This window comes from Psychrobacter sp. UBA6739, assembly GCF_002453835.1.
In the GTDB taxonomy this organism is placed as follows: Bacteria; Pseudomonadota; Gammaproteobacteria; order Pseudomonadales; family Moraxellaceae; genus Psychrobacter; species Psychrobacter immobilis_A.
Genome location: NZ_DKHR01000023.1, coordinates 1 through 53,841, shown reverse-complemented (window position 1 = coordinate 53,841; position 53,841 = coordinate 1). Strand labels below are relative to the sequence as shown.

Annotated in this window: 45 protein-coding genes and 1 pseudogene; 27 read left to right on the top strand and 19 right to left on the bottom strand. The window is 42.3% G+C overall.

Annotated features, from left to right (window positions below; genetic code table 11):
• Window positions 1–102 precede the first annotated feature (102 nt).
• Window positions 103–885, top strand: a complete 783-nt coding sequence (locus B2575_RS05965; RefSeq protein WP_296240553.1) for a sulfite exporter TauE/SafE family protein — start codon at window positions 103–105, stop codon at window positions 883–885.
• A 75-nt stretch (window positions 886–960) separates the two neighbouring features.
• Window positions 961–2,664 (top strand): hypothetical protein, encoded by a 1,704-nt coding sequence (locus B2575_RS05960; RefSeq protein WP_296240551.1) that lies wholly within the window; start codon window positions 961–963, stop codon window positions 2,662–2,664.
• Window positions 2,665–2,678: 14 nt separating this feature from the next.
• Here B2575_RS05960 and B2575_RS05955 read toward each other — a convergent pair whose 3' ends face one another.
• The 4 genes from B2575_RS05955 to B2575_RS05940 form a co-directional block, all read right to left on the bottom strand.
• Window positions 2,679–2,885, bottom strand: coding sequence for a DUF2905 domain-containing protein (locus B2575_RS05955; protein WP_296240550.1), 207 nt, complete (start codon window positions 2,883–2,885; stop codon window positions 2,679–2,681).
• A gap of 67 nt (window positions 2,886–2,952) precedes the next feature.
• Window positions 2,953–3,870: a histone deacetylase family protein gene (locus B2575_RS05950; RefSeq protein WP_296240549.1), complete on the bottom strand. Its 918-nt coding sequence runs from the start codon at window positions 3,868–3,870 to the stop codon at window positions 2,953–2,955.
• A 118-nt stretch (window positions 3,871–3,988) separates the two neighbouring features.
• The gene (locus B2575_RS05945) at window positions 3,989–4,783 is read right to left on the bottom strand and encodes a YbjN domain-containing protein (protein WP_296240548.1); all 795 of its coding nucleotides are present in this window, start codon (window positions 4,781–4,783) and stop codon (window positions 3,989–3,991) included.
• Between the two features lie 65 nt (window positions 4,784–4,848).
• Entirely contained in the window at window positions 4,849–5,886 is a 1,038-nt protein-coding gene (locus tag B2575_RS05940) for a hypothetical protein (protein WP_296240547.1), read from the bottom strand.
• Between the two features lie 133 nt (window positions 5,887–6,019).
• Here B2575_RS05940 and ccmA point away from each other — a divergent pair, with 133 nt between their 5' ends.
• From ccmA to ccmE, 5 genes are all read left to right on the top strand, one after another.
• Window positions 6,020–6,649, top strand: a complete 630-nt coding sequence (ccmA, locus tag B2575_RS05935; protein WP_296240546.1) for a heme ABC exporter ATP-binding protein CcmA — start codon at window positions 6,020–6,022, stop codon at window positions 6,647–6,649.
• A 139-nt stretch (window positions 6,650–6,788) separates the two neighbouring features.
• Complete coding sequence (locus B2575_RS05930) at window positions 6,789–7,445, top strand: heme exporter protein CcmB (protein ID WP_045444605.1); 657 nt, start codon at window positions 6,789–6,791, stop codon at window positions 7,443–7,445.
• Between the two features lie 241 nt (window positions 7,446–7,686).
• Entirely contained in the window at window positions 7,687–8,475 is a 789-nt protein-coding gene (gene ccmC, locus B2575_RS05925) for a heme ABC transporter permease CcmC (RefSeq protein ID WP_201582032.1), read from the top strand.
• A gap of 44 nt (window positions 8,476–8,519) precedes the next feature.
• Window positions 8,520–8,741 (top strand): heme exporter protein CcmD, encoded by a 222-nt coding sequence (gene ccmD, locus B2575_RS05920; RefSeq protein WP_045444018.1) that lies wholly within the window; start codon window positions 8,520–8,522, stop codon window positions 8,739–8,741.
• A 271-nt stretch (window positions 8,742–9,012) separates the two neighbouring features.
• Window positions 9,013–9,513, top strand: coding sequence for a cytochrome c maturation protein CcmE (gene ccmE, locus B2575_RS05915; protein WP_045453493.1), 501 nt, complete (start codon window positions 9,013–9,015; stop codon window positions 9,511–9,513).
• A 105-nt stretch (window positions 9,514–9,618) separates the two neighbouring features.
• Here ccmE and B2575_RS05910 read toward each other — a convergent pair whose 3' ends face one another.
• From B2575_RS05910 to B2575_RS05880, 7 genes are all read right to left on the bottom strand, one after another.
• Complete coding sequence (locus B2575_RS05910; protein WP_296240544.1) at window positions 9,619–10,467, bottom strand: aldo/keto reductase; 849 nt, start codon at window positions 10,465–10,467, stop codon at window positions 9,619–9,621.
• 320 nt (window positions 10,468–10,787) lie between these two features.
• Window positions 10,788–11,747: a MetQ/NlpA family ABC transporter substrate-binding protein gene (locus tag B2575_RS05905; protein WP_296240543.1), complete on the bottom strand. Its 960-nt coding sequence runs from the start codon at window positions 11,745–11,747 to the stop codon at window positions 10,788–10,790.
• Window positions 11,748–11,966: 219 nt separating this feature from the next.
• Window positions 11,967–12,653: a methionine ABC transporter permease gene (locus tag B2575_RS05900; RefSeq protein WP_060491817.1), complete on the bottom strand. Its 687-nt coding sequence runs from the start codon at window positions 12,651–12,653 to the stop codon at window positions 11,967–11,969.
• Between the two features lie 19 nt (window positions 12,654–12,672).
• Complete coding sequence (locus tag B2575_RS05895; RefSeq protein ID WP_055124775.1) at window positions 12,673–13,443, bottom strand: methionine ABC transporter ATP-binding protein; 771 nt, start codon at window positions 13,441–13,443, stop codon at window positions 12,673–12,675.
• A gap of 524 nt (window positions 13,444–13,967) precedes the next feature.
• A complete protein-coding gene (locus B2575_RS05890; RefSeq protein ID WP_296240541.1) occupies window positions 13,968–16,139 on the bottom strand; it encodes a sensor histidine kinase in 2,172 nt (723 codons plus the stop codon).
• Between the two features lie 102 nt (window positions 16,140–16,241).
• Window positions 16,242–16,964, bottom strand: coding sequence for a response regulator transcription factor (locus B2575_RS05885; RefSeq protein WP_055124773.1), 723 nt, complete (start codon window positions 16,962–16,964; stop codon window positions 16,242–16,244).
• A gap of 297 nt (window positions 16,965–17,261) precedes the next feature.
• Window positions 17,262–18,554, bottom strand: a complete 1,293-nt coding sequence (locus B2575_RS05880; protein ID WP_296240540.1) for an efflux RND transporter periplasmic adaptor subunit — start codon at window positions 18,552–18,554, stop codon at window positions 17,262–17,264.
• A gap of 689 nt (window positions 18,555–19,243) precedes the next feature.
• On the opposite strand from B2575_RS05880, the gene pilG reads away from it, so the two are divergent.
• The 9 genes and pseudogenes from pilG to B2575_RS05835 all read left to right on the top strand — a co-directional run bounded on the left by pilG (window position 19,244) and on the right by B2575_RS05835 (window position 32,617).
• Complete coding sequence (gene pilG / locus B2575_RS05875) at window positions 19,244–19,621, top strand: twitching motility response regulator PilG (protein WP_045453505.1); 378 nt, start codon at window positions 19,244–19,246, stop codon at window positions 19,619–19,621.
• Between the two features lie 282 nt (window positions 19,622–19,903).
• Window positions 19,904–20,266 (top strand): response regulator, encoded by a 363-nt coding sequence (locus B2575_RS05870; protein WP_045444033.1) that lies wholly within the window; start codon window positions 19,904–19,906, stop codon window positions 20,264–20,266.
• A gap of 3 nt (window positions 20,267–20,269) precedes the next feature.
• Window positions 20,270–20,800, top strand: a complete 531-nt coding sequence (locus tag B2575_RS05865) for a chemotaxis protein CheW (protein ID WP_055124771.1) — start codon at window positions 20,270–20,272, stop codon at window positions 20,798–20,800.
• Between the two features lie 516 nt (window positions 20,801–21,316).
• Window positions 21,317–22,390, top strand: a pseudogene (locus B2575_RS05860) (methyl-accepting chemotaxis protein); the annotation flags it as partial.
• Between the two features lie 145 nt (window positions 22,391–22,535).
• Window positions 22,536–23,477 carry a CheR family methyltransferase gene (locus B2575_RS05855; RefSeq protein ID WP_414707420.1) on the top strand — a complete coding sequence of 314 codons (942 nt, stop codon included), beginning with the start codon at window positions 22,536–22,538 and terminating at the stop codon, window positions 23,475–23,477.
• 30 nt (window positions 23,478–23,507) lie between these two features.
• Complete coding sequence (locus B2575_RS05850) at window positions 23,508–30,416, top strand: Hpt domain-containing protein (RefSeq protein ID WP_296240537.1); 6,909 nt, start codon at window positions 23,508–23,510, stop codon at window positions 30,414–30,416.
• A complete protein-coding gene (locus B2575_RS05845; protein WP_045444048.1) occupies window positions 30,406–31,410 on the top strand; it encodes a chemotaxis protein CheB in 1,005 nt (334 codons plus the stop codon). The genes B2575_RS05850 and B2575_RS05845 overlap by 11 nt, the downstream gene beginning before the upstream one ends.
• 17 nt (window positions 31,411–31,427) lie before the next feature.
• Window positions 31,428–31,943 carry a hypothetical protein gene (locus tag B2575_RS05840; protein ID WP_296240536.1) on the top strand — a complete coding sequence of 172 codons (516 nt, stop codon included), beginning with the start codon at window positions 31,428–31,430 and terminating at the stop codon, window positions 31,941–31,943.
• Window positions 31,944–32,089: 146 nt separating this feature from the next.
• Window positions 32,090–32,617, top strand: coding sequence for a cytochrome b (locus tag B2575_RS05835; protein ID WP_055124766.1), 528 nt, complete (start codon window positions 32,090–32,092; stop codon window positions 32,615–32,617).
• 109 nt (window positions 32,618–32,726) lie between these two features.
• On the opposite strand, the gene minE is transcribed toward B2575_RS05835, so the two are convergent.
• From minE to B2575_RS05810, 5 genes are all read right to left on the bottom strand, one after another.
• Window positions 32,727–33,017, bottom strand: a complete 291-nt coding sequence (gene minE, locus B2575_RS05830) for a cell division topological specificity factor MinE (RefSeq protein ID WP_055124765.1) — start codon at window positions 33,015–33,017, stop codon at window positions 32,727–32,729.
• Complete coding sequence (gene minD / locus B2575_RS05825) at window positions 33,017–33,832, bottom strand: septum site-determining protein MinD (protein ID WP_045444058.1); 816 nt, start codon at window positions 33,830–33,832, stop codon at window positions 33,017–33,019. The genes minE and minD overlap by 1 nt, the downstream gene beginning before the upstream one ends.
• 450 nt (window positions 33,833–34,282) lie before the next feature.
• Entirely contained in the window at window positions 34,283–35,122 is an 840-nt protein-coding gene (minC, locus tag B2575_RS05820) for a septum site-determining protein MinC (protein WP_296240534.1), read from the bottom strand.
• Between the two features lie 126 nt (window positions 35,123–35,248).
• Window positions 35,249–36,310: a hypothetical protein gene (locus B2575_RS05815; protein ID WP_414707419.1), complete on the bottom strand. Its 1,062-nt coding sequence runs from the start codon at window positions 36,308–36,310 to the stop codon at window positions 35,249–35,251.
• A 299-nt stretch (window positions 36,311–36,609) separates the two neighbouring features.
• Window positions 36,610–37,572 (bottom strand): acyltransferase, encoded by a 963-nt coding sequence (locus tag B2575_RS05810; RefSeq protein ID WP_060491807.1) that lies wholly within the window; start codon window positions 37,570–37,572, stop codon window positions 36,610–36,612.
• A 355-nt stretch (window positions 37,573–37,927) separates the two neighbouring features.
• Here B2575_RS05810 and B2575_RS05805 point away from each other — a divergent pair, with 355 nt between their 5' ends.
• From B2575_RS05805 to B2575_RS05775, 7 genes are all read left to right on the top strand, one after another.
• Window positions 37,928–38,581 (top strand): OmpA family protein, encoded by a 654-nt coding sequence (locus tag B2575_RS05805; RefSeq protein WP_045444070.1) that lies wholly within the window; start codon window positions 37,928–37,930, stop codon window positions 38,579–38,581.
• 472 nt (window positions 38,582–39,053) lie between these two features.
• Window positions 39,054–40,514: an imelysin family protein gene (locus tag B2575_RS05800; protein WP_201582019.1), complete on the top strand. Its 1,461-nt coding sequence runs from the start codon at window positions 39,054–39,056 to the stop codon at window positions 40,512–40,514.
• Between the two features lie 295 nt (window positions 40,515–40,809).
• Window positions 40,810–42,489, top strand: coding sequence for a di-heme oxidoredictase family protein (locus B2575_RS05795; RefSeq protein ID WP_296240531.1), 1,680 nt, complete (start codon window positions 40,810–40,812; stop codon window positions 42,487–42,489).
• Window positions 42,490–42,640: 151 nt separating this feature from the next.
• The gene (locus B2575_RS05790) at window positions 42,641–43,789 is read left to right on the top strand and encodes an imelysin family protein (protein WP_296240530.1); all 1,149 of its coding nucleotides are present in this window, start codon (window positions 42,641–42,643) and stop codon (window positions 43,787–43,789) included.
• The gene (locus B2575_RS05785) at window positions 43,779–45,335 is read left to right on the top strand and encodes a DUF1513 domain-containing protein (RefSeq protein ID WP_296240529.1); all 1,557 of its coding nucleotides are present in this window, start codon (window positions 43,779–43,781) and stop codon (window positions 45,333–45,335) included. The genes B2575_RS05790 and B2575_RS05785 overlap by 11 nt, the downstream gene beginning before the upstream one ends.
• Window positions 45,336–45,337: 2 nt before the next feature.
• On the top strand, window positions 45,338–46,006 hold the full coding sequence (locus tag B2575_RS05780) for a M48 family metallopeptidase (RefSeq protein ID WP_193009014.1): 669 nt from the start codon (window positions 45,338–45,340) through the stop codon (window positions 46,004–46,006).
• A 154-nt stretch (window positions 46,007–46,160) separates the two neighbouring features.
• Entirely contained in the window at window positions 46,161–46,766 is a 606-nt protein-coding gene (locus tag B2575_RS05775) for a methyltransferase domain-containing protein (RefSeq protein WP_296240527.1), read from the top strand.
• Here B2575_RS05775 and B2575_RS05770 read toward each other — a convergent pair.
• Together B2575_RS05770 and B2575_RS05765 are read right to left on the bottom strand one after the other, a co-directional pair.
• Window positions 46,744–47,427, bottom strand: a complete 684-nt coding sequence (locus tag B2575_RS05770) for a hypothetical protein (protein ID WP_296240526.1) — start codon at window positions 47,425–47,427, stop codon at window positions 46,744–46,746. The genes B2575_RS05775 and B2575_RS05770 overlap by 23 nt on opposite strands.
• A gap of 45 nt (window positions 47,428–47,472) precedes the next feature.
• On the bottom strand, window positions 47,473–48,381 hold the full coding sequence (locus B2575_RS05765; protein ID WP_109591797.1) for a hydrogen peroxide-inducible genes activator: 909 nt from the start codon (window positions 48,379–48,381) through the stop codon (window positions 47,473–47,475).
• 348 nt (window positions 48,382–48,729) lie between these two features.
• On the opposite strand from B2575_RS05765, the gene ahpC reads away from it, so the two are divergent.
• Window positions 48,730–49,296 (top strand): alkyl hydroperoxide reductase subunit C, encoded by a 567-nt coding sequence (gene ahpC, locus B2575_RS05760; protein ID WP_045453533.1) that lies wholly within the window; start codon window positions 48,730–48,732, stop codon window positions 49,294–49,296.
• A 173-nt stretch (window positions 49,297–49,469) separates the two neighbouring features.
• Here ahpC and B2575_RS05755 read toward each other — a convergent pair whose 3' ends face one another.
• The gene (locus B2575_RS05755; RefSeq protein WP_045444089.1) at window positions 49,470–49,718 is read right to left on the bottom strand and encodes a YdcH family protein; all 249 of its coding nucleotides are present in this window, start codon (window positions 49,716–49,718) and stop codon (window positions 49,470–49,472) included.
• Window positions 49,719–50,220: 502 nt separating this feature from the next.
• On the opposite strand from B2575_RS05755, the gene ahpF reads away from it, so the two are divergent.
• The 3 genes from ahpF to B2575_RS05740 all read left to right on the top strand — a co-directional run bounded on the left by ahpF (window position 50,221) and on the right by B2575_RS05740 (window position 53,682).
• Entirely contained in the window at window positions 50,221–51,798 is a 1,578-nt protein-coding gene (gene ahpF / locus B2575_RS05750) for an alkyl hydroperoxide reductase subunit F (RefSeq protein ID WP_296240525.1), read from the top strand.
• A 247-nt stretch (window positions 51,799–52,045) separates the two neighbouring features.
• Window positions 52,046–52,783 (top strand): hypothetical protein, encoded by a 738-nt coding sequence (locus B2575_RS05745; RefSeq protein ID WP_296240523.1) that lies wholly within the window; start codon window positions 52,046–52,048, stop codon window positions 52,781–52,783.
• Between the two features lie 77 nt (window positions 52,784–52,860).
• Window positions 52,861–53,682 carry a hypothetical protein gene (locus B2575_RS05740; protein WP_296240522.1) on the top strand — a complete coding sequence of 274 codons (822 nt, stop codon included), beginning with the start codon at window positions 52,861–52,863 and terminating at the stop codon, window positions 53,680–53,682.
• The last annotated feature ends 159 nt before the right edge of the window (window positions 53,683–53,841 follow it).

The following is a 53,841-nucleotide window of genomic DNA, read 5'->3' as shown; positions in this document are numbered from 1 at the left end:
GAGCAGTTGGCTGGCATCATTGGTGAGACAATATGGCAACGCCACAATGGTCACAATGCCTAGTTATGTCACTATTAATCCAGATATTAGGTCTTAATGTTTATGCCTAATATGATGGATAGCGATAGCACCCAGACGTTGTTATTGATGGTAATCTTTGCGCTGGCATCGTTGCTACACGGTATTAGTGGGCTGGGTGTGACGTTGGTGACGACCACTGCGCTTGCTAGTATCTATCCGTTACCACATGCCATTGTGTTGGTCATTTTTCCGTCATTATTGCTTAATGCCATGACTTGGCTCGCGGGTGGCGGGCGCACAATCTGGCAAAATTTCATCTATTACGGCAGGCGCTATTGGTTACTGGCGTTGACCAGCTTACTCGGTAGTATTCTAGGCGCGAAGCTCTTACTATGGGTCGATAGCGCCTATATTTTATTACTATTGGCAGCCGTTATTGGTTTTTACGTCATAAGCAGCTTGCTTGGTAAGCAACTCCGTCTACCTGCTACCAAGCCTGTGTTAATCATCGTTGGTTTTAGTGCAGGGGTGATTGGCGGCTCGACCAATGCTATGTCGACCATATTGATGATGTATCTACTGTCTGCCAGCGATGATAAAAATACCATCGCCAAAGTCGGTAACATGTGCTATTTTTTGGGTAAAATCGCCCAAATTATCGTATTACGTGAGCCTATTATGGCGCTCAGCAGTGGTGAATGGCAGCTGATTACTTTGCTCAGTGTTTTATCTATTGCCGCGCTTTTAGTTGGTATCCGCTTACGTCGTTATTTACCACAAGCACGCTTTCGTCAGCTCATTTTATTGATTCTCACGGTGCTTGGGTTGCGTGTCGGCTGGCAGGGTGTTACGGCGTTATTGTAGTAAAGAGTTCTTTTTATTCCTTATTGAAATAATACTCCCTTTAGATAAACATATATTTATCGGCTAAAATAATTTATGAATCTAGATTCCATTAGAGCCTTAGGTAGTAAACTACGGAGAAGTAATGAAGAAAGCTTAATTCTCGATGAATGGAGCATTTTTCATACTTACACAAGCTTTTTAGATGTGAATGATTTAGACCTTTACGAAGTTGCAGCAGCGCTTGTCGGTAATGACTTTGCTCCATGTATTCTACATAGAGATGGTACAACTTGGTTTAAGTCGAATGGAAGAGTATTGTTTGGCGAAACCATTTACGGAATTGAGTCAGGTAGAACTAAAGTAAACTTGATAGGACAAGATTCTGATAATATTCTTGATCAACTAAATGATTATGCTCAAGAGTCATGGTATCAATCGATTCAATTTAGAATGAATGAATTGATTGTTTTTGAAGATAGTTTTCTAACAGATTATATAAGAATATCGGTAGGACTCATCAAAGCATTTTCAGAAGAAAAACAAGTCAACTACCACCTATACCTAACAATAAAGTTATATATAAACGGCGTGATCATAGTCGAATATAGAGAAATCTCACCTCAAAAAAAGTTGCATTACGCAGATTTTATCAGCTCAGATTTAAATTTAGGCATGGTTAGTTTTGAATCTGTTGAAGTGCCATTAACCATAGTAGATTTAGGTGCTAAAGCTTATCATGAGTCTACTTTTAAATACTCATTTCACCAAAGATTAAAAATAATAGGTATAGGTAAGCGACATAGCAGAGCAGTTCAGGATGTAAAAAAGAGTGTGGAAAGTGGTGATTTTGTTTTCGAGTTAGCTGAACTGATAAATTTAGAAAATAGTCGTGAAAATTTAAGCTCTATCGCTCAAACTATTTTTTCTATAATTGGATATATAGCAAGTAATCCCAGACAAGGTCTAAGCTATATCTTTTTCGGACAAAAGAAATTAATCAAAGCTGGAAATTTTTGGAGTGGTAGGCCTTACACATTTATTACTAATTTTGAAGGGCAAAGGACATCAGCTAAAGAGAATATTGATGTTTTTGGACATAGTTTAGGGTGCATAATGGGAAGGAGCATTATACAAAAGGAGGCTAATCCCAAACAGTATTTATCCAAAGACTATAGATACTTTGATGATTACTCAATATTTCTGTCAGACTCTTTTTCATTATGTGTCTGGTCTAAACAAGGTGTTGATTCGCAGAAAGAATGGAATGATTCTAATAATGGCAGCTTAATTTATGGACAACAAGCTATAAATGAATTTTTAGAATATGGTTATATGATAAACAGAATGTTACTTCAAAAAGTAAATGACTCGAAAGATTTGAAGGCTGTTAATCAGTTAAGGAGCCAAATATTAGATTTCAAAAACTATATTAAAGACGCACCTAGGCATGGCGAGATTAGAGAGCTTATTAATGCGTCGTTAAAGGAGTATGGAGTGCCAGAGTTAGAAGCTAGAATAAATCAAAGGCTTGACTTGAGACTAGATGAGCTCAATCGTCTATATAATGTTAATAATAATTCTACGAATAGATTAATCGCTATAACATTTGGACTAATAGCTTCTTTTTCTCTATCAAATAGACTTATTGAGCCAATATGGCTTTACTTAAATTTTCCAATCAGTGATAACCAAAATGTGCAAAGTTTAGTATATATAATTTTTGCTTTTTCAATATCAGTCTTTCTAATTGCTGTTATATTAATGGTTAACAAGTATGTAGTTACTGAAAAAGGTTAGTACAAACGGTTTATTTAACGATTATATAAATTCAACACGATAGTCACGACGACACTGATCACTATCATGGTTACGATCGGGAAATAAACGCTAGTATTGCCTGATTTGTGTTTAATATCTCCTGGCATATTACCTATCCACGAAAACGCGCTTGGGAATATCAGCCAGATAACGCCTATAAGAATTAGAACAACCCCGATACCAATCAAGATTTTTGCCATATAAAAACTGCCTCGTGACGTTATTTCGCATCGCCTATTAATTCGCTAATTATTAATCCGCTAATAGTTAGTTAGCCCTATCATTAAAAAATATCTGTTGCGCCAAACGAAAGGTATTACAGTGCGCTTCAACCACATCGTCGATATCTTCTGAATAGCCACCACCCATCACGATAGCGATAGGAATTTTAGCGGCTTTTGCTTGGCGTAACACATATTCATCACGCGCTTTACAACCCTCTATCGTCAGCCCTAACTTTCCTAATTTATCAGTTGCCAGCACATCGACAGCGGATTGATAAAATATCATATCTGGTGCAACGTCGCTAATCAAACGTGGTAATGTCGCCTCTAGTGACTGCAAATACTCCGCATCGCCAGTATCATTGTCTAGCTCAATATCCAAATCTGATACTTGCTTTCGAAATGGATAGTTTTTTGCGCCATGCATGCTAAAAACAAAAACGCGCGGCTCACCTGCCATAATACTGGCATTGCCATTGCCTTGATGGACGTCTAAATCAACGACCAAAATCTTTTGCGCTTGTCCACGATTTAATAATAAATTACTCGCGATACAGACATCATTAAACACGCAAAACCCTTCGCCATGATCAGCAAACGCATGATGCGTGCCACCTGCGACATTCATCGCCGCGCCATATTGCTGCGCATATAATGCACACTCATAAGTTGCATGAGCAATATAACGTCCACGTTCTACCAGCTCAGGTGTCATTTCAAAGCCAATGGCTCGCGCTTCCTTTCGTGGTAGCGTTTGGGTTTTCAGCTGATACCAGTAGTCCGCAGTATGCGTGGTCAAAATCTCATCTTCGCTCAAACGTGCAGGGGCAAAAAAGTTGTCGGTACTGATAGTGCCTTCAGCCAATAGCCGCTCGGGAATCATGGTGTATTTTTGCATAGGAAAGCGGTGTTTTTCAGGCACAGAATATCGAAAAATATCAGAGTAAGCAATTTTTAGCATAGTGTTAGAGGATGTCTTTTTTGAAAAGTATTTTAAGGATAAATAGGTTTAAGCGCTTTGAAAGTAAGGTACAGATGAGACATTGTAAAAGCTATGGATAGCTATGGTAGTCAGTTCATTACTGCACAAATTGCGTTGGCAAAAAAAAGGTTCTAGAATCTGATTGGTGACGTAGCTCGGTCAGCAATGTCGGTAAGTCTTCCGCAGGGTTTTGATTATCGATCAAATCACTAAATATCTCATTCGCGACCGTGGTCATCGCGATGACACTTTGTAATAAATGCTCGATAGCATCATTACCGATGCCTACCGCTTCGACATCGATAGCGTGTTTGTAGCGTATCTCGCCATCATTGACATCCATTTCTAGATTGCCGATTAGCAAGTCATAATTTATTTGAGTAATCAGTAGCATCGCCGCGCTTTGATGACTCTCTGGTATTAAAAATGGCAAAATTCCATAGACTGCCAGCAGCTTGTTGTTTTCTTGCACGCGAAACAAATAGCCGCAATCGAGACTTTTATTGCGCATTCTAAGCGATAAGTGATGTGATTGCTGACGGTCATTGTTTTTGTTGCCACTGCTTTTGGGTCGATAGTGAGTATAGTGCCATTGCTTATCATTAAAGTACTGTTTCAGAAAATCGATAATGGGCGTGTCGCTAGTTTCGTGTTGACTGGCACTCGAGTTAAAGGCGTCAGTTTCTGAGTGTTCGCTATTATTTTTGACATCAGATTCAGAATCGATTTCGGTATTATCATGAGCGTCACTAGTATCCTCATCATCTGTATCACTACTATATATGTCATGAGGCTCTGTTTGCGTCATATCAATTTCATCAGCTTGCACTGCTGAACCAGTCAGTAACTGTTTGAGTTTTTGCCACAAGCTGAGTGTATTACGTTGACTCATAAGTATGGTGCTGTCAAATAAATGAATGAGATGGAAAATTGAGACAAATACATCAAGACAGTAAATTATTGAGCATTAAGTGCTAAACCTTCTTTGATATTCGGTTGCTCATAAAACGCTTGTAACATTTCACGAATATGTGCCGTCAACCACTCGCTTTCAATGGCATCGTGCACTATAGGTAATAGCGCTGTACTGAATTGAGTCATGGCCCGCTCATCAATATGAAGACTCGAAACTACTGTCGCAATAGTATCTGACTGATGATTACCATACCAAGTATCGATGCTCGCTGCCACAAGGCTGTGTAAGTAAGGCGACTGGCGCAAGCGGTTATAGCTTTGCTGAATGCTGGCCTCGATATGATCGATACTGCTGTTGTCAGGTTCATCACGCAGATAAGTCTGTAGATGACTGACAGGCTGGTCTTTGATTCGCGCCCAACCAGTGATTAATAATCGTGCGACTTCGTCATTTGATAAATGCTCTTGCGCATTGGCTTCTGCGCGGCGTGCTAAATCTTTAATATTACGATGCAAATACGCCTGCAGTTTTTCATCAAGATTTCTATTGGTCGCCTTTTCAAAAGAGCTGCGCCCAAATTTCATCAGTTTGCCAGCAGCGCCTGCTTTATCCAGCGTGGTTTCCATAAAGTCGTTAATGGCGTGATATAGCGTTTGGGTTAGCAAATCGGCAAAAGTCTCGTTGCCGACCAGGGTATGAATCAAGATATTGCGTTGCTGCTCATGGCTACCCACATAATTGGCAAGGGTTTCAACTTGAGTGTCATCCACCAGCTCAGACAGTGGCACGTTATCATTGACTGGATGATAAATAATCGTATGCAAGATATCGCGAATATCTTTACGTATCACATCAGTCATCGGTTGATTGAGTAGCCAGTCATTAATCAGCTGTTGCAAATCATCGGCACTGACATATTTATTCAATGGCTGTGCAGCAAACCATTGCCATGCCTGCATAGACAGCGGTTCAGCTTGCATGCGTAGCCATTGCTGCATAAACGCAACTTGTGCCTCGATTAAGCCATCTATGGTTAGCGCTGGCATATCTAAATTTTGGTTATCTTTTGAAGTCTGCATAGGTTTTGAGGTCATAATAATCGACAATTTGTTATACTGTGTGGGTGGGGTAAGCATAAAGTATTATGCCATGAACGTCATCTGTGTTTGTGATGAATATTGATTGCCGCTTAATAAATAATGAGAGGTTTTGATGACAGCTCTGAATACCGCCTTACTTGCGCTTGATGAGCTGACCGTTCAGCGCGGCGAAATCCCTCTATGCGAAGGGGTTGTACTCAATCTGGCAGCTGGTAGCATTTGCCATTTAATTGGTGCCAATGGTACTGGTAAGACCACTTTACTGATGCAGCTGGCTGGGTTATTGCCAGTGTTAAGCGGTGAGGTTTATTATCAAGGAGTAGCGAATTTACCTATTCAGCCTTTGTATGTGTCGCACCAGTTGGGTATACATCCAGATCTAACGGTCGCACAAAACCTGACCTTTCTGCTAAATTTATATGGGATTAGCCCAAGCGTTACTGATATTGATGATGCCCTCACTTGGGTAGGATTACAAGGCTTTGAGACGATTAGCTCAAGCCATTTATCTGCTGGGCAAACCCGCCGTATCACCCTTGCAAGGTTATATTTATTGACCCCTGAGGTGACACCATTATGGCTACTCGATGAGCCTTTTACTGCCCTTGATGTCGATATGGTAGCGCGAATGGAAGACAGATTGCGCGATTTTGCCCATGAAGGCGGCGCTATATTAATGACCAGTCATCAGGCCGTTGGTGTTGCCAATCAAGTGCTCGATTTGTCCGATTATATGGTTTGAATACTAGTTTGCATACTCTCAGTATAAGTGTCCCAAGCATCCGTAGAAGAGCAAATAAATGATAGAAATAGACAATCCAGTACAAACAGTGAATAAAAGCTCAAATACTGACTTAGCTGCGGTGCGCGGTATCAGCTTTATGCAATTATGGCGGCGCGAGTGGCAAGTCAAACAGCAGGGTGCCGTGCAGTGGCTTTATCCGCTAGTGCTGTTTTTGGTCATTATCACCTTATTTCCGCTAGCAGTGGGTAGCGAGCCTGCACTATTGCAACGCCTTGGCGTATCGGCGGTGTGGATTGCCGCTTTGTTGTCACTGGTCATGGGTGTCGATGGTTTGTTTAAGCCTGCCCTTGATAATGGCACGCTGGCGCAATTGGTCGTTGCCAAAGCATCATTGCCCTTATGGGTGTTGATTCGTTTGGTTATCCATTGGATTTTTAGTAGTGGTATTGTGGCAGCGCTTAGTTTACTTGCCGTGCCTTTGTTTCAGCTTAGTTGGTTTGAGGCGTGGATATTGATGGCTTCTATTGTGACGGGCAGTCCGATGCTCTTGATGCTGTCAGCGGTCGCGAGTAGTTTGACGCTGTCATTAAAGAATGGTGCGGTGCTGGTGCCTTTGATTGCTTTGCCGATGCAGTTACCAGTGTTGATTTTTGCCACAGGAGCGGTTGATTTATTTGCCACTGGTCTCAATGGTTTACCGATACTGGCTTTATTACTAGCAGGCAGTATTATCTCGGTTTTGGTGATGCCATGGGTGATTGCCATGACGTTAAAAATGGCGTGGCTGAATTAGAAACGACATAAGTTATGTACAACTCTCTGTATTGAGAGTTTGTAATAAAAAACGCTATAAAAAACCTTTGTATTAACAGCATGTTGAAAACTGGCAATTTTGCTATAATAGTCAGTTAACTAAGCAAACAATCACTTGTAGATTTTATCCAGTGTTTAACGCCGGCAGGTTAGCAGGTAGTCGCGCCCATGATGCGCTATATCGGTTACAACCAATACGCTGTGCCAATAGGTTTATTCCCATGCCCAACTTGAATAACGTCTCATCTCCTAGCTTGTGGCAGCGCATCTGGCAAGGCTTTTTGACCACTGTGGGTACCAAGCAGTTTTTTCGCATTTTTTCGCCTTGGGTCAAGTGGTTAGCCATATTAGCCAGTATTTGCCTATTGATCGGTAGTATCTGGGGTCTCGCTTTTGCGCCGCCTGATTATCTGCAGGGTAATAGCTACCGCATTATCTTTATTCACGTACCCGCTGCCAGTATCGCTATTTCCATCTATTTTGCCTTAGCAGTGCTCGGGGTCATTTTTTTAGTTTGGAAAATAAAAACGGCTAGCTTAGTGGCACAGGCGCTTGCTCCGCTAGGATTCTTGCTCTGTGTGATTAGCTTAATCACGGGCTCTATTTGGGCGAAACCCACTTGGGGTACTTACTGGGTTTGGGATGCACGTTTGACCTCTATGCTCATTTTGGCGTTTCTGTATGCGGGCGTGATGGCGTTATTTGCCGCGTTTGAGCATACTGCCAATCGTGGTAAAGCCGCCGCCATTTTGTCTATTGTTGGCGCAGTAAATCTGCCCATTATCAAGTATTCAGTACAGTGGTGGAACACCTTACATCAAGGCTCGACCTTTACTTTGACCGCCGCGCCCAAGATGTCAGCAGATATGTGGATGCCATTATTACTGATGATTATTGGTAGTTATTTATTAGTGGCAACATTAGCGATTTATCGTACCAATACCCTTATCTTGTATCGTGATCAAGGCAAAGCGTGGGTCAAAGAATACATTCGCGGGCAAGCTAAATGATGGTCATGACTGTCGCCAAAAAAAATCACGGCTAGGAAAATATTATGCAGCCTTACTTTTATAGCGTATCTGAGTTTCTTGCCATGGGTAAGCATGGTGTTTTTGTTTGGTCGTGCTGGGCAATTACCGTTGGCATGATGCTGGCGTTTGTTATTTACAGTCGTAGACAACGACAGGCTTTAATCAAGCAGTTGACCATTCAGCAAGCGCGGCAAGCACAGCGTACTGCTAAAACAACCATGCCTGTCACCAAGCAGCCTAATTAACTAGTAGGTTCGTCCTATCTAACGTTAGCCGTTAATTTTTAGCCACTCAATCTGTAACTTAGCACTTGATAAAGAGGTGACTGCCACAGAGGTTATAGGGCTTATTGATTTGTCCGAAAAATGCTACCATATAGCCATTAGAAGAGTACGATTAGAAAGACATTTTTAGAACGTTTTTCTAATGATAGTTTCTTCAAATTTTTCTGTTTTATATATTTGTATGGCATTGACTATAGTTTATAAAACAGTGACTCATCAATGAGGTAGTGGTATGAACGCAGTTCGTCGCAAAAAACTGATGTGGGTTATGTTTACGCTTGCAGGAGCGGCGATAGCCGTGGTATTGGTTCTTTATGCCATTGGGCAACAGACCGATTACTACTTTGATGCTACCGCGATTGCACAAGGTGAAGCACCACAAGATAAGCGTATTCGAGCAGGCGGTATGGTCGTTGCGGGTAGTGTCCAGCGCGCAGAAGACAATCCACTAAACGTTGAGTTTGCTATTACGGACTTCCAATCGACCGTACCTGTGACTTATCAAGGTATTTTGCCAGATTTATTTGCTGAAAACTCAGGCGTCGTCGCGACAGGTAAGATGCAGGGTGATACTTTTGTCGCTGGAGAAGTATTGGCGAAGCATGATGAAAACTACATGCCGCCAGAAGTGGCCAAATCAATGAAAGAAAACAACCGTAGCGGTGTAGTGCCTCCTTCTGAGCAATATAATCCTGCTGAAAAGGTGCATGAGACGGATACTCTACAGCAGTAGTTATATAATCCATACCATAGTAAAAGAGCCGCTAACATATTATTAGCGGCTCTTTTTTTACATGAATTTTGGTACTAATAAGTTTCGATAGTTTTTTACGAGAACTTAGTCGTCCCATTCAGGCGAGTAATCTGGATGCTCGATTTTACGACCATCACTACTGGCAAGTTTGCCAATTTGCTCTAACTCATCGGTACTCAATTGCACTTTCATTGCGGCTAAGTTGCCTTGTAAATGATCAGGGTTAGCAGTCTTTGGGATAGCAATACGATGCTTGTCTGCCAGAATCCAAGCCAATGATATCTGTGCTGGCGTGACATTATGTTTGTCAGCGATTTCTTTAATAATCTCATTATCGAATACATCCCCGCGTGCAAGTGGTGAATAAGCTTCGAGTAGAATGTGGTGATTGTTCAAAAAAGTCTGCAAGGTTTTTTGCTTGATGAACGGATGAAACTCAACCTGATTGACCACAATCGGTACATCAGCATATTTCTCAGCTTCAATGATATTGGCAATATTAAAGTTAGAGACCCCGATATGGCGTGTCAAACCTTGTTTCTGTAGTTCGCACAAGGCAGGAATGGTTTCAGATAAAGGAACACGGTCATCCGGCCAGTGCAATAGTAGCAAATCAACATAATCAGTATCTAAATCTGCTAAAGAGCGTTTGGCGGCGGCAATCAATTCCTCAGGCTCAAACTTCATGTCATCAGGAAAAATCTTTGTGGTCAAAAAGAACTTATCACGAGATACTCCTGATTGTTTGATACCTTGACCCACTTCTTTTTCATTACCATAAGCTTGAGCGGTATCGATGTGCTCGTAACCCATTTTCAACGCTTGGCTGACGACATCAACACAATCTTGACCAGTCGATTGCCATGTGCCAAGCCCTAGTACCGGAATATTTGCTTGTCCAGCAGTACGAATATTATAAGTTTTAGCACGCATCTTATTATCCTTGTTATTTATTTATGTATTTATTGATAGAGCATCAAATCATCAATATTCTGATTACCCTCTCTATTTAACTTACCCACTATAGAAAAAATTGGCAGCAAGTAAAAGGGCACGTGACGCTTTCCTACAAAGGACAAACAGGCTGTAACGTCATTTTTAGTAACTGATAGACAGCAGCGAGCGGTTAAAAAATAAAAATCGTAAAATCGAGTCCATAAAAAACGCCCATCACTATCTAGCAATGGGCGTTTACAATCGGGACGAAGACGATATTTAAGTATTTTGGATTTAAGTGCTTTTGGCTTAAGAGCTTATTGAGCAGCCGCCTCTACAGGTGCAGGTTTTGTTGCGGTATCCGTGTGCGCACTGTGATCAGAGCCCCAGATTTTTGGGTACTTATAACCAGGGAAAGTTTCATGAGCATACTTTTTAAAGGCTTCTGAATTATATGCATTGGTCACATCTTCGACCCATTTTTTGCCAGCATCTGCTGATTTGATGGCTGACCAGTTGACATAAGCAAAGCTAGGCTCTTGAAATAGCGCTTCAGTCAGCTTGATACCAGCATCCGTGGCATAGTTGCCATTGATGACGGCAAAGTCGACTTCATCACGAGCACGTGGCAATTGAGCGGCTTCTAACTCAATGATTTCAATGTCGTATTTGCTGTTATCAGCGATGTCAGTTTTTGATGCCGTTAGTGGGTCAATATTGTCTTTTAGCGTGATCCAGCCAAGATCATCCATCATCACCAGCGCACGAGCAAAGTTACTTGGATCATTTGGTGCAGAGACTCTCATGCCTTTATAGACATCATCAAGCGTGGTCTTTTTACCTGAGTAAATGCCAAGTGGGGCAGTAGGTACTTGGAAAACTTCTACCAGATCAAGATTGTTTTCTTTTTTGAAGGTATCAAGATAAGGCTTATGCTGGAAGATGTTGATGTCCAAATCACCTTCAGCCAAGGCAAGGTTTGGGCGTACATAGTCAGTAAAAGCAATCAGCTCAACTTCGTAACCTTGCGCTTCCAGTGAGCTTTTCACTTGGTTACGCACCATATCGGCGAAGTCACCTTCGGTGGTACCGATGACGATTTTGGTATGCTCAGGATCGATATCGCTAGCGGCAGTCTCTGCTGTTGAGCCTTCAGTAACAGGCTCTTTAGTCGCTTCTGGTGCTGATGAGTTGTTGCAACCAACCAAGATTAGGCTTGATACGCCAACGGCAGCAAATGCAGTCGCTAACTGACGGCTGATATCTGTTAATTTCATGGAACTTCCTTAATAAGAGGGATGGGATGGAGGGCAAACGCTGGCCATTAAAAAAGCAACATTAGGGATAGTAATGCTGCTAAGTTAACGACTGTTAAGTTAGTATCAAAATTAAAGGGTCTCAGTAACAAAGTCAAGCATTTTGCTTAGGATGAATCGGCATTAAACCTTGAGTATTATTCATATTAGCGTTAATTGACTCTGTCTAAGTCTTTTTTTCTATCGTTTATCCAACCGGTTAGCCAACCAATTACCCGATGCTTGAATGGAGACGACCATTATTGATAGGACAATAACGATAAAAATCATCACCTCCGTTTGATAACGATAGTAGCCATAACGAATGGCTAAATCCCCCAGACCACCGCCGCCAATCATACCTGCCGCTGCTGAATAAGAGAGCAGGCTGATACAGAGAATCGTCACGGACAATACCAGTCCTGAGCGTGCTTCATTGAGTAGGACTTTAATAATAGTCAAGGGACGTGCGCCCATAGACTCGGTCGCCTCAATGATACCGCGTGGCACTTCACGTAAGTTTTGCTCGACCAAACGGGCAAAATAAAACGAACCTGCAATGGCGAGTACCAATGAGGCCGCAATCGGTCCAATACCCGTGCCAACGATAGCCTTCGTAAATGGGCTCATGGCAATCATCAAAATGACAAATGGGAAAGCACGCATGAAGTTGGTGATACCACCAAGCAGACCATACAATGTTTTGTTTTGCAAAAACTGTCGATCACTGGATAAAAACAAAAATACGCCAAACAACCCACCGATGACAATGGCCACCGTCGTTGAGATGCCAAGCATAATAAATGTATCAATAAACGCGTTCACAATCTCTTTGCGCAGGGCAAACAGCTTGTCTATCGAGGCGGATAATTCACTACCAGTTAACATGTTTATTTCTCCTGCCTCATTAGTCTTCGTGCACTAAGCCTTTGCCAATCGGGGTGGTCGCCTGAATCAGACCGTCTCTCACATCCGCAACTTCCAAGAGTTGACCTTGATGCAGTAATGCGGCGCGATCACACAGCCTACGGATGACACTCATCTCATGAGTCACAATCACAATGGTGACGCCAAGTTGTTCGTTGATATCGCGTAGACAAGTCAACAAGCTGCGAGTCGTCGCAGGATCAAGCGCACTGGTTGGCTCATCAGCCAATAATACTTTAGGACTGGGGGCAATCGCTCGGGCAATACCGACACGCTGTTTTTGTCCGCCTGACAGCTGCGCAGGGTAGTGACCAGCGCGGTCTGTTAGATCAACAATCTCTAGGCAATCCATGACTCTTTTATGAATGTCGCGGCTCGGATATCCTGAAACGGTTAAATTAAAGGCCACGTTGTCAAAAACAGTACGATTGGACATCAGATTAAATTGCTGAAAAATCATACCAATATTATGCCGAGCGATACGCAATTCACTGGCAGACAATGTGGTCAAGTCGGTGCCATCGACGATGACTTGACCAGCATCTGGACGCTCAAGCATATTGATTAGGCGTAGCAAAGTAGACTTACCGGCACCCGAGTATCCCATTAGGCCAAAGATTTCGCCTTGCTGGACAGATAACGAGGTCGGTTCAACGGCAGTAAACCAATGTGGTTTGCCATCTTTGTCTTTGATTGATCGGTCGCTTAAAAAACTCTTGGTCACATTGTTTAAGACAATCATGTCATTCATGGAGGGCTCAAAATTCAATAATTTTTTTAATAGTCACAAACGCGCTGTCGGGCCTCTTTAACAATGTAAGAAGCCAATTAAGAAACAACCGTTAATAACCCTATAATAAGGGGCGCTAATATAGCATATTATCGAGCACTTTGGATATGAACATCCGTGACAGGCTTATGATTAATAGCTATTAGTAAGAGAGGTTTTGTAGAATATGAGTCACGATGATCGAGTAGAATGAAGTGTCTGTTCATAGCACCTTATATAGTCATTCCACCATAAAAATATTACTGCGTTAACCTCGCTTGAAGTATTAAATATACATCTACACTCGGTTGCCTCGTACTACTTTTAAATTGAATCGACTATAGCATCGCTGACTAGGTCGTGTCCTTATTTTAAAAATGGTGATAAAAATTGCCGTCAAACAACGAAAGTAGAGCAAATAATATCGAGATATTGATACGCTATTTGACGATGTTTGGCAAAATTAAGCCCATTTAAAGAGTAATAGATTGAATTGAAGAAACGCCCTAGTCATGTTGGTGATAATGTGGGTCGTGCTTGACTGGTATAACAACTAAAAACCTGGTATGTCCATTCAACGTATCAGTAATGATGCGCCCTTGATGGGCGGTAACGATTTGTGATACTAGTGATAAGCCTAGTCCAGAGCCTTTATTTTTTTGTTGCAACCGCACAAATGGGCTAAATACTTCTTCACGTTTGTCTTCTGGAATACCCGTGCCTTCATCAATCACTGCCAATACTGCATATTTCGGTAATGGGCGTACAGGATCGGTCTTGGCTTTTTTTAGATGCTTGGCAAACAAGCCTTCTTTGCGCGGTGTACTGAGTACTTCTGTAGGATTTTGAGTGTTATTTTGAGCATCACCCTTGTCGCGTGTAGTGCCACCTTTATTTATTATGGCACCTTTGGATTTAGGAATTGCATCATTCAAGGCAGTACTCTTAGCGTCATTGATAACTGCAGATGGCTCTTCAGTGTCAGGAACTGCTTTCCAAACCACCTTTTTAATTTTGTCAGTCAAATCATTGGTAAAGTTATGATAATTAGCAATCAATGAGGATGCACTGGTGCTTCCAACGGTATCGTTACTGTTGACTGAGTTTGTCGAAGTACTTGAGTCAGTTTGAACACTATTCACATCAGTAGATTCTGTTAAGGTCGCACAGGTTTCAATAGAGTCAATGTCGCTGTTGGTATTAATATCAGCCTTATCTATTTTAGTCTCTATATTCACATCGGTATCGGAATTGAGATCATGCTCAACCGCAATATTTTCTCCGTTTCTATATATCGGTGGTGCTGGCAACAGGATAATAGCATCCGTTGCTTCAGATTTAACTTTACCAGTAATATGAGAAGAATCGTTTAAGTGTGTATGATTATGCGCAATATGATTATGCGTATCGTCTTCATTAACCTCGATTGGTTCGTGATAGGAGTCAAAATCAGAGCTATTATAATCGGCAAAGCTACTGCAGAGTATCGTTTGTAGCAGGTAATCAGGTATGGTATCTGCTTCATCAATAGTTTGCACACCATACAATAGTACTGTCACGGGTGGCTTGCCGTGTAGCATGGCATTAGTTAACAAGTTGCGAATCAAATGGGTCAACATCGATGATTGACCATCGATCACAATATGTTCACCAATGAGCGTCGCTTCAGGATAATGTTGACGTTCTTGATTCACTAAATCATATAAATCTAAACTTTCAACTTGCTGCAAGGCATGACCGGCGTCTAAACGACTCACCAATAAGATACTCTCTACCAAATCATTGAGCCCTGACAAATCGCGGTTAATCGCTTGCGCACGTTTATCAAACTTTGCTTTGGTATCAGATGGTAGCGCCCCTGCGAGCATATCCATCATCTCAATCTGTAAGCGAATACGAGTAATGGGGGTACGTAGCTCATGAGAAGCATGTGCTAAGAGCAGGTTATTGGCATCGATAAGGTGTTCGATTTTTTGTGCTGCTTGATTAAATCCACGCGCTAGTGAGGCGATCTCATCGTTACCACGAGCATTCACCCGTACGGTAAAATCACCATCACCCAGTTGCGCCATCTGCTGGCTCATCTGATTGATGCGCCAAGTGATGGTACGAGCAATCCACCATAGGACACCTGCCATAATAAGTAACAGTAGTAGTGTGCCAGTAAATAAATTCAGCGCAGAAGAGAGTACTGGTTTTTTAGGCGGTAAGCGTGACTCATACAAAAGCGTATAGCCGGTGCTGCTATAAACCTGAGCTTGCTTGGTAGGGGAGGTATCTGCGAGAGAGGGAAAAACGCGTGAAAATAAAGAGGGCGGTGCGGGCAACTCCAACGGCAAATCGCTGTTATCCGTTTGCATTAGCAATCGACCTTCGCTGTCATACAAGCCCATCTTTGCCTGTAATGACTCATCAAAGATATCAAAGCTCTTTTTGACCACTGCTAGCATAAAGCGCGCTTGCAAGCGCTTGTCCTCGCTAACAGAGATATTCAGCTCATGCAAGAAAGGGTCTATTTGTCCTAAAATCTGAGTGGCCAATACTTCTGATCGAATACTTGCATCTTTATCGTGCACAAGTTGCGTCAACAGCACCATCGCCACTGCAAATAAAATAAGTGCCAGCATGACACTGGCAAATAACTTGGCAAATACCGAACGAAATCCCAACTGCTGCATTAAACCATCTCTACTATCAGCCGTTTATATCGACTCATACTTCTAATTTGCATAAAAAAATCAAAAGTATGGTTTTTATCGATTGGTTTGCCGCTTTTGTGATCAAACCTGATCAGTGGCAAATTGATAACCAACACCGCGTACCGTAATAATACGTTTTGGCTGGCGTGGGTTGTCTTCAATTAAAGCACGCAAGCGCGAGATATGAACATCAATCGCGCGATCGATATTATCTGAGCTGTCATCATTGGGCATGGCTTGCCACAGTTGCTCGCGATTCAATACTTTACCAGAATGGGTGGCAAAGTAATGCAATAATTGAAACTGATGCGTCGTTAAACGGACAGGCTCATCGTCGATGGTCACTTCATGGCTATCAGGGAACACGCTCAAACGACCAAAGGTCAAGCTGTCAGACTGGCTATCTGCTTGATTGGGCTGCTCATGACGGCGAATAACAGCACGGATTCGAGCGAGAAGCTCACGTGGCTCAAAAGGCTTAGATATATAATCGTCAGCACCCATCTCAAGACCTAGCACGCGATCGGTGGTATCGCCTTTCGCTGTCAACATGATAATTGGCACTTTATTGGTCATGTTGTTTTTATTGCCGCGAATTTTTTGACACACTTGCATACCATCCATGTCAGGCAGCATTAAGTCAAGCACGACCAAATCAATGTCACGCTCTTTGGCATCCAATAACTCAAGCCCTTCTTGACCAAGTCCTGCATGATGGACGTCATAATAATTCATGGTCAGGTAATCGCTGATTAACTCAGCTAGATCAGGATCATCTTCGATTAATAAAATCTGCTTGCTCATGGGTTATCCTCTAGTTGTTGTTATGGTTGGCCAAACGTTTCATCTGTTTTGATATTTTGTATCACGATAAATACATCGCTGATTTTAGGTTCTTAAACAGTTAAACGATTAAGCCTCTAGGTTCTCGAACTTTCTAAGATTTCTCAAACTTTCAAGATATTGAATCATTTAATACCAATGATTCAGAATACTCGGTTAATGCTATATATTGTACGGTCATATTGCCTAATTACGCAGTTACAAAACAAGAGAGGCTTTGTTAATGTTTCTACACAATGTAACTGTCGGCATGCATAGCTATGAGACATTGACTTTTTTACCTTTAGCATCAGCTGGTAAATCAGCCAAACAAATCAAACTGTCGTTGCTAATACCCGCAATTAAATATTGCTTTGTGATAGGGTCATATTCGACTACTTCAATAGGCTGGCGTGTTAGGCGCTGATCCTGTCCAATAATCCACACGTTAGCAGTTAACGGTGACAGAGGCTTATATGGTGACGTTTGTAATTCTGTCAAGTCAGCATCGTGTAACGCGCGCTCAGGTACGATAGTGCCCACATCTATTTGACCATAATTAACCCGCCCAGTGACTTTCATATCTGGCAATAACTTGTCTCGACTTGCTTCATTGTCAATGACGTTAACATAGACCAACAGCTTTTTCGGCTGGCTGGTCGCGGTCAGTTTACTGACTTGTCCTGTGAACTGTTCCGACATACCTTCAGCTGTAAAATTGACAGTCTGACCAACTGAAAGTTGCGGTTCTGCTTGAATAGGCAGGGTCGCGATAAAGTGTAATTTAGTTTCATCGCTAAGTTGTAATAAAGGCGTGCGCGCCTCTAGTCTTTGACCTGCTTTGGCATATAAGTTTTTTACACGACCAGAAAAACTGGCACGCACAGTGACCAAATTATACTGATTCTGCTGCGGTTTTGAGCTCGCCGTGCTATTAGCGCTGGTTTGGCCATTGTTTTTAAGATTGCCCATTGCGTTTTTAGGAGCGCCCACTGTAGCGTTTACTGCTGCCTCTTCTTTGTTAGCAATTGGGTCGTTTTTAGTGGTCGTTGCGCTATTTTCTGCTGTAGGCTGATTGGGTTTTGAGCTAGCGTCCGTTTTTTGTGAGTGTGTTTGCTTTACATCAACCGCATCGTTCGTCATTTCAGAATTTGGGGCAACGCTGTTCGATGCCGAAGATTGCTCCTTGGCTGGGTTAGATGCATCTGCTGTTTTGCTTTCTGATTGCACGCGTCGAACAATAAGCAGCGGCATATCTTTTTCTACCCATTGACCCTCAGTAACCAGTATTTCTTCGACGTTAATGGGGTATGCAGCGATAAGTTTAGTCTGTTTGATAGGTTCGATCTTACCTTGTAAACCAAGACTGGGCTGATAACGTGAAGGTTTTATGCTCAATATATGATCTGGCGTCATGGTCACACTATCGTCGGTAATGACAATAGGGGTATCTACAGTCTCACTGTTTTCTGCAGTCACAGGCTCATTGGTAGGCGGTGATGGCTGACAGGCAGCAAGAAGAAAAGCACTCAGTAGATAAGTGCTATTTTTTAAAAATTTAGAAGCCGTCATAGCAGTCACCATAGTAGTCATCGTTTTATTATATAGTGAATTGCCACTGGGTGAAATAAGCGCAAAAAACTTAATAAACCGCTGACATTAAGGCTACTAAATCCAGTCATTAGCTAAGGTAGGAGGGACAGCTAGTCTGAACATATTTTTATATTACTGACCAGTTCGAATATTGGCTCACTCATAACTGGAAATTAGTCGATAACTGTGCTAAAACAAACATAACAAAATACAATGATACATTTTTATCACAAAAGAAAATTATTCAGCAATGTGCCAAGCGTTTCTATATAATGCAGAAATATCATAAGGTTGATGGTTCTTCTACTTCGGGCTTACCTCTTTTATCGTCATGGTCATCAGTAATAAAAGGTACTCTACCTTGTTTGAAGCCAAATACGGTTGCAGTGGACGATAATAAAAGCAAAATAAGTCGTCTAAAAAGCCATAGGTTTGGCGCAATTTAGTAAGCTTATTAATTAGAAAGTGCGTATAGTAGCCCATGTTGACGCTCTGTTTGACAGGCGGATACTGGCAGCTGATATGTTGACTGTCATAACATATGGTAATGCAAATTTAGCGTCTCATATCAGTCCAATAATGAATGATATGACAGGTTGAAATAACCGTTAAATTTTTGCATTGATGGATGGTATTAAGAATAAATAGTCGTTTATAGGACACTGATAATGGAAAATAATTTTGATGGTTTAAAAGTAATGGTGATTGATGATTCAAAAACCATTCGCCGTACCGCAGAGACTTTATTACAAAAAGCGGGTTGCGAAGTTGTGACCGCCATTGATGGTTTTGATGCTTTAGCAAAAATTGTCGATAACAATCCAGATATTATTTTTGTCGACATCATGATGCCGCGTTTGGATGGCTATCAGACTTGTGCGCTAATAAAAAACAACCCTGATTATGCCAGCAAACCTGTGATTATGTTGTCGTCTAAAGATGGCTTATTTGACAAAGCGCGTGGTCGTATTGTGGGTTCAGATGAGTATCTGACCAAGCCATTTAGTAAAGATGAGCTGTTCGAGGCAATTAATCAGTACCGCTAATATAAATAAGTCCACTTGTAGATATATCATTAAATATTGTCTTACAAGTTGGTATGATTTATGCATAGCTATGCTTTATATAGAGTCAGATAAATTAGGCTAGGCATTACGGTTAAGAGATTTAGTATTGATAAAATATTACTAATAACGGCTCAATATTTAATCGAAACTGTTAAGAGAGTTGCCCTGCCATTCATGGTTGGCGTGCTACTTTCAGTCGGATTGTCTCAATAATATAACAACATATCCTTATGGATACTTTCGAAAATAAAGGAAATTCCTATGACTACAGTTTTAGTCATTGACGACTCACCATCTGAGATGGCGAAATTTCGCGACATGCTTGCCAGACATAATTTTAAAGTATTAGAGGCTATAAATGGTGAGCAAGGTTGCCAGATGGCCATTGATCACTTACCAGATGTCATTTTAATGGACGTGGTTATGCCTGAGATGAACGGTTTTCAGGCCACTCGCAAAATTACTCGAGGTAAAACCACCGCGCATATTCCAGTGATTATGATCAGTACCAAAAATCAGGAAACCGATCGAGTTTGGGGAAAACGCCAAGGCGCTAAAGAGTATATGGCAAAGCCCGTTGACGAAAATGGATTGGTTAATATCATTCGTAAAGTAATGGAGTAGATTGTGGCTTCCAGAGGGTTTATTGAGCTTCTGCGTTTAGCAGACTTGGCACGCGCGCGCAAAAGTGGTCGCCGCGGTGGACAAGAGTATGACTGGCAAGGTGTGGTATTCGAGATTGGCGGACAGCGGTTAGTTGCACCGATGGGTCAAGTATCAGAAGTATTGGCCATGCCAGAGTATACCAGCTTGCCTCTAGTGAAGCCTTGGATGCTAGGCATCGCCAATATTCGCGGACGCCTATTGCCAATCACCGATTTGTCTCAGTTTCTACAGGTTCCTAGTCGTTTAACGCAAATGAGCCAACGCAAAGTCATTGTCATTGAACATGACAATCTCTTTTCAGGACTGTTAGTGGATCAAGTTATTGGGATTGAACAATTTACGCATGATCAATACCGTGCCGAAGCTATAGAGCCTAATTCGCCCTTTGCTCCTTATAATCACGGTAAGTTCTTTAAAAATGAGCAAGATTGGTATGTTTTTATGCCAAGCCTGCTCGCACAAGACCTGCAGTATACCGATGCTGCAATATAGCAGTCGATAACAGCTATCTGGCTGCTATAACGATGACGAAATAATAGCGAATGACATGATACGGTTGGGTGTCAGTATTCATACAGGCTTTGCTAATCACTGTTGTTTTTATAACAATAAGATTGTCAAAGTCAGTCACGATGAGACTTTGATGATTGTTTGAAAGGAATACGTACGATGAGTGATGTTATAAAGAAACCTGTAGCTGGTACGAACAATACAACAGATGGCAAGGACGCTAATAGCAAGTGGAAGTTATTGTTAGGGTTTTTTGTGCTAATAAGTGTGGCCTGCCTGATTTGGCTGGTCAATTCGTTATCGTCAGTAAGTCAGTACTTGGCTGATTTTAATCAATCCGTTACTTTACCAGCGATTATATTTGTCGTAGGGGTATTAGGCATCCTCTTTGCTCTGTATCAGTTACTGAAGCAGCGTGGGGGATCAGAGCGCCTACTCATTGAAAAAGAAACCTTGCGTCGTCGTCAGGAAGCAGAAGCGGAATCTGAGCGAGCGCGTCAAATTCAAGAAGAAAACGAACGTAACCAGATTGCTATTCTACGTTTACTTGATGAATTGGGTGATTTAGCAGAAGGTGATTTGACGGTTAATGCCACCGTATCAGAAGATTTTACTGGGGCAATTGCTGACTCAGTGAACTTTGCGATTGACCAATTACGTCAATTGGTTTTGGTTATTAACAACACGGCTGACCGCGTTTCGCAGTCTTCAGACCAAACACAGATGAATGCAGTCGAACTTGCTGAAGCATCTGAGCACCAAGCACAAGAAATTGCTGGTGTATCGGCGGCTATTAATGAGATGACAGTATCGATTGACCAAGTTTCGAACAACGCTTCAGAATCAGCGACTGTTGCTCAGCGCTCAGTAGCCATCTCTCATAATGGAGCGGAAGTTGTACAGCGCTCTATTGAAGGTATGAACGTGATTCGTGATCAGATTCAAGAGACCTCAAAACGTATTAAGCGTCTTGGTGAGTCTTCGCAAGAAATTGGTGATATCGTTGGTTTGATTAATGATATTGCTGATCAGACCAACGTTTTGGCATTGAATGCTGCTATTCAGGCATCGATGGCAGGTGAGGCTGGTCGAGGCTTTGCGGTCGTTGCTGATGAAGTCCAACGTCTTGCTGAGCGTTCAGCTAACGCTACCAAACAGATTGAAACCTTGGTAAAAACCATTCAGGCAGATACCAACGAAGCAGTTATGTCAATGGAATCGACGACCTCTGAAGTTGTGCGCGGTGCACGTTTGGCAAAAGATGCTGGTGAAGCCCTAGAAGAAGTGCAGAGCGTTTCTAATACCTTGGCTGACTTGATTCAAAACATCTCAAACGCCGCTTTGCAGCAGGCAGAATCTGCTGGTCACATCTCCCATACGATGAATATTATTCAAGATATTACCTCACAGACCTCTTCTGGCACAATGGCAACCGCGCGCTCTATTGGTGAGCTGAGCGAAATGGCTGCAGCATTGCAAGAGTCAGTCACTGGTTTTAAAGTGTCGAACGATGATGAGCTACTAGAAAACGAGATGTTGGACACCGAAGAAGCGTTATCAGCAAGTGTGTAATGACAAGTGTTAACGTCAAGTAGGTGTTAGACCACTGACCGTTTTTAAATTAATGTGTTAATAATATGCTGTGCAGATACGATGATTTGCAGCAGTGACTATAGCAGGTGACGTGAATAATTTTACTCAACCAGACAGCAATCTAATTAAAGCAGTTAAGCCCTCGTTGATTAAGGGTTTGCTGCAGGCAGACAGTTTTGATGTGCAGCAGTGGCAGCGATATATAGAACAAGAGATTGGTTTCGTTCTACCCAATGTCCAGCTGCAATGGTTGATAAATGCGATTGACCACACGGCATTATCACATGGATTGACAGTTGAAAAGCTGTGGTGTCAACTACCAAAAAACGATGAAATACGCCAGCAGTTATTGGATAAAGTACTGATTCACGAAAGTCGTTTTTTTCGCCATATGCCTTCTATCGATTTTGTCACAAAGTGTGCATTACAGCATCAGCGCCAGCAGCTTACTGCCACTAGTACTGATCGTGGTCACAACAATGATGCTAATGATTTATTTCGCATTTGGAGTGTTGGTTGTGCCAGTGGGCAAGAAACATGGTCATTGGCGATGAGCTTGGCTTCTGAACAATTGATTAATTATACGATATTGGGTACAGATGTTAGCCAACAAGCCATTACAAAAGCACGACTAGGGCAGTATGATAAGCGGCAGCAGACGTTAATTCCAGACCTGTGCCAGCAGTTCGTTCAGTCATTGCGAGCTAAGTGTGATATCAGTCAATCGCATTTTTATAAGGTGTCTACCGCAAAAAAGGCGATGACTGGCACTCAGGCAGACTGGCAGATTGCGTCAACGTTACGACGCTATGTTAGCTTCGCTTTACACAATATTATTGAGCAAAAACCACCCACTTCGCACCTTCAGCATGTCATTATCTGTCAAAATATGCTGCTATATTTTCGCAAGTTTGATCAGCGTGATATTTTGGCAAGGCTATCAGAGCAGTGTGCGTTAGGTGGATATATTATATTGGCTCCAGGTGAGGCGTTGTTTTGGCGTCCTTCAAATATGCGCCGTATTGCGCACCCACAGGTTAATGTGTGGCAAAAAATTAATGTCTAGATTAGTGCCTAGACAAGTTAGGATAACCCTATGAAAAACCAGCCCAATGACATAGTGACGCTTGAGTGGTTATTACCACTGTTTAATCAGCAATTATCACAGATATCTGATGGCTGGCAGTTAGACGCTGATAGCACTGATTACGAGCAGATGGTGCAACATTATCATCAGGTTGGCGGCGCGCTAACGATGATTCGCCTTAATTTATTAGCAGATCTTGCCAATAAACTGAGCTTGCTGGCAGACGTTAGCAGTCGCGATCGTATTTCTGCTAACGACCGCCGCATTGGTCAGTTTTCTCATCGCTTGCTACAGCGTGAATTGAATCAATACGCAGGTATGGGTAATCACAACACCATTTTAATTGATAATGCTGCTGACGAGCTTACTCAAGCGCTAGCGAAACTGGGGGTAGCGCCAGATATCTCGGTCAGCTTGGCGAATACTCAGCATAAGAATCTAAATAATCATGCTATCGATGATCATATTATTGATGGTATCAATAGCATCGAAGTGATGATGCCGGCGAATAGAACGGCGACTCATTTAGCTGATTATCACTATCAACAATTATTACTGGTTTGGCGACAGCAAGTACAAGCGTTATTGAGTGCTAATACCAATCAACCGTCCTTATTGACTACACTAGAAAGAGTCAGCCAATACTTATGGCAGACCACTCAACATGATGACTTACAACGCCTTTGGTACTTAACGGAACTGTGGCTAAATGACCTTGCTCATAATGACACCCCATTACCTGAGCATTATGCGTCATTGCTAAGTCAGCTGGATCAAGTAATAGAGTCTCGCACTCAGCAAGCTGAGTTATCGTCAAGCGTTATTCGAAGCTTAATCATAAGGGTGTATATCGAACTAAATAGCCTTGCTCAAAGTAGCAAGCGCACTCAGTCACTTCTAAATAATTTGTCGCAAACGTCGTCAACGGGATCACGCTTTTTACCACGTATACTCAGTGAGCTTGAGACACTTATCTTTACTTTGGATAAGCCAGACACGCTTCTCATTCCTTTACAGAAAATACAAAGTCAACTCGAAGGTCGAGGTTGGACTTATTACGTGTCGCAAATACATGTAATTGTTACAGACATAGAGCAGGCTCTATCATCAGAGACAGGATTTGCGCAAGAACAATGGCAGATTGAGCGTCAGCTTCAAGAGCTATATAACGCTATCTATCATACCGAACAGACGATATCTCTCAAGATAGGGGATGCCGCTTCTTTTACGACATTGTCTGCAACGTTTGAAGATATTGAGACGCAGTCGGAAGAAAGTCCTGCGACGGCTTCTGTTGGTGGAAGTTTACGTGAGCTGCGCATCGCGGTAGAAGATGTCAAACAAAGCTTCCATGAATATGTACAGCGTCAAGACATTGACTTACTGCCTATTGCTGCTGATTTTACCGATATTGGTGATGCTTTTGCCGACATGGGATTGCCATCAATTCGTCAAACCATGAATGATATGGCAAGCATATTTACACAATTGACCATTCATGAGATTGACGTACTCAGTTGGGATGTGACTCAGGCATTGGCTGAAGGGCTAACGTCTATTGAATTGTTGCTTGACTACCTTGCACAGCAGGTTTTTGACCAGCAGCTATTAATGCGGGCAAATGAGTATACTGCGACGGCCGCCCAACTTCTTACTCACTATATTGCATCGCCAGAGACCATTAAAGACACTTTCCTTACCCAAAAATCCGTAGCGACCAACGTATTGCGTTACGATGATAGTGGCGAGATTGCTCCTGTTAATAGTCAAAATGATGTTGCTAACCAAGCTTTGACTGATGTAGATAATGAGCGTGTGGTAGGGCAAGATGCGGCTGATGATGATAGTACCGAGAGTGAACCATTAACGCGTGCTCGTGAACAAGTTAAGCCTGATAATTTTGAGATGGACGCAGAGATTCGTGACATCTTTATCGAAGAGGTGACGGAAGTCATTGCTGATTTAGAAGACTTTTTACCTATCTGGCAGCAAGACTCAAAGGATTTAACCCCACTCACTGAAGTGCGTAGAGGGTTCCATACCTTAAAAGGCTCAGGACGTATGGTTGGGGCTTTTAGCATCAGCGAGATGGCATGGTCAATCGAAAATCTGCTCAATCGTCTGTTAGATAAAACGCTGCCTGTCACAGATGACGTCGTAAATCTGGTGATGGATACGGCAAAACGGCTACCAGCATTAGTGATAGATTTTGAAGCGCAACAATCTCCAAGCTTTGATCCTGCTTTCACTATTCTACAAAGCCATAATCTCATGACACAGCAACCTATCAATGCTGGGCTGACCATATTAGATGCTGTCACTGCTGATTCAGACTCAGCATTAGAACTATCGCATCCATTTGATGATGATGCTGAATTGCTAAGTGCTCTCGACATGAGCAATGAGTCAAACGAGACAACTGCTGATAGTACAAAGAGCACTGCTGTTGCTTCCTTATCTGCTATTGATATTCCAGCGATACTCAAACCCTTTATGCAAGAAACCGAGCAGCTAGCGGCAGATGCTCATGATGCCGATCCTGATATTAAAGAGATATTTTTAGAAGAAGCTGATGAAGTATTGGCTGAGATTGTACCTTTATATGAAGATTGGCGATTATTGCCAGCTGACTTAAGCGGATTGGTGGATATTCGTCGTGGGTTCCATACCTTAAAAGGTTCCGGTCGTATGGTCGGTGCAAATTATACGGCTGAGCTGGCTTGGGCTATAGAAAATATGCTTAATCGCATTTTGGATCATAGTGTGGCTGTCTCAGCAGATATGCGTCAGCTTATTGCCGATGTGCTAGCTGCCTATCCTACGATGCTAACAGTATTTGAAAATGACAGCCAAAACTATCCAGTGATGGTGCCTTTATGGATCGCATGCGCCAATGCTTATAGCAAACAGCAAGGGGACGAATTTAGCTATTCTGTCTTGTATGAGCAAGCATCAAATAGTTCTGAGGATGAGACCATCCAAGCGTCAGTACTATCGCCTGCTATTGATGAGCATAGCCCTACCCAAGATAATCTTAATACAGCGATAGATACCACGCTGCAGACGATTAATTCTGTCAATGAAATGATAGTAGAAGCGCCTATTTATTTAGCACCGCAAAGCGAAGAAGAAAAAATGTTTTGTGAGATTTTTATCGACGAAGCAGAAGGACTGTTGCAAGATATTGACCAATTCGTTGATGAGCATCAAGATCAGTCTTATATTGAAGTAACGGATGAGATTGTACGCGCATTTCATACCTTGCGAGGGGCTTCAGGTTCTAGCGCTTTAGCAGCGATCAGCGAGGTTAGCGCAACGATAGAGCATAGCTTAGAGCTACTGCAGCAGCAAGATACTGCCATGAATGCTCAACATCTAGAAGCATTGGCGAAGTCTGCTACGCTAATGGACGGTTATTTAAACAACTACAAGCAAAACGTTCAGCCGCAAAATATATCGATCGAAGATGCACAAAGTCAGCAAGACATAGCCTCATTGCAAGCCATGCTTGGTGATCAATACGTCATTAGCGATGATAAGGTCACGGCTGATAACAAACCAACGATAGAGCAGTTGTTAGACAGTAATATTGATGAACTATTGGATGCTGAGTGGGAGTTAGATGACGCACTTAATCATTCTGAGACAGCACATGTTCAGGGCTATATATCGCAGCAAATATCGCAAATAGCTTACTTAGCCAATAAAGCAGAAGCGTTTCCAAAATTCACTTTTATTCTTAATGAGTTGGGTCATGCTTATGCCTATTTGAGTGATAATATTGATACAGCAAGAAAGATCGATACGCAAGCGGTTTTACACGCTGGTCATGCTCAATTGGTTGGTTTGTTCGACGCATTGGCTGGTAGCACGTCATTGAAGATTGACCAACAAGTTATTGAAGATCTACAACGTATTTACCAAGACGATGATAGCAATGGTGATGAGGGTGTCTTTGTCGTGAGAGCCGTTGCAGCACCTGAGCTACAGCTTGAATCTATTGATACTGATGCTGAGCTATTAGAGATATTTTTAGAAGAAGCTCAAGAGCTCGATGCCGCGCTGGATGAGAGTTTTATTAAGTGGCGTACTGATATCAGCAATATTAATGCACTAAAAGTTTTACAGCGCCATCTGCACACTATCAAAGGTGGTGCACGAATGGCAGGTATTCGTAGTATTGGTGATCTGACCCATGAAGCTGAAAGTGTCTATGAAGCATTTGTAGAGAATAGAAGAATACCGACAGCACAATGGCTTGAAATAATGCAAATAGTGCAAGACACAATGTCGTTGCAAGTACTGCATATCGTAAATCATAAAAAATCATTTTTTGCCTCAGCGCTGATTGAGCAACTACAACAGTTTGTAAAAGCCCAAGCCTTGCCAGAAACGGTAGAGCTAATCATACCTATTCCGAAAACTCACTTCGAACCTGAAGCACAAAATAAGGTGGCTAACAACGCTCACCTCAGCGCTGACGTATCGGATACCTTGAGCCTAGACATGATGATTAAACAGTCATGGGCGAATGGTTTGCCAGATCCTGATATATTGTCGGTGTTTTTAGAAGAGGCTGAGGAGCTCACCAATCGCAATAAGTATCTGCAACTGTTCTTAAAAGATACCAATAATACGACAGCATTACAGGCATTGCAGCGTGATTTGCATACCATCAAAGGTGGCGCACGAATGGTCACCGCAGCTGGTATCGCTGATCTGGCTCATGAAATGGAATCGGTTTATACAGATTTTGTAGATAATCGTCGTCCTGCTACCAAAAAAGTATTGGAGTTGTTGGTTGCCAGTCATGACTGGCTTGCTGATGCAATCTCTATCCTTAGACAACATATCAATCCACCGACGCCTGCGCTATTGATTGAGGCATTGCAGCAATTTAGTAAAAATCCTGACAGCTTAAAGCAAATCCCTAAAGAATCCCTACAATCGCAGCATGAAGCGCTCTTTATTGCTAGAGAACAGCAAGACTCACAGTATCTGGCAAAAGATATTAGTGAGATGCCTTCTATGCTCAGCAGTACGGGTGAGGAAGATCAGAGTGCCAATAATAATGAGATGATTCGTATCTCAGGTGGTTTGATCGAGCATATGATTAACCTGTCTGGTGAGTCAGCCATCAACCGTGCTCGTATCGATATGGGCATGAGTAGCTTGACCAATAGTATCGAAGATATGGGTATTACGGTACAGCGCTTGGCTGATCAGTTACGTCGAATGGAAATCGAGCTTGAGGCGCAGATCTTGTCGCAGATAGACGATGAGCTGATTAATCATGAAGGGTTTGACCCTCTAGAGATGGATCAATATTCTTCTTTAAATCAGTTATCCAAATCTTTGACAGAGTCAGCCTCAGATTTGATTGATATTAATCATACTTTATTAGAAAAAACACGAGACAGTGAAAGCCTTTTGTTACAGCTGTCTCGTACACAGACCGAGTTACAAGATGGGCTTATGAATTCGCGTATGGTGCCGTTTACGCGCTTAACGCCACGTCTTGAGCGTATCGTACGACAAACTGCCAATGAGCTGAATAAGTCTGTTGAATTAACGATCATCAATGCCGATGATGAGATGGATAGAACCATTCTAGAGCGCATCACTTCACCGCTTGAACATATGCTCCGTAACGCTGTCGATCATGGTATCGAAAATACCTCAACGCGTTTGAAAGCAGGTAAAGAGCGTAGTGGGCGTATTACTCTTGAGGTAAATCGAGAAGGTAGTGAGATTGTCATTCAGTTAATAGATGACGGTCGCGGCATCGATGTAGAAGCCGTTCGTAACAAAGCCATTTCTCAAGGCTTGATTGATGCAAATGATAACAGCCTAACAGATCTTGATATCATGCAGTATATTTTCCATGCTGGATTGAGTACCAGTAAGCAAGTAACGCAGATTTCTGGACGTGGCGTGGGCATGGACGTGGTCATCAGCGAGATTCGTCAATTAGGTGGTGCTGTATCGGTTGTCTCAGAGCTGGGTAAAGGCTCACGCTTTACGATGCGCTTACCACTGACGGTTGCGGTATCTGATGCATTGGTTGTGCGTGCCGCGGATCGTTATTATGCGATACCTTTGGTACAGATTGAGCGTGTGGTACGGATTAATCCAGAAAAGCTTTATGACTATTACCAGTCAGGTGATGCAACATTAAACTTTGAAGATGTTGATTATCGAGTGCGTTATTTAAATGAGATTTTGTCAGGCAATGAACTGAATGAGCTGGTCGTTAATACCAATACCAGTTTGCCACTTATTATCATTAAGAATCGTAGCGGACAAAATATTGCATTGCAGGTTGATCAGATTGCAGGGTCACGTATTGAAGTCGTGGTCAAACCTCTAGGACAACAGTTATCGAATCTACCAGGTATTTCAGCAGCGACTATCATGGGCGATGGTTCGGTAATGCTTATCTTAGACCTGATTGCTTTGATGCGTAATGCGCAGTTGGTCAAAAATATCTCACAATCTGCTGATTCTAAACGTAGTCGTTTAGAGTTTAAGTCTACTATTTTAGTGGTTGATGACTCTGTTACCGTACGTAAAGTGACGTCACGTTTCTTAGAACGCCAAGGGTTTACAGTGGCCGTGGCAAAAGATGGTATCGATGCGATTGAGATATTACAAGACATGATACCAGACATGATATTGCTCGACATTGAGATGCCACGTATGGATGGTTTCGAGGTGGCTACTCAAGTGAGACACAGCAAGCGCTTACAACATATCCCAATCATCATGATCACATCACGTACAGGTGAAAAGCATCGTGAGCGTGCACTAGAGATTGGCGTGAACGATTACATGGGTAAGCCATTCCAAGAACAAGAGCTACTTAATAAAATCCAGCACATACTGGGTCAAAAGGTCAGCTTAACTTATGAAGGATAATGCACGTGTCTTGGCGCTAAGAGGAAAAAACAAGGATGATATTAAGGTGATGGTAGTGGCAGAAGACCATCATCAGCGTATGGCCTTTTCAGATACTGTACGCAGTTGTGGTTTTAGCCTTGTTGGCTGTATGTCACGGGCGCAACTGCAAGAAAAACAGGGGCGCTCTGATACCTCGATTGACATCTGGCTAATAGATAGTGATTACGACGACAGTGTGGTAGCCGCGACCACGGCATCTAAACCTGCTGCGGTGTTGGTGGGTTTTAGTCAAGCACCTTACCTAAATGAAGCGCCGCAATATGCCAAATGGCAGCGCAAATTAAAGCGTAAGCTGGCACATATGCTGGCGTTACCCGTTTTAATGGATGCACCCGTGCACAAACCTGATAATGCTGATGCAGACTGGCGCTACGTAGTATTTTTGGGTGCTTCTATGGGCGGGCCGAGTGCTATAAAAGAATTTTTGGATAACTTGTCGGCGACGCTACCGGTATGTATTTTACTGGCGCACCATTTTAATAAAACGATGATTGGCACACTGCCACGCATCCTGAATCGCCATAATGACTGGCATTGTCAGGTAATTACTTCTTCGCAGCGTTTAAGAGCAGGCCAGTGTCTTATAGCTCCTATTGATAAACAGATTGTTTGTGACTCTACCGGTCGAGTCATATTGCTAGAGCAAGCTTGGGAGGGTGAGTATAAGCCCGCGATTGGTCAGATTCTCAAAAACACCAGCGACGTTTATGGTAGCGAGCTTATCAATATTATATTTTCCGGCATGGGTAATGATGGTTCGCAGTATCTGGATCTCATTCAAGAAAATAACAGTCAATTGTGGGTGCAGGATCCCAGCTTAAGCGCTTGCCCAAGTCAACCTCAGGCGATTATTGATTCAGGGTATTGTGGTTTTATTGGCAGTCCAGCGGATTTAGCACAAAAACTAACAGATTATATTGATGAAAGATTAGTAGTAGCCTCTTTGCATTAACTGATTGTGAGCGATGTATGAAACAAATTTTGAAACATTCGTTTGAGGCAGTGAGTTTACTGACCACGAATAACGGTATGCTTGATGTCACTATTGTGCCAGCATTTGACCAACCTGATTGGCTTATTCCAAGCAGCCTGATTTTGAGTGTAGATAATTATAATGAGCGCACGGCAACCTATGAATGGCAGCAGCAAAAGATAGCAGTATGTCATCTGCTACCACAGGATCAAATGCCAGATACCATGATTGTATTAGAGGGCAATACTACCGATCATCGTTTAGCTTTACAAACGGCAGGCGAGCTGCACCAGCGACAAGTGCGTATTTCTGAGGTTAAAGATATTGACGTTCCTGAGCAATTTAACAGCCCTAAGCATGCCGATAATATAGACAGCGACAAAACAGCCCTACCTTTTGATGAAAACGTTATGCTATCCTATCTTTTCCAAACGGTTATGATTGATGATAAGGCTTATTTGGTGCCCGACTTAGACAAAATTGCGCATCAATTGGTCGATTTAGACAGTTAGCATCTCGCTTATATCAGGGTTATTTTTCACTATCAGAGAAACAGGGTTATCCAATTACTTTGATGATTGCTAATCGTTGAATGAGTGGTTGTTTTGTCTACAACATTGATGATAGATAATTAGTGATGAGGGTAATAGGACAGCTCATGAATAGTAGCAATTCAAATGTGTCAAAGTGGCCAGTCAGCAGCCGGATATTTCACTGGATCAGTGCAGTTTTACTGTTGGTTACGTGGATAATGATTCTGTTGTACGATAATTTGGATAACAATCTTTATATTGGGTTGCATAAAGCGTTTGGTATTAGTTTGTTATGTTGGATGATAGCACGGGTGCTTAATCGTGTATTTATTAAGGCGCCGCCACCTGTACCGATGCCAAAGTGGCAGTTATTGGCCTCTAAACTGTCGCATTTTGGCTTATATGCCTTATTAATTGCAATGCCAATAGCTGGTTTGCTGATGTCCGTTTATGGTGGACGCCCCGTCGATATTTTTGGCTTGTTTCAAATCCCTGTATTTGTTACACCAGATAGAGGGTTGGCACGCTTTTATAATGACCTGCATACTGATATTATTTGGCCGACCATTATTGCTTTTACACTTATTCATATCGGTGCTGCTCTATATCATCAGTTTGTCAAAAAAGACAATTTAATAGCGCGTATAAAATAATGGTATCAAAATAATCGTAGGCTGCTATAGGTAAACCTACTATTTCATGCAATATAAAAAAGCCCTAAGTTATGATACTTAGGGCTTTTTTGTTTTTCTAAGATAGCGCTTATTTTTTGTGTTCAGGTAGACTGATATTCATCTCTAATACGTCTAGGCTGTCCTCAGAACGATGATTGATATTCACATCATCAATCTGTACGCCATTGACGTATTTGTTGACCACTTCTAAAATCTCACGTTTCATTTTTTCGATACGATCAGCTGTTAAGCGGTTGTTTAAGCGATTTTCGCTCGCAACGATAACCTTAAGACGCTCAGTAGCCATATTAGCGCTACCTGCGCTACCACTGTCGTCAGTACCAAATAGGCTACTCCAAAATCCTTTTTTCTTCGTCATCATTGACCTCCAAACCAGCGCTGTAATAGACTCTTTTTCTTCACGTCAATATGACGTAGTGGGCGTTCTTCACCTAAGAAGCGGGCGACGATGTCATCATAACATTGACCAGCAACTGAATCGGTATAATGAATGACAGGCTCACCATGGTTAGATGCTTCAAGCACTGAGTGACTTTCAGGAACAACCCCAAGTAATGGAACTTTTAGGATATCATTTGAGATGGTATCAATGTCCATCATCTCGTTGGCTGCTGCGCGCTCGGCATTATAACGAGTAATAATCAAATGCTCACGTACAGAGCCTTGGTTTTCTTCAACCTTTTTGGTCTGGCTTTGCAAGATACCGATAATACGGTCTGAGTCACGCACTGAAGAAATCTCAGGGTTAGTGACGATGATCGCTTCATCAGCATGATACATGGCGAGTTGTGCACCGCGCTCAATACCAGCTGGTGAATCACAGATAATATAGTCGAACTGTTTAGACAGCTCAGACATGACCTCTGCCACCCCTTCGTCTGTCAGGGCGTCTTTATCACGCGTTTGACTGGCGGGTAGGATATACAAGTTTTCAAGCTGTTTGTCTTTGACCAGTGCTTGCGACAAGCGTGCGCTACCAGTGATGACATCAACAAAATCATAAACAATTCGGTTTTCACAACCCATGATTAAGTCTAGATTACGTAGACCCACATCAAAATCGATAACGACTGTCTTATAGCCACGCAATGCTAAACCTGCGGCAAAAGAGGCACTTGTCGTGGTTTTGCCCACACCGCCTTTACCTGAAGTGATTACAACTATCTTCGCCACAATGGCACACTCCTATGAATCAATGGGATATCTTTTATATAAAAAAATAGCGCAATTGCACATTATTCACATGCTATATATACACTACCTGCGAAGGTAGCCTAGCATAAATAAACAAAAATTTATAGCACGTCCATAGTAAAGCGGAAAAACAGCTTATATATGGATCACAAAGCGGTGCTACCTAGAATTTTCTGGTCAATATTGCCTATTGTGAATAATAAAATAGACGCTGACGAGTAGTGTAGATAGTGGCAGAGCTAGCGATTCATCATAGAACAGTTTTGTTAAATAAACTTACTATAATATTAAGTGCGCTGTCTAAACGTCTACTATTGAGATTTTCTAATAAACGTTTTTTGATAAGCGTCATGTATGATGAAAATCGGCTTAGCCTGTCTACATTTATAAAAATCACGGACGCATCTATTGCTCTTAACGGTAAAAGATTTAAGCGTCATCCATTACCGTAAATACTAAGCCTTCACCTTCTACAAATCTTACTTGTACAGATTTGTCAATCACGTGCTCAGGTAAGTTGTCTCGTAAGCAATAAGTTCCCGCTACTGACACCAAAGAAGGGTTAAAAACTTGACAAAAAATACGAGCATCTTTGTCACCGGTAGCGCCAGCAACCAAACGCCCTTGGGCACGACCGTAAACGTGCAAGCTGTTATCGGTAATCGCTTCCGCCCCGCTATTGACACTATTGGTCAAAATCAAATCACCGCCCACGTGATTCAGGCTTTGTCCTGAACGTAGCATTTGATCGTAAATTAGGCTGGTAATATGCTCAGCGCTCATCAGTGTCTCTGCTGTGGCGTTTGCTATCGTTGTTTCTGTATTTGACTCGCTGATGGCTGCAGTATCATTGTTACTGTCTGAATTGGTACTGGCTGATTCTGTATGTTTATCATCGGGAGCTTTACTCACTTGAGTTGCAGCTTTCTTGCTAGGTAATATACGCTCAATACGTTTGCCATCAGCAGGGAAGATGGCCAATCGCTGTTCACGGGCTTGCGCATCTAGTGTACCAGTCACGACGCCAATAGGCTGTAAGCCCCACGACCATAAAAGCTCTACCAATGCTGAGAGATCTTGTTCAACCTCGCTATCGATAAGGATCGGGATATTGCTAGATTTATTACTAAGCGTTGCGGCAAGCTGGGCGTCTATCGCACTTAAATCATCTGTGCTAAATTGCAAACGTGAAAAAGTCAGCATCTTGCCATAAAATGCCAATGCTGGTGCGGCGCTCGAGCCTTGGCTGTCGTTGTCTGAAACTGTCATATATAAATCCTCAAGAGATAATTCTGTCACTGTATTCACGGTGTTGTTTTTATTATCGAGTCATACCATTCATTTGCTTGCCAAGCCTAATGTTTTTTAGGTAGGGCGTGCTATTAGCAGTATGGATTATAGATGAAGCATCTCTTGATGCTTCCACTGCTGCACTTTTACCTGCGCTTCAAATTCTGTCAAACTGTCATCAATGATACTCGAAATCAAGGTATCTAACGCAGTATTATCCGTATCGATACTGGCAATACCGTTGGCAATTGCTACCATCAATGAATCGAGGCGTTCGGGGTCTAGAAGGCGTTTATTCAGTGCGTAAACGACGTTTTCACCTATATTGTGACCGACGTGTTGCAGCTGTGATTCAATCAAGCTACCGGCAATCGGTATCATGCGTAGGTAGCGACGCATCTCAGGCGTATTGGCCAAACCCTCTTCAATAGCATTGCCCATCTCGCTGGCTAATATACTGCCGCCACCTGATGCTGCCGTCAACTCCTGTAGTTTTGGTGCTAGCTCTGTGCGCAGTATCGACAGCACTGCTGCCTCAATCTCGTTACGATTACGAGTTATCGTTGATTCAATAAAAGATTTATGCGTTTTAGGATCGGTCAGTTGCTGCCGAAAGTTTTGGATAGTCGTCAATATGACGCGGTCGGACAACTCTTCTAATAATAAGTCGATATAGAACCTAATTCGATTGATCCATGGCTGCGGCAGCACTTGGTAACCAAGTTGGTATAAGCGTCGCCCAATGATGACCGCTCGGAATAAACGTAAGGCACGCAGCTGCGGAAAGCACCCCAATACTTCATACCAATGTACAAAAGGAAAAAAGAACCAGCGATAGTAGACGTTTTGTTTAATCGCAATCGCCCAACGTAGCAGTAGCTCAAAGATCAAAAATAGGGTAAAAAATCCACCAGCGGTACGTAAAGGCTCATGTAAGGTATTTTGATACCAGTTGAGAGCATCGCTAATACTGAGCCATCCTGCGGCATTGCTACTAAAGCTACTCATCAAGATAGCATCAATACTAATCAATAATAGATCGATACTGATGGCAATAATCATCACGATATCGTAAGTGAGTTTTAAGCGATTTGGCGTTGGTCGGTTTGGCGGTGGCAGCGTATTATTAGGCGGCTGATTGGATACAGGCGCTGAGTCTAGAGGCAGGCTAGTAGAAGAGGAAGCGGGCACAGTCAAACCTTATAAATGATAAATAGCACGAAAAATAAGCGGCTCAAATAGTACAGGGCTATCAAGTCACTAACGGTCAAAAAGTCATGGGCTCATGACTATTCACATTATCAATGAATAGAGCCAAAAAACAACCCATCTTTCATTATAATTACGCATTATCATTTATGAGTTGGGGTTTACAGTTAGCATTTTAAACAACAGCGCTCAATCGTAGTTTTAAAACGACTTAAAGTAATTCACTGTTGTATGCCGTTGCTCTGTGAACGATGTCTCTAAGCATTCGGAGCTTTAGGGTTCGTTTCAAACTCAGCCAACATATCGGTAATACGCTGATCTTTTTGCTGCCAAATTTGCTCTACCCAATCAAACATTTGAGATTTTACCGCATCATCATTTTCGTAACCACCATTTTTAATATCGTTAAATAATGCATCAGGCATCTCAATATAACGCACATCGACGCCCAAACGCTTGATGTTACCTTTCCACAAATCACTATAACTTGGCACACCATCAGGATAAACGATGGTCATATCTAGCATGCCATCGATGTCTTCGCCTAGCGCGTTAATGGCTAAAGATAGGCCGCCTGCCCTTGGCTTCAATAAATGCGTATAAGGAGATTGTTGCTTTGCATGTTTGGCTTTGGTGAAACGCGTGCCTTCTAAGTAATTTAATAAAGTAAAAGGTTTGTCTTTTAACAGGGCACAGGCGCGTTTGGCTTCTTCGATGTCTTTGCCTTGTAGAGCAGGATTTTTAGCGACGGCTTCTTTAGAATGCCGACGCATCATTGGGAAGTCTAAAAAGTAAAAGGCTTGACCCACAATCGGAATGTAAATCAGTTCAAATTTGGTGAAAAACCGTGTCAATGGCAAGCGTTTTTCACTAATGTACTGCACGATACTGGTATCGACCCAAGACTGATGGTTGCTGACCAGCAAATATTTGCCATTGATGTGCACGTCATCGGGTAAGCTGATGCGCCAATCTTTACGTGGCAACATGTCATCGATCAAGGCACTGTTGCTACTGATCCAATAAGTCGCGATTTTGATGACCGCTTTGTCTGCGATAGGAGCACCAGTGATAACTTTGCCGACACCCATTAACCATAAGGGAATACTACCACCGAAGCTGTTGGCTGCAATAACCCCAGTCGCTGTCGCAAGTGAAACGGCTTTGCCTAATTTAGGGTTGCGTTCGTGTATTTTTCGAATAGTAGATGTCAATCGCATGCTAAATCCTTTTCGGTCAGTCTTATTAGTATATAAATGATTCATTGCCAGTTTTATTGCACAATTTTAGCAGAAACGGTTCAGAGTGTACGAGTGTAAACGTGACTTGTGATAACACCTTGCGCTAATGGATAGTTAAAAGTGAGAACACAAACGTATCCAATCACTGTGAAAGTCTCATTAAATCATTCTGCACTTCTCATACACAGGTGTGACAAAATATTACACATGATTAGATTGTAATTGCCATAATAATGACGAGTATATATTAAGCATGTAGATGGAATTAACAGAAAATATTTATAAAAAGCACACTTTGTTTGTCTATAATTTTTTAAACTTAAGAGGAAATATTATGCGTAATACATTAATGATTGCAGCAGTAGCGTCAGGTCTAGCTCTTAGCGGTTGTGCTACTGATCCAAACACTGGACAACAACGCTTGAACAAAACTGCCATTGGTACATTGGCAGGTGCTTTAGGTGGCGGTGCAATTTCAAAAGCAACAGGTGGTGATAACACAGGTCGTGATGCCGCGATTGGCGCAGCTTTGGGTGCTGGTGTTGGTTACTATATGGAGCGTCAAGCCAAGCAGCTTGAGCAGCAAATGGCTGGTACGGGTGTAACCGTTACGCCAAATGCGAATGGTAATATTGACCTAGTAATGCCAGGCAACATCACGTTCTCATTTGATGATGCGTCTTTAAACCCATCATTTAGACCAACGCTTGATAAGCTTGCATCAACGCTAAATGAGTATAACCAAAACACGATAACGGTTGCTGGTCATACTGATAGCAAAGGTTCTGATGCTTATAACATGAAACTGTCACGCGATCGTGCTTATGCAGTAGCCAACTATTTAAGCGCACGCGGTGTGGCTTCTAGCCGTATCAATGTCGTCGCTTATGGTGAGTCTCGTCCAGTTGCTGATAACAGCAGCGAGTATGGTCGTCAGCAAAACCGCCGTGTTGAATTAACCATCAATGCGCCAAACAACGTACGTTAATTCATACGATGGTCTAGCTGTCATTATAGTGTTAAACAAGGTCAGTGATAAACTGGCCTTTTTTTTATGCCTGATATTTAGATTTCAAATTCAAAATGATTTTAGGTATCAGGATTCCGTTATCTTTAAATCAATATTAAAATATTTTTGGTGTTTCTATTTATAAAACAATCGTTAGCTAAATGGTTACATTAATATTAATTAAATATTGATAATGATTATCAATAACACTATAATTTACAAAGCTTTGTTATTGTGGCGATACTAGGGTAGGTTGTCAGTTCATTTGAGGCTGTTCTAAATGGACCAAAAATAGCTAAATTTTGTCTAATAGTATCAAATTCTGGTCAATATCTTGATATTATGGGCGCTGTTTTTCTCATTTTTATCAGCATTATTTAAAATGAGGATATGCCCTAATGCTCTTTATTCAAAGCCCATTTTTCTTTTGCGATACTTTTTGAGGATATGTATGACGATTACCACAGTAACGAGCCGTAAGATTTTACCAACTACTTTAGCTGCTGCGCTTGCAGGGTTGTTAATGGTGTCGGGTTGTACCAAGCAAGCCAAGGAAGACACGGACTCTACCGCCGATACGCAAACAGCGGTGCAAGACACAACCGCTGCAGGTACGACGAAACTATCAGCGGTTGATCAAGCTTATACCGATAGACTTATGATCAGCTATGCCAACATGGCGCATGCTGCTTATAAAGATTCGCTAGATACTGCTAAAGCCCTGCAAACAGCAGTAGAGACATATGTGACAACACCAACCCAAGCAAACCTTGATGCGGCAAAAGCGGCGTATAAAGCCGCGCGCCAGCCGTATTCGCAAACTGAGATTTTCCGTTTTGATGAAGGCTTTGTGACAGCCAATGATAAACGAGCACTCGGTAGTATCGATGGTTGGGAAGGGCAGGTAAATGCTTGGCCACTTGATGAGGCGCTGATTGATTACGTTAGTGATGGCTATGAAGGTGAATACAATAGCCAGGACAATATCATCAATAGCGATAGCATTACGGTCGGTAGTATCAAACAAGATACCAGTACTATCACTCCTGAGCTGTTAGCAGAAATGAATGAGATTGGTGGCAGTGAAGCCAATGTGACGACCGGCTATCATGCGATTGAGTTTATGCTGTGGGGACAAGATACCAACGGTGTTGGCGAAGGTGCAGGCAATCGTCCAGTGACTGATTATGTAACTGAAGCGGGTCAATGTACCAGCGGTGAGACGGTCAATGAAGATGCTGGTATATGTGAGCGTCGTGGCGCGTTCTTAAAAGCAGCGACTCAATTATTGGTTGATGATTTGACTGCAATGGAAGCTGAGTGGCAGCCTGAGAGTGAGAATACCTTACGTAGCGACCTGATGGCTCGCAAATACGATAATGGTCTACGCCAAATCATGTATCAGATGGGCAGCTTAGCATTGGGTGAGCTTGCTTCTGAGCGTATACAGGTTGCGTTTGTAACGGGCTCTACCGAAGATGAGCACGAATGCTTCAGTGATTTGACCCATCTAAGCTATGCCAACAATGCCCGTGGTATCCAAAATGTCTTTAACGGCAACTATAAGACAGTCGCTGGTAAGAGCGTTGGTGGTTATGGTGTTAAAAACTACCTCGTCGATACCAACAACAAAGAAGCGGCTGATAAATTGGCGACTGACTTTGCTAAGGTAGAAGCCGCCTTTAATGTGATCGTTGAAAAAGGTGAAAAAGAAGGTATCAAAGTTGATCAAATGATTGCCACCGCTGGTCAAGTAAGTAAACAAGGTATTTCAGCTGAAGAGCAAAATACCCGTCGTAGCTGGATTGAAAATAGTATCACTAGCTTACAAGAGCTGACAGCTGGTATCGAAAATGCGGCAAAAGCGGTCGGTATTGACAATTTAGATGCTGACGCAGGTTCGCAGTTTTAATTGCTCACTAATCTACTGGCTTCACAGCAAGCATAGCAGTGATTGATATAGTATTGACCGACATAGCATTGATCGATAATGCCTGACAAGTCGTTATCAGCTAATGAGAATTATTTTCATGGAAAAATAATTTAGGTATAATACACACGTTGTCGACTACCGTTGGCAGCGTGTTTTTTTTACCATATTAAAATAGCCTGATAGGTCAGTACATCGCTGTACCTCATCGACTAGAAGTGAAACACTTTATAGCATGCGATTTTAATGGTTCTAGATTAGAACTAAGGTACTCTTTATGAACACCACGATGAACACCACAAATATTGTAAAAGCCAAAACCCCTACCTCTTTTTATGCGTCTTTTGTCAGCAAAACCACCCTGTTAAAGCCAACGCTTGGTATTCTATGCGTGCTATCTCTTAGTGCTTGTCAGCCGACGAACAGTGTGTCTGATGATATTTCTGAAAACGAAAAATCTGCCATTAATAATGCTGACAACCCAACGCTAACACCTGAACGCTTCCAAACCATCGAAACGCTCGCTGGCGTACCAATGCAGCAATTAGCAAGCTTTGATCCGCAAGAGGTCAAGCAAGGTGGTGATACAGGAATCAGTATTAGCAGCGCTGAGAGTTACTCTAAACCTTCATCAAACTTGACGGCATCACGAAAAGGGCATTTCTTTATTGGTAATGCGTTCTTTCGGCAGCCGTGGGTGATTGCCCCTGCCAGCACCGACAGCCGCGATGGTCTGGGCGCATTGTTCAATGTTGCTGCCTGTCAGTCGTGCCATGTCAAGGACGGTCGCGGTCATGCACCTATGACTAGTGATGACGATGCTGATAGCTTGCTTATTCGCCTTGCGATGCCAGCGACCACCGATGAGCAGCGTCAGCAACTGCAAAACTCACTTATCGAAAAAGTCGTTCATCCTATGTATGGTGGTCAGCTACAAGATCGAGGTATCCAAGGTGTGCCTGCTGAAGCCAGAATTGCGGTGCAGTGGACAGACAAGCCCATTACTTTTGCAGATGGTCATATCGAAACATTGCGTGCGCCCACCTTTAATTTAACCAAACCGGGTTATGGGGCATTTGATAATGATTTGATGGTGTCGCCGCGAGTGGCTTTACCGATGATTGGGCTTGGATTACTTGAGCAAATACCGGATGAAGCGATTAAAAAACAAGCGGTTGATAATAAAAACAGTACGAATGGTGATATCAGTGGCAAGTTCAATTGGGTAATGGATCCACAGACTGGCAAGCATGCCCTTGGCCGCTTTGGCTGGAAAGCTGGGCAAACCAAGCTGATTACTCAAAACCAAAGTGCTTTTAATGAAGACATGGGTTTGACCTCAAATATACGTCCTCATGAATCCTGTATGCCGACACAGACGGCTTGTATGAATGCGACGACTGGGGCTGATGAGCAAGGCAATGGCAAGCCGCCTGTTGAAGTCAATGATGAAGTGGCTAATTTTGTGGAGTTTTATACGCGCAATTTGGCAGTACCGCATCGGCGTGATGCTGACGATACGCTAGTGCTAGCGGGCAAAAAACGCTTTTATGATATGGGTTGTCAAAGTTGCCATACACCAAGATATCAGTTGCCAAAAACCGACGATGACCATCTTGAGCAGCATGGACAAGTGATTTATCCTTATACGGATTTGCTATTACATGACATGGGTGATGATCTTGCCGATCGCACGATTGCTGGGAAATTACCCGCAAAAAATATCCAAGTTGAGTTTTTAGCTAATTCTTATGAATGGCGTACGCCTGCTTTATGGGGCATTGGTCTGGCGCAAACGGTCGATCCACAAGCGACATTTTTGCATGATGGTCGCGCCCGTACGTTAATGGAAGCGGTGCTATGGCACGGCGGTGAAGCCCAAAAGCAACAGCAAAAAGTACTCAAACTCGACAAACAAGGTCGTTCTGAATTGAATGCGTTCTTACAGTCATTATAGAGATAATGTCATTTATCTATGCTAAATGACTGAGCAATAACTGAGAAAATAAGTAAGTGTTGATAAGGTTATCCGCCCAATCAGAGACTAGAGACTAGAGCTTGTAAAGATTAGAATTTAAACCATTATTGATAATAATATTGAGAAATTTATGAAAATAAACCATGCTTTAGCGATGGCCTTATCGGCCTTAAGCGCAGGCTTGCTGATCAGCTGCGTCAAACCGGCTGATGACAATAAAGCGCCAGAAGTAGATAGCCAAAAAGTTGCGCAAAACAGTGCGGCATCTACAAGCGCAGCAGAAAAAGATAGTAGTGGAGATAAAATTACCGCTGTCGATATTAGTGCCGAGACTGAAAAGACCTATTTGACCCATGTGGCAAATGACATTGTCATTCCAGCCTATGCGGATGCCGCAAAACAAAGTGATTTATTGCATGATTTGGCACAAAAGCATTGTCAGCAAGCACCAGTCAGCGGTGATGAGCTGCAAGCACTGCGCGATCAATGGCTAGTGCTCGCACAAGCATGGGCAGGCGCTGAGATGATTAACTTTGGTCCAGCGACCGCCAGCATGAGTAATTTATATATCAATTACTATCCTGATGAGCGCGGTCTGGTACACAGTGGCGTTGCCGATCTAATCGCTGCCAATCCTAAGCTCACCGCCGAGCAATTGGCTAACGAGAGTGCCATCGTGCAAGGGGTGCCAGGATTAGAAGAAGCGTTATATGCCAATGACAGTCTGGATGCTGCTCAATGTGCTTATGTGATTAGTGCAAGCAGTGCTTTGAGCACGCGCCTAAAAGATATTGAGAAAAACTGGCAGCAAAATGCCACTAATCTATTAGCCATTGATAAAACGGCTGACAGCGATCAAGGATTGAATCAATGGTTTAATTCTTTACTCTCGTTGGTTGAGACCATGAAGTCTAATGCCATCGATCAACCGTTAGGCTTAACAGGAAAGGCAAAAGGTCATTTGCCAGCCGCTACCGCAGAGCAAAGCCGTGCCATTATCAATGCTAAATTGGCGACATTGAATGAAGTAATGACGGATCCCGTTTTGACCGCTATTTTGGGCAGCAATAATGAAAATGAAGTAGCGGATAATTTATCAACCGCACTTGCTGATGCCACCACATTATTAGCGCAAATGCCAGAAGACTTAGGGACCGCCGATAAAGCCACTCAACAAGAGCTGTATGATCACCTCACGACTATTACACGTCTTATTAAGCGCCAATTGATTCCGGCGCTGGGTATCCGTGTGGGCTTTAACAGTACTGATGGCGATTAAAAAAATGCACTCTATCGATACTAAGACAGCAAATAAATCACAGCCGCAGCCAGAAGATAAGCATTCTAATAATGAGCTGCTGGCAACATCAGCATTGACGATGCTTTCTACTATAATGGGTACCGTAGCGTTTGTCGGTATTCATCATCGTTATCGCAAGCAGCGTCAGCCTGATGCCCGCTTGCAAGATTATGTCGTAGGCATACGTTCGCAGTTGCAGTCGTTAACCTCTACACCGATACCCCAGCTAGCACGGTTTAGTTACGCTTGTCAGCAAGCCGCTACTGCATGGCAACACGCTTACCATTTATCGCTAGATGATCGGCAAAATACCAACCATCATAGTGTCGCTGACTTTAGCGCGGCACATACCACCACCGTATTGACGCGACCCATTTGTTGGGTTAGCGGCGTGGCGTCTATGCCAAAAAATAGCGCCTTAGCAAATGATGATCAGCGTGCTGACAATGATTTTGGTGTGGTCGGTATTGATGCTGATCGACAAATCGTTTGGCAAACGACCATGCCTGAACGTGTCCATGATATTGTCGTTCAGCCTGTGCTTAGTGATCAAGATAGTACGATGAAGAATCATAGCAGTCGTGACGTCGTGGTGATGGGGCGCCGTCCGAGCGAAAAATTCTGGGTGCTTGATACTGCGACAGGACAAGTAAAATTCGCTATTAACGCTGCAAACAACCGTCATTTTTATGGACACGCTTGTTATAGCTTAGATGGTAAGTTGCTGTATGTGACCGAGAATGACACCATAAGTTTGCATGGTAAAATCGGTATCTACGATGCTTACGATAATTATAAGAAAATAGCAGAGTATGACTCGCATGGTATCGGACCGCACGAGCTGGTTATGCATCCTGATGGCGAGACGTTAGTGATCGCTAACGGCGGTATCAAAACCGAGCAAGCGTCGCGTGAAGAGCTAAATCTAGACAGCATGTGTCCTTCATTGGTTTACGTTAATCGTCATACTGGTGCTTTACTTGAGCAGATTATGCCTGAGCACAATCAAATGAGCGTGCGTCACCTAGCCATGCATGGCAATGGAACGGTGATGATAGGCATTCAATTTCAAGGCGAAAAGCATATCAATGTGCCGTTAGTATTGACCCATAAGCGCGGTGATACGGATTTTAAACCCCTTATTATGCCCAATGATCAATGGCAGCGCTTTCATCAGTATATCGCCAGTGTAGCGGTCGATAGTGCGCGTAACCTACTATGCGTGACCACACCAATTGGCGGTTGTGCAGCGATTTACGATTTAAATACTCGTACATTGATTGATGATGTTAGCCTGCCAGATTGTGCAGGGGCAGCAGTATTGTCTAATAATAATACTGAAAAAGCAGAAGATAATAATGAGCAATCAGGTTTTATCGTTAGTGATGGTCAAGGTCAATTGACCAGATTAACGGTCAATGATTTATCTATATCAAACTCAGACATCGTCACTACAAATCAAGCTATCGTTAAAGACAGTCAATGCCATATGATGTCCTTTGATAATCATCTGCAAGCGCTCTGAGCATGAATGTACCGCCAGCATATCAGTCTATTTTATTAGACAGCGCTAAACATTGTTTGGCGCAAGCAGGTATTGAGCTACATATCAGCAAAAAGCGGGTCAAAAATATCAATTTCCGCTTAAAGCCACATCAATTACTGGTATCTGTACCACTATTTATTAGCCCAGCCGAAGCTGCGCAGGCTGTGATGAAACGCGTGTCATGGGCGATAGCAAACCATCCGCAAGTATTAGAGCAGTATAAACGGCAACAACTTGCTTTAGCGCAAGCTTTAACTGCTGATAGTACTTTGCTATTGTGGGGTAAAGAGCAACCGTTCACTTTAAACCATGATGAAAAACTTGCCTATTATCGGCAACATCTTTCTGAAGTGATACCTGCATTATTTGCAAAGTGGCAACCGATTGTCGGTGCGACAGCCAATGAGATACGCCTTAAAAAAATGCATACGCGTTGGGGCAGTTGTAATACGCGTGCGCGCCGAATTTGGTTGTCTGTGTATCTGCCTGCTTATCCTATTGCGTGCACCGAATACGTCATCGTCCATGAGCTGTGTCATTTACATCATGCCAATCATAGCCGTGCCTTTTGGCAAACGGTCGCAACCGCAATGCCAGATTATCAGCATTGGCACAATATGCTGGCAGGGAAGACTGGAAAATTAGATTAAACGATTTCTCTAAATAATATCCATAATCGTAAGGCTTGTCCTCATTTTTATCACCATCTTTAAAATGAGACACGCTCTAATAAGCCTGATATGATAAGAAATAACGATACAAATCGTGTCGTTTAAATAATAAGTTTGTCTACAGGGATGTCATATGGAAAACGTCAATCAAGCGGAATTTTGGCAGCAGCGTTATGAGCAAGACAGTATCGGTTGGGATATGGGACAGGTATCGCCACCGCTCAAAGCTTATATTGACCAACTGCCCGAATCTGCCAAAGAGCAAGCGATTCTGGTGCCGGGTGCGGGCAATGCTTACGAAGTAGGTTATTTACATGAGCAAGGATTTACCAATGTCACCTTGGTTGATTTTGCCCCAGCGCCGATTGCAGCGTTTGCTGAGCGTTATCCTAACTTTCCAGTTGAGCATTTAATCTGTGCCGACTTTTTTGAGTTATCGCCTGAGCAGTATCAGTTTGATTGGGTGCTTGAGCAGACGTTTTTTTGTGCGATAAATCCATCACGCCGTGACGAGTATGTGCAGCAGATGGCAGCGTTACTGAAACCGAATGGTAAGCTGATTGGTTTGCTCTTTGATAAAGACTTTGGACGAGAAGAACCACCGTTTGGCGGCACAAAAGCTGAATATCAGCGGCGTTTTGAGCAGCGTTTTGATATTGAAATCATGGAGCCAAGCTATAATTCGCATCCTGCACGGCAGGGCAGTGAGTTGTTTATTAAGATGCGTGTAAAAGCGTAATTTCGTGCTCAATATTTTTTCGCACCTGTTTTTCTAACCGTGCATAGTAATAATCTGTCAGATAAAGCGTTGGATGTGCCAGTAATTCTTTTAATACTGCCATGCGTCCGACGCGATAATCGCCATCTGAGACATGCGTATACTCTTGGCGTACAGCGTGAGCATAGTGTTCATACTCCGACCAAGATGACCCTAAAACACTTAAGTCCATATCTAGGAAATAAGCGGCATCGCTGTATTTTTCTCTCTCTTTAGCCTCGTTTGACCATTTGTCAATTTGATGACTAGCCGTCATCATAATCAGCGCATAGATATGTTGGCATTGCTCCGCACTTAAATAACCAGTTAATGACTCTACTGCATATTCTGCACTTTTAAGCTCATTATCTGAGCGCGTCGGTTCATATATCACATCATGATACGACAGTGCTAACGCAATGATATGCGGCTCATGCAAATTATCCTTAACCTGATCGAACTGCCCAAACAACTGCTGAATATGCTGCAAGCTATGATAAGCACGCTGCGGCTCGTTATAACGCATGGCTATATCCTGCCAAAGTATGCTCACTTGCTCTGGCGTGATATGGCTACTCATAGCGGATAAATGCCACGTGAAAATCGTACCAAGCTCAGTATTTAGTTGCGACAAATCGTCCATCGTTAACCTTCATTTGATAACTGCTGGCAATTTACAACCAACAGATTATTCTTTATTAGCGGTATCTTCAAAGGCTTGCTTAAACACTTTACCCAATAAGTTGACGTCATCGACACGGGCATAGTTCAAACGAGTGACAAAAGCAATATGACGATGCGGTCCTTTCTCAGCGAGTGGTATCGCGACGGCATTTTGGTTCTGCAGATGTAGCTGGTCGAGCGCCATCTCTGGCACCAATGTCGTCCCCATATTGGCAAGTGCCATCTGTATAAGGGTGTTTAGACTGGCGTCTGAAAAGCTTGATTTCATCTGTGCACGGTCAAAATGACAAACAGAAAGGGTTTGATCGGTCAAGCAATGCCCTTCGCCGAGCAGCATAAGATTGGCGGTAGCCAGCTCATCCGCGTTGATGGTTTCAAGCTTGGCATGCACATCATCTTTTGGGAATACGGCAAAGAAATCCTCGCTCCAAAACTCAAAGCTGTGCAAACCATCGACTGCATAAGGCAGCGCAATAATAGCCGTATCAATATGACCGTAACGCACTTGCTCTAGCAAGCGCTCCGTTTGTTGCTCAACGATGGTCATACGAAATTCTGGATAATTTGCTCGCAGGGCAGGCAATACTTTTGGCAGCAGATAAGGCGCAATCGTTGGAATGATACCGACAGTCATCGGATACGCCAGCGGCGATTGATGGCTATGGGCGCGTGTGGTCAAATCATTGACTTCAGAAAAAACTCGTTGCGCCCGTGTTAAAATGTCTTCACCAATAGGGGTAATCAATACTTGCTTATTATTACGCTCAAAAATCTGCGTATCCAGTTGCTTTTCTAACTCGGCAATACCCAAGCTCAGTGCCGATTGTGAGATATTACAGTCTTCAGCTGCACGTTTGAAGTGACGGTGTTTGGCCACTGCTAAAGCAAACTCAAGTTGACGTAAAGTAATCATAAAACCTCTCTATTAATGGGTTTTTAACGTGATATATTATGCTGATTCATTGGGTGTAACAATTCGATATCCAAACTCGATGTCATCTTAACGTAACCTAACGGCTGTATAGTGACTGACGCATGCTCTATAGTGGCTTACGCATAATGCACTGATGATAAAAAGTAGAGAGAATAGTTTAACAAGTTTAATAAAACAAAACATCACATTAAAAACTTTTAACTAGATTAACGATAGAATTCGCGTATAGTTTGTCAGGTAGCCCAAAGCAGTAAAGGCTTAATAGAAACAATCATACCAAGAAATTTTAATCAACTTAACTATCAATCAACTATAAAGGAGCCAATCATGGCGTCTATTATCAATCAAGAAATCCCAGAATTTTCAGCTGATGCGTACGTTAATGGTGAATTCAAAACCATCACTTCAGAAGATGTAAAAGGCAACTGGGCAATCTTTTTATTCTACCCAGCTGACTTTACCTTTGTTTGCCCAACTGAGCTTGAAGACATGGCGGCTCATTATGACGAGCTTAAAGGTTTGGGCGTAGAAGTATACTCAGTGTCTACGGATACTCATTTCACGCATAAAGCATGGCATGATTCTTCAGAAGCGATCGGTAAAGTACAATACCCAATGATCGGTGATCCTACTGGCCGTATCACTCGTGGCTTTAACGTCATGATCGAAGAAGCAGGTTTGGCTGAACGCGGTACATTCCTAGTTGATCCAGACGGCTTGATTCAAGTTGCTGAGATTCATGCTGGTGGTATTGGCCGTAGTGCAAAAGACATGCTACGTAAAGTGAAAGCAGCTCAATATGTTCGTGAAAACGATGGCGAAGTTTGCCCAGCAGCTTGGGAAGCTGGTCAAGAAACATTAAAACCAAGTCTTGATCTTGTTGGTAAAATCTAACTATTGATTTAACGAACTTGCTCAATACTTTAGATATTTGTAGTGCTGTATATCCTACTTTGAGTTAAATCAGCATTATAAATGAAGACCCCATCAGCATAAGTTGATGGGGTCTTTTTATGTCATTTATCAATAAGTGTTTTTATTCATGCATCGTGATAATAAGTGAAGCGCTAAGCATGAGATTGTAGTTTATTTTTATCAATTATCTTATAAATCTCATCTTTTAAATGCAGTTTTCGTCGTTTCATCAGTTCAATTTCTTCATCGCGACTGGTGTGTGTCACCAAGTTTTTATCCAACTGATTAATCTGCTGATCTAGCTGGGTATGCTCATCAAAGATCGTCGCAAAATGACTGTCTTTTAGCTTAAGCTCAGCAATAATGTCTTTGTTATCTTGCCATGTATCAGTCTTTCTCATGTTGTCATCCTTGTTATGAAGCGCAAGTTTGCAGTAAGCATCCGCGCATGGTCGTAAGATTGTTTTGATGAATTGCTATGATTTTGAGACTTGATTTTATTAAGCCAAAACACTATTTAGCTCAATATGGATAAGACCTAATAGTAGCAGAAAGCTTCTTTGATAAACTTGCATAAAAGACAATCTGCAACGAGGGAAATAAGAGTTTTTCCTATTAACCTCATTTGATTGTAGCGAAAAAACAGCCTTGTTACCACGAGAATAATTTAGATGTGTATTGAAATTTAATTTAAAATAATAATTAATGATTGGTTTTATAAAACATAAGGTTTGAGTTTCTCAGCTTGCCGAAACCCTCAGAACCTATGATAATAGAGACATCAAAGGGCATAAATTCATGGCCTATAATATTTTAGATAAAATTATTAATACCAAATAGTCTATATGTGAACGAGCAACATGACAGTTGCCGTTACATATCCAGTAATGATGAGGAACAAACATGATAGATAAAAGTTTATTAGATGCCATCAAAAGTTATAGCGAAAAAATGACTCGTCCAATTACCTTCGTATTGGGTAGTGGCGAACATAGTAAACGTGCTGAGTTGATTGATTTTTTGACTAAAATCGCTGGCACCACAGATAAAATCAATTTTGATGCAACAGCAACTGATGATAGCTTACCAAGTCCAATTAGCTTTAAAGTGGTCAGTCATGTCGATGGTGCATTGACTGATACGGGTATTGTTTTTAGTGGTATCCCCGGTGGTCATGAGTTTACTTCGCTGATTTTGGCTATTTTGCAAGCCGGTGGTCATACACTAAAATTGGATGAAAGTATTCAAAAGCTGATTAAGCGTTTTAATAAGCCACTACAGTTCCAAACTTACGTGTCGCTATCTTGCCACAGTTGCCCAGAAGTGGTACAAGCGCTCAACCAGTTTGCACTATTGAACGATGGCATTAGCAACGAGATGATTGATGGTGCTCTATTCCAAGAGCAGGTTGATGCTAATAACATCCAAGGTGTACCAGCGGTATTCTTAAATGGTAAACCGTTTGCCAATGGTCTCATCGATACGGCCAAATTGATTGGAAAGTTGCAAGAGCAATTTCCTGACTTGTTAGAAGAAGCTGATGACGATGCTGAGCAGTTAGAGCAGCAAGATGTGACGATTATTGGTGCAGGTCCAGCTGGCGTTGCCGCTGCAATTTATACCGCTCGTAAAGGCTTAAAAGTGACGATGGTTGCTGATCGTATCGGCGGACAGGTGAAAGACACGCAGGATATCGAAAACTTGATTTCTGTGCCTTTAACGACTGGTACTGAGCTGTCAGCGAACTTTGAAAAGCATTTGCGCGAATACGATATTACTTTAAAAGAGCACGTCAGCGTCAAAGAAATCAGTGAGACAGAAGATGAAAACTATCGCATTCATCTAAACACGGGTGAGACGTTTGAGACACGCAGTATTATCTTAGCGACGGGTGCTCAGTGGCGTAAGCTTGGTGTCCCGGGTGAAGAAGAAAACATCGGTAAAGGCGTGGCTTTCTGTGCGCACTGTGATGGCCCATTCTTTAAGGGTAAAGACATTGCTGTCGTCGGTGGTGGTAACTCTGGTATCGAAGCGGCATTAGATCTTGCTGGTATCGTGAAGCATGTGACCGTGCTTGAGTTCGCGGATGATTTAAAAGCGGATCAGGTATTGATTAACAAAGCCAAAGAGAAAGCCAATATCGAATTTATCACTGGCGCAGCGACGCAAGAAATTAAAGCGACTGATGGTAAAGTGACTTCGATCGTTTATCAAGATCGCAGCACAGGTGATACTCATGAGCGTGACTTGGCAGGGGTGTTTGTACAGATCGGCTTAGTACCGAACTCTGCGTTTGTCAAAGGCTTTGTCGATTTAAATCGCTTTGGTGAGATTGAGATTGATGAGCGCTGCCGTACGGATCGTAAAGGTATTTTTGCTTGTGGTGACGTCACGACTGTGCCGTTTAAGCAAATCAACATTGCGATGGGCGAAGGTTCAAAAGCCGCATTATCGGCGTTTGAATATTTAGTTATGCAGTAAGTTTGAAATTAGTTTGAATTTGAAAAGCCACCTCTTTTGAGGTGGTTTTTTTTGTGGGTGCTGATATACCGCTTGTTAAATTATATAAGTTGACGTATGTTCGTTAATATTTTTTATGAGAACTTAGTAGTGAAAAATAAATATGTAAGCAACAAAAATGATCATTGGGTTAAATGTCTGGTTTTTATATCGTTTATATTTAGTGTAACCAATGCTTATGCAGGGCAAACCGTCAATGAGATTCTGAATGAATACTATCCCATCTATAATGAGACAAAGCAGTGTCGAGGTATTATGGCTAATGATGGCTAATGATGGCTCATCAGATGGCGAAGGCACACTTTATCAAAACGGTTACTGTATTAAAATTGATAGACAATTGAAGGTAGAAACTAGACAAGGCACAAGATTGTATGTATCGGTAACTGGCGACATAGGTTTTAATGAAGACGGTAGCCAAGCTTATGGGGCACACGTCTTTTCTGGTCTAGTAGGCATGTTTGTTCTAAAGCCACGAGGTTCAGGCTGGGAAGTAGAATCTGCCAATCCAGCGATGAATGCAGGTGCTTCTGGTAAAGGTCTAAAAGACTGGAAGCTGATACAAGTTGCCCCTGATAAGTGGGGATTTATTAATATTCATAGTGACTCGCATTGGGTTCATTCAGGGTCAGCTTTTATTTTACTTACTCCAGACAAGAGTAATATTAGAAGAAGCTGGGTAGAAGCCAAGTATGAACATTCTAATGGAGGATCTGGTTCAGCAGGAGGTTGTAGCAATCCTGATGCCAGTACTTGTACACTTTTAAAGGCTAAGCTAGGCGTTGATAAGAAGACGATAATTAATGGTTTTTATCCATTAGAGATTACGCTAAACGGTTTTGAAGATGATAAGGTATATAAAAATCAAGTCTATCTTATTAAGTATCAGCCCCGATTAGGGTATCAAGTACCTAATGATTATCCAATGAAAGATGTCAGCTTTTGATTCATATTCATAACTATATTCGTGTTTCATAAAAATGAACGATAAAAATTTTGAGAGCTTCAAAGGAAGTATTTAAGATGTTCAAATCTAATTTAGGATTACTCAGCTTAAGAAAAGTAGCGTTCCTTATTACAGTCACATTAATATGCGGTACAGCCTCTGCTGCTGATAGTGTGATGGATATCCTCAAGCCGTACTATCCGCTTTATAATGAAGCATTAGGGTGTCATGGTGCGATTGCCCCTTCTGGTTCCGTCAATGGTTTAACTAGAGAGCCTTATATGACGGGCTATTGCATCGATATTGATAGGCAAAAGGTCATAGAGACGGATAAAGGTAAACGCTTATATATATTAATTACAGGTGATGTTAGCTTTGATGAAGATGGTGAAGAAGTTTTACGTGGTCATGCCGATAGTGGTTTAGTCGGTATGTTTGTTTTAAAGCCTAAGGGTGAAGGCTGGCAAGTTGAGTCGGCCAATCCTACTATGAATGCAGGCAGTAATGGTCTTGGTTTAGGTGGTTGGGATTTAGAACAGTTTGCGACAAATACGTGGGGCTTTATAAATGAGCATGGTGATACGCACCAAGGTTATTACAGTGATAGTCTTGTCATATTGACACCTAGTGGCAGCGGTATTACACAGAGTTGGATAGGTATTAATTTTAATAACGAAAATGCGGGGAAATGCGAAGACGATATGTCAGAGTGTGATGATGTCAAAGCTACTTTTACTGTTGATAGCAGTAGGGTAGTCAATGGGTTTTATCCTTTAGAACTAACCATCAATGGGCGGACAAAAGGTAAGGTATATACTGATTTTGTTTATCGTATTCATTATCAAAAAGACAAAGGTTATATAGAGCCTAATGATTATCCTTTAAAAGATAACTACTAAGCTCGTTTCCAATGATTAACTTTTAATCGAGAACATCCCAGATTCTGTGTAACTGCCATTTAGATTAAATGCTTACTGATACGGTCATCAGACATAATCATAAAACGATTCAAAGCAGACGTCCAGTTACGAATGGGCATCGACCACTTTTTGGATGCC

What these genes read in the sequence shown, in the direction of transcription:
- B2575_RS05965 (WP_296240553.1), top strand. Translation starts at nt 103, where the DNA reads ATGCCTAATATGATGGATAGCGATAGCACCCAGACGTTGTTATTGATG.
- B2575_RS05960 (WP_296240551.1), top strand. Translation starts at nt 961, where the DNA reads ATGAATCTAGATTCCATTAGAGCCTTAGGTAGTAAACTACGGAGAAGT.
- B2575_RS05955 (WP_296240550.1), bottom strand. Translation starts at nt 2,885, where the DNA reads ATGGCAAAAATCTTGATTGGTATCGGGGTTGTTCTAATTCTTATAGGC.
- B2575_RS05950 (WP_296240549.1), bottom strand. Translation starts at nt 3,870, where the DNA reads ATGCTAAAAATTGCTTACTCTGATATTTTTCGATATTCTGTGCCTGAA.
- B2575_RS05945 (WP_296240548.1), bottom strand. Translation starts at nt 4,783, where the DNA reads ATGAGTCAACGTAATACACTCAGCTTGTGGCAAAAACTCAAACAGTTA.
- B2575_RS05940 (WP_296240547.1), bottom strand. Translation starts at nt 5,886, where the DNA reads ATGCAGACTTCAAAAGATAACCAAAATTTAGATATGCCAGCGCTAACC.
- ccmA (WP_296240546.1), top strand. Translation starts at nt 6,020, where the DNA reads ATGACAGCTCTGAATACCGCCTTACTTGCGCTTGATGAGCTGACCGTT.
- B2575_RS05930 (WP_045444605.1), top strand. Translation starts at nt 6,789, where the DNA reads ATGCAATTATGGCGGCGCGAGTGGCAAGTCAAACAGCAGGGTGCCGTG.
- ccmC (WP_201582032.1), top strand. Translation starts at nt 7,687, where the DNA reads ATGCCCAACTTGAATAACGTCTCATCTCCTAGCTTGTGGCAGCGCATC.
- ccmD (WP_045444018.1), top strand. Translation starts at nt 8,520, where the DNA reads ATGCAGCCTTACTTTTATAGCGTATCTGAGTTTCTTGCCATGGGTAAG.
- ccmE (WP_045453493.1), top strand. Translation starts at nt 9,013, where the DNA reads ATGAACGCAGTTCGTCGCAAAAAACTGATGTGGGTTATGTTTACGCTT.
- B2575_RS05910 (WP_296240544.1), bottom strand. Translation starts at nt 10,467, where the DNA reads ATGCGTGCTAAAACTTATAATATTCGTACTGCTGGACAAGCAAATATT.
- B2575_RS05905 (WP_296240543.1), bottom strand. Translation starts at nt 11,747, where the DNA reads ATGAAATTAACAGATATCAGCCGTCAGTTAGCGACTGCATTTGCTGCC.
- B2575_RS05900 (WP_060491817.1), bottom strand. Translation starts at nt 12,653, where the DNA reads ATGTTAACTGGTAGTGAATTATCCGCCTCGATAGACAAGCTGTTTGCC.
- B2575_RS05895 (WP_055124775.1), bottom strand. Translation starts at nt 13,443, where the DNA reads ATGAATGACATGATTGTCTTAAACAATGTGACCAAGAGTTTTTTAAGC.
- B2575_RS05890 (WP_296240541.1), bottom strand. Translation starts at nt 16,139, where the DNA reads ATGCAGCAGTTGGGATTTCGTTCGGTATTTGCCAAGTTATTTGCCAGT.
- B2575_RS05885 (WP_055124773.1), bottom strand. Translation starts at nt 16,964, where the DNA reads ATGAGCAAGCAGATTTTATTAATCGAAGATGATCCTGATCTAGCTGAG.
- B2575_RS05880 (WP_296240540.1), bottom strand. Translation starts at nt 18,554, where the DNA reads ATGACGGCTTCTAAATTTTTAAAAAATAGCACTTATCTACTGAGTGCT.
- pilG (WP_045453505.1), top strand. Translation starts at nt 19,244, where the DNA reads ATGGAAAATAATTTTGATGGTTTAAAAGTAATGGTGATTGATGATTCA.
- B2575_RS05870 (WP_045444033.1), top strand. Translation starts at nt 19,904, where the DNA reads ATGACTACAGTTTTAGTCATTGACGACTCACCATCTGAGATGGCGAAA.
- B2575_RS05850 (WP_296240537.1), top strand. Translation starts at nt 23,508, where the DNA reads ATGAAAAACCAGCCCAATGACATAGTGACGCTTGAGTGGTTATTACCA.
- B2575_RS05845 (WP_045444048.1), top strand. Translation starts at nt 30,406, where the DNA reads ATGAAGGATAATGCACGTGTCTTGGCGCTAAGAGGAAAAAACAAGGAT.
- B2575_RS05840 (WP_296240536.1), top strand. Translation starts at nt 31,428, where the DNA reads ATGAAACAAATTTTGAAACATTCGTTTGAGGCAGTGAGTTTACTGACC.
- B2575_RS05835 (WP_055124766.1), top strand. Translation starts at nt 32,090, where the DNA reads ATGAATAGTAGCAATTCAAATGTGTCAAAGTGGCCAGTCAGCAGCCGG.
- minE (WP_055124765.1), bottom strand. Translation starts at nt 33,017, where the DNA reads ATGACGAAGAAAAAAGGATTTTGGAGTAGCCTATTTGGTACTGACGAC.
- minC (WP_296240534.1), bottom strand. Translation starts at nt 35,122, where the DNA reads ATGACAGTTTCAGACAACGACAGCCAAGGCTCGAGCGCCGCACCAGCA.
- B2575_RS05810 (WP_060491807.1), bottom strand. Translation starts at nt 37,572, where the DNA reads ATGCGATTGACATCTACTATTCGAAAAATACACGAACGCAACCCTAAA.
- B2575_RS05805 (WP_045444070.1), top strand. Translation starts at nt 37,928, where the DNA reads ATGCGTAATACATTAATGATTGCAGCAGTAGCGTCAGGTCTAGCTCTT.
- B2575_RS05800 (WP_201582019.1), top strand. Translation starts at nt 39,054, where the DNA reads ATGACGATTACCACAGTAACGAGCCGTAAGATTTTACCAACTACTTTA.
- B2575_RS05795 (WP_296240531.1), top strand. Translation starts at nt 40,810, where the DNA reads ATGAACACCACGATGAACACCACAAATATTGTAAAAGCCAAAACCCCT.
- B2575_RS05790 (WP_296240530.1), top strand. Translation starts at nt 42,641, where the DNA reads ATGAAAATAAACCATGCTTTAGCGATGGCCTTATCGGCCTTAAGCGCA.
- B2575_RS05785 (WP_296240529.1), top strand. Translation starts at nt 43,779, where the DNA reads ATGGCGATTAAAAAAATGCACTCTATCGATACTAAGACAGCAAATAAA.
- B2575_RS05780 (WP_193009014.1), top strand. Translation starts at nt 45,338, where the DNA reads ATGAATGTACCGCCAGCATATCAGTCTATTTTATTAGACAGCGCTAAA.
- B2575_RS05775 (WP_296240527.1), top strand. Translation starts at nt 46,161, where the DNA reads ATGGAAAACGTCAATCAAGCGGAATTTTGGCAGCAGCGTTATGAGCAA.
- B2575_RS05770 (WP_296240526.1), bottom strand. Translation starts at nt 47,427, where the DNA reads ATGGACGATTTGTCGCAACTAAATACTGAGCTTGGTACGATTTTCACG.
- B2575_RS05765 (WP_109591797.1), bottom strand. Translation starts at nt 48,381, where the DNA reads ATGATTACTTTACGTCAACTTGAGTTTGCTTTAGCAGTGGCCAAACAC.
- ahpC (WP_045453533.1), top strand. Translation starts at nt 48,730, where the DNA reads ATGGCGTCTATTATCAATCAAGAAATCCCAGAATTTTCAGCTGATGCG.
- B2575_RS05755 (WP_045444089.1), bottom strand. Translation starts at nt 49,718, where the DNA reads ATGAGAAAGACTGATACATGGCAAGATAACAAAGACATTATTGCTGAG.
- ahpF (WP_296240525.1), top strand. Translation starts at nt 50,221, where the DNA reads ATGATAGATAAAAGTTTATTAGATGCCATCAAAAGTTATAGCGAAAAA.
- B2575_RS05745 (WP_296240523.1), top strand. Translation starts at nt 52,046, where the DNA reads ATGAATACTATCCCATCTATAATGAGACAAAGCAGTGTCGAGGTATTA.
- B2575_RS05740 (WP_296240522.1), top strand. Translation starts at nt 52,861, where the DNA reads ATGTTCAAATCTAATTTAGGATTACTCAGCTTAAGAAAAGTAGCGTTC.